This window comes from Deltaproteobacteria bacterium (genome assembly GCA_016180845.1).
In the GTDB taxonomy this organism is placed as follows: domain Bacteria; phylum UBA10199; class UBA10199; order JACPAL01; family JACPAL01; genus JACPAK01.
This window is the reverse complement of sequence record JACPAK010000006.1, coordinates 1-55,864: the sequence shown is the minus strand read 5'-3', so window position 1 is coordinate 55,864 and position 55,864 is coordinate 1. Positions and strand designations below refer to the sequence as shown.

Genomic DNA, 55,864 nt, shown 5'->3' with positions numbered 1-55,864 from the left:
GATGCCGTCTTGAATGTTTTCGCTGAAAGGCCCTTGGTTCCGGTTATTAAAATGGCGATCTGCCAACTCTCCCGCTCTGGGAAACCAGCCGAGCTCATGGATGCCCATGGCATCTCCGCCGCGCATATTGTGCGAAAAGTCAAAGAACTCGTTTAAAAATCATTTGTCAACTTGTCGTGAAGCGATATGATGCCCCTACTTTTATGAAGTGGCGTCTCTTGGCCCTTCTTTTTTTCTTGCCTTTAATTGTCGAGGCGGCCTCTCCAGCGCGGAAGGCCGAGGTCGATTTTTCCCAAGGTCTGCTTGCCTTTAAGGGGAGGGATTATGAGGAGGCAGAGAGGCATTTTTCGACCGCCCTCGAAAAAGACCGAGGAAATGTCTCGGCGACCTATTTTTTGGGTGTGACACGCTATCACTTGGCGAAATACGATGAAGCGGTCGCGCTTTTGAACGATGCGATTCAAAAAAATCCACGGGAGCCGGAGTCTTTTTTCTATCGTGGGCTTTCCCATTATCGACTGGAAAAGAAAGATGAGGCTATCGAGGACTTTAAAAAGGTAACCGAATTGGCCTCCGCGGGTCCGATGTATGATCTGTCGGTGAGTTATTTGAGACGGCTTCAGGAGACCGGTTTTATTTCGGAAGTCAGTCAGGAGAGGCGCTGGTTTCTTTTTGGGAATTTCGGTTCCCTCTCAGACAGCAATGTTTCTCTAAATCCGGAAGGGGTGACGCTCGCGACACTCCCTTCGGATCAAAGTGATCTTCAATTTTCTGCCGAGGGAGGAGGGGGGTATCGTTTTCTCTCCGGGGAGAAATATCGATTAAGCGCGAAGACCTCTTACACACATTCCTTTCATCTCGAGCTCAGCGAATTCGATTATGGTGTCGCCGATGTTGAATTGGAGCCTTCTTTTCGTGAGGGAAGGTTTGGAGCTGAGATTCCGGTTGCCTATCAGTTCTCTTTTCTGGGCGGTGAAAAATATCTGAGTCGTCCCTTGTTAAAACCTTCTGTCCAGTATCTCTTCGAAAATCGATTCCTCTCCAGGCTCACACTGCGGGGGAGGCTTGATTCGTTTTTCCAGGCGGTGACCAATGTGGCACAGAATCGCGATGCGAAAAATCTTGAGGTTGAGGTGGCTGAGTATCTTTTGGGGGATGACCAAAAACATTTTTTGAAACTCTCCTATATTTTTGAGGAGAATTGGGCCGACGGGGCCGATTGGGATTACAGGGCCCATGGGGTCGGTTTTTCAATGAAGAGCCCTCTTTTTCTGGAGATGACCTTTTATTTTTATGGGGAGGTCTTCTTTGACAAGAAGTTTCATAATATTGACTCTATCCTTGGAACAAGACGCGATGACTTTTCGCAAGTCTACGGGATCAAGTTGACTCGAAAGATTGTTCGATCGGTTGACTTCGTTGGCTCCTATGATTTTTATCGAAACAGTTCGAACCAGTCATTTTTTGCTTACAGTCGACAGATGGTGGGGGGTTCTTTTGCATTTAGTTTCTAGACTCGTGTTTGTTTTTATCCTGGGGTTTGTTTCATTACCTCTGGTAGCGGCCGATTCGGTTGGTGAAGTAGTCTTTGTTCGGGGTGAGGTCTCCTTGTTTTCTATTTCAGAATCAGGGCAGAGGATCGCCGCCTTCGGAGACAAGATCTATCAGATGGATACCTTGCAGACCGGCGCGGGAGAGCTCAGGGTCCTCTTTACGGATAAAACCCTGCTAAGTCTTGGTCCTAATTCGAAGGTCCTCGTAACCGAACATCTGTTTCGGCCTCAGCAGGGGGGACGTCGTTCCCTTTTTGATATCTTGAAGGGGTCAGTTCGCGTGCTGGTCGATGAGGCAACCTCCTTTCGGGTCAACGATGTCCGTTTCCAGACCCCCACAGCGGTGGCGACGGTCAGAGGGACCGATCTTGGGATTCGTCTCTTAAACCGTTCCAGCCAGTTTTTTTGTTTCGATGGTCTTCTGGAGACCTATTTTCGCGAAGAGCCTGAAGCCAAGGTGATGCTCCATTCAGGCCAGTATACAGAAATCAAGAACGCCCCTCCCACTCCTGCGGCGCCGATTCCGTCTGGGTTGGGGAGAGAGTTTCAGTCGGTTTCAGAGGCCTCTGATTTACGGGAGGTCCTGGATCAGCCGGGAGGGGTCGGGGGCCCCGAGGTCCTCGAACCGGAAAAAGAAGTTGCGAGGGTTGTTGATCAGCCCCCACCGGCGCCTGTTGTGCCGTCACTGATTCCAGGAGGGGAGACCTCAACGCCGGAGTCGGTAAAACCGGCTGCGACGGAGGGGAAGATGAAGGTGCCGCTCAAGTTCCCAGGGAGATGATATGAATCCTCTGCAAAAGCTCATCAGTACCATGCTTTTTCTGATTTTTTTTGGAATGCAGGCTGGATGCGGACAGGTGACGGAGGAGACATCGGTCTCTGCACCGATCACGATAACATTACCGATAAAATCAGAGACCTCCCTCCCTGAGAATCTGGAAAAGGTTGTTCTCGAGATCAATGGAGAAGGTTTCCCGACCATTACCCAAAGCGTTTCGAAGCCTTTTACGGAAGGGATCGAGTTCAATGTTGATGTTCCGATTGGAGAGGATCGCGAATTCAAGCTTACCGTTTCCAGAACAGGAAGTCTTCGCACCGGCTATAAGGGAAAGACAGTTGCCGATGTTACGGCAGAGGGGGCGACGATTCCGATCAATCTCCAGTTTGTGAACTTCATCTCCGATTTTACGGCGGAGCGGAGTGGCCCGGATATTTCCTTGGTCAGTTTTGGGGTTGATACGCAGGGGACATCGGAACTGACCGATGACATTGTTTCGATGAAGATCGATTTTGCCCAGTCTGTTGAATCCTCCCATCTGGCCGTTTTTATTGAGTTTGACAAAGACAATGACTCTTCTACGGGGCGTTCCGAGACGATTATCCATCTCCTGCGAGGTTCTATCGCGACGAGTTTCAAGAGTGGCTCTGATCGCTATATCCTCGCCGAGAAGACCTCTTCGGGCTACACGGCATCTCTTTACGACTCGAACGATGCTAAGGTGGATGTCCCGGAGAGCGCGAAACTGACCGCCTCTCTTGAGAATCCGACACGGCTGGTTGTCACCTTGACCACTGCCGCCTTTTCTGTGCTGGTTGATTCAAACGGCGAGGGGGGGTTCAACCTTTTGGTTGGTGAAAAATCGAGTCTCGATCCTCTCCAGGCGCCGAGCTTCTCCTCATTCACCGCCAGTGACATTGCCCTCGAGGAAGAGGCGATCGGGGCGGCGGAGTATGACGCCTATTTTAGTACCTCATCGTTGTGAAACGTTATCTTTTAGCATTAGCCTCCCTTCTCATTTTTTCTCTTTTAAATCTTTTGGATCTTCCCCCCGTTTCATCGTCTGAGATGAAATCACTTGATTGGCTCTTCCAGTGGAGAGGGGCCAAAAAAACGACGGGGGAAATTATCGTTGTTGCTATTGATGAAAAGAGCCTGAGTCAGGAGGGGCGCTGGCCTTGGCCGCGTTCCAAAATCGCCTCGCTGATCCAGAAAATCAATCAGGGTGATCCCCGGTTGATCGAAATGGATATTATGTTTGCCGAGGCCTCAGAGGACGATCGGCTTTTGGCCGAGGCGCTTGCGAGCCGAAGTCATCTGATCCTCGGTTACTATTTTTACCAGAGTGAAAAGGAATTAAAGGCGGCGGAGATTTCCTCTCATAAAATGGATGAGGCCTTCCGTGAAATCCTTCCGACCGCCTTCCCGGAGATTTCGGGTCTTCAGGATGACTTGAGGAAAATGGTGGGGGTGGTCGCGAACACAGGCACCATCGCTCAGGTGACAAACCGGCAGGGTTTTTTCAATATTTTCCCAGATCCGGATGGGACACTGCGCCGGTTTCCCCTGATGGTGACCTATCGAGACAAGTTTTTTCCTTCGTTAGGGCTCGAGACCTTTTCCTATTATTCAAAAGGGTATGATCCCGTGCCGGTCAAGGATGGCTCAGGGGCTCTGGTTGGCATGAGCGTCGGTTCCCGATTGATTCCGACAAATCGCCATGGGGAGATTCTGATCAATTATCGGGGAGGCGAGGAGCTCTTTCCCGTTTATTCGGCTACTGACCTGCTGCAAGGAGGTGTGTCGAAGGAAACATTGAGTGGCAAAACGGTTCTTGTCGGTGCGACGGCGATCGGGATCTATGATCTGAGGGTCACACCTGTTTCCTCGGCGTTGCCCGGTGTCTTTGTCCAGGCGAATTTCCTGGATAATCTCTATCAGGGAGATTTCCTGATTCAAAACGATGGGACGCGCCTCGGTGCCTTGGGAGTCATGGCCCTCGTGACTTTTCTCCTCGTTTTTTGGATGCCTCGTCTTAAGATTCTGACAGGGGTTCTTCTGTTCGGTGTCATTTTGGTTGTCTATGCTTTTTTTGTCCAATGGCTCTTTCAGCAAGGGACAATTTTTTCACTCTCGACTCCGATTTTACAATGGTCGGTTGTGGCTCTATCGATGACGATTCATCGGGGGATTGTCGAGGAGAGACAGAAGCGGGAGATTCGGAAAATATTCCATTCTTACTTGCATCCCGATATCGTGGAGGAGTTGATTCGTGAACCTCAGAAGCTGAAGCTCGGAGGGCAGAGAGTTGAGTGCACCATCTTCTTTTCTGACGTGAGGAATTTTACCTCCCACTCCGAAAAGATGGATCCTGAAAAACTGGTTCAACTCATGAATGAATTTTTCGATCCGATTTCCAAAATAATTATTGAAGAAGGGGGATATATCGACAAATTTTTGGGAGACGGGATCATGGCGATCTTCGGGGCCCCTGCGGTCACGCCGGATCATCCTTTGAGGGCCTGTCGCGCTGCCCTGAGGGTGCAAAAGGCAACTCAAGAGATCGAATCTCTTTTTCATCAAAAGTATGGGATCGCTGAATTCAGGATCGGGATCGGGCTTCATACAGGGCCTGTTGTGCTCGGGAATGTCGGGACAAGGGAACGACTCAACTATACGGTTATGGGAGATGCGGTGAATCTCGCGGCGCGGCTCCAAGGGGCCAACAAGGATCTCGGGACAACGCTTCTGATGAGTGAATCAACGTATAAGGCTGCTTCCGAGGCGGTTGAGTCTCGTTTCAAAGGGGAGATTCGGGTGAAAGGCAAAGAGGAAGCGATTCGGGTTCATGAGATATTGGGTATCTCCCCTTCAAATTTTCTTTAACTTCTCTCCCAACAACCGAATGTGCACCGGTGTTGTCCCACAACACCCACCGATATAGGTAACGCCAAGATTGGCTATCCGAAGTCCCCATTTCGCAAACTCCTCCGGGAAAATCGGTCGCGTTGGCAGGCCGCTGGCTGGTTTCGCAAACCAGGGACCTGGATCATGCATTCGAAAAATATTGAGGAAGTTGAAGACCTCCTCCGGATGAAGGCCACAGTTGGCGCCAATACAATCAGCCCCCGCCTCACGCAGTGTCATGCTCATGAGATCCATCATCCTTTGGTTCTTTTTGGGGAGACCCCTTGGGAATGTCATTGAAACGATCAGATACCGATCCGAAACCTCACGGACCGCCAAGATTGCCGCCTCGGCCTCTGTGAGAGAGGTCATCGTTTCGATCAGATAACCATCAGGCTTCTCCTTTTCGAGTGCCTTCACCTGCTCGCTAAAAGCCTTGATCATTGCAGTCTGCTTTAACTTTCGCGCCTCTCTTCCGAGAGGACCTATTGAGGCGAAGACCTTCACCTTTCGCGCTGCCTGACGGGCGATTTTTACCGCCTTTCGATTCAATCGCTCCACTTTTTTTGAGGAGTTCAGACGAAGTCTGTTGGCTCCGAAACTGTTTGTGATGATGACCTTGGCTCCCGCCTCGGCGTAGCTGCGGTGGATTTCACGGATTAAACCGGGACGTTTTTCGTTCAATTCTTCGAGACAGGAATTTCCAGGGATTCCATGCATCAGGAGCATAGTTCCCATTGCCCCATCCATTAAAATCATTTTATTTTCTCTTGGATTTTTTCTTTGCGGGAGTCTTGCGAGAAATTTTCTTGAGATGATGGCCAATCTGCTCGATCTGGTTCTCCAGTTTTTCAACGCGCCTGTGATAGGAGGTGATGTCCTGACAGGAGGGGATGCGCATCATTTTGAGGACATCTTCAACCCGCCGTCGAAGAGTTTTCGCAATTTCATCTTTTGTCTCAATAATCTTGGCAACGGTATCGGTAAATTTTTTGTTATTAATGAGTTCACTCAAGGCCGCGGAACTGAGGACCTGCCCCACGATGTCTTTTTTGAGTCTCTCTCCCCGCTGAAGGGCATCCTCGATCACTTCTCGTAACATGACGCCGAGAACTACGCCCCACGCCTCATCGAGTCAATATCTTTCTCTCCTTGACCGGCCGGTGTTCGTGTCCTAATTTTCAAACGTCCATGCAAAAACTGGAAAAACTTCAGGAAATTTTGAATGGAATGGGGTCGGTCCTTGTCGCCTATTCAGGTGGAGTCGATTCAGCCTTTGTGGCGAAAGTTGCTTTTGATCTCCTTGGAGATCGTGCCGTGGCGGTGACGGCCCTTTCTCCCTCTTTTCCCAGTTATGAAGTGGCTGATCTCCATCATGTTGCCAAAGGGATCGGGATCAAACATTTAACGGTCGAGACCAAGGAGCTTGAAAATCCGGACTATCGCGCCAATCGGGGGGATCGATGCTATTTCTGTAAGTCGGAGCTTTATCAATATCTGATCCCGAAGGCGAAGGAGCTGGGGATCCAGGTGATTGTGAATGGGACGAATGTCGATGATCTCTCGGATATCCGACCGGGTCTCAAGGCGGCTCAAGATTACCAGATTCGATCACCACTCGTTGAGGCGGGTCTTACGAAAGTGGAGATTCGGGCGTTGTCACGTGAGCTTGGTTTGTCGACTGCTGAGAAACCGGCGCTCGCTTGCCTCTCCTCCCGTTTTCCGGTTGGGACTGAGGTGACACCGGAGCGGCTCAGGAGAATTGATAACATTGAATCAGGCTTGTCTGAGCTCGGCTTTAAGGTTTTTCGGGCGAGGTTTCATGAACCGATTGTGAGGATTGAATTGGGACAGGATGAGCTCGCTAGATTGTTGGTTTCTGAGGTGCGTGAGAAGGTAGATCAACTTTGTCGCGAAAGTGGTTTTGCTCATGCAACAATAGATCTTGCCCCCCTCTTAAGATAAGAGGGGATGGGGGTGATATGATTTTAGGAATTCCAAAGGAAGTTAAAGAGTACGAATACCGCGTCTCAATGACCCCGATCGGGGTTCGGGACATCATTCGTGCAGGGCATACCGTTTTGGTCGAGAGGCATGCTGGTCTTGGGGCGGGATGGGGTGATGCTGAATATCGTGATGCGGGGGCAAAGATCATGGCTCGCGACGAGCTCTTCCGGACCAGTGAGATGGTTGTGAAGGTGAAGGAACCTCAGTCCTCAGAATTCAATCTCTTTCGTGAGGGGCAGATCCTTTTTACGTATCTGCATCTCGCCGGTTATCCTTCTTTGATCAAGATACTCCTGCGACGTAAAATCATCGGAATCGGCTATGAAACGGTTCAGACAGAAGATGGTCGGTTGCCGCTTCTGGCGCCGATGAGCGAGATCGCCGGAAAGCTCGCTTCTCTGATGGGGGCGAACTATCTCCGAAAAGATTTTGGTGGCAAGGGAAAGCTTCTCTCAGGGGTCTTGGGAAAAGACCGGGGGCATGTGACGGTCATTGGGGCCGGAAATGTCGGGACTCATGCTGCCATAACCGCCCATGGTCTGGGGGCGAACGTGACCGTTTTCGATCTGGATAAGGTTAAATTAGAAATGATCCGTCAAAAAATTTCGGATCGATTGGAGACGGTTGTTTCCTCTTTGCCGGCGATTATGGAGGTGATGCCCCGGACCGATCTCGTTATTGGGGCTGTCTTGATTGCGGGGCGTCGTGCCCCGAGGGTTGTAACGAAGGAGATGATCCAGAGGATGGTGGCAGGATCTGTGATTGTGGATGTCGCGATTGACCAAGGTGGGTGTGTGGAGGGGATTCATGTCACAACCCATGATAAGCCGATCTACCTCCGTCATGGGATTATCCATAACGCGGTCGCCAATATGCCTTCTTTGGTTCCACGAAGCGCCTCGGAGGCGCTCTCCCGCGCCACATTTCCCTATGTGAAGAAGATTGCCGACCTCGGTTTTGAACGGGCGACCCGGGAAGATCCTGCCTTGAAAAAAGGTGTGAATCTGGTTCGTGGGGAAGTCGTCTTGCCAGGACTTCAGTGATCTGGAAATTTTTACGAAAAGCCTTTTTTACGCTGGATGCCGAAAAGGCACATGATCTTGTCTTAAAAGCGCTCGCTTCCTGGTCTTGCTTTTGCCGAATTGATCTTCCTAAAACAGATATTGCAAGGAATCCGACGTTACGCCGGCAACTCTTTGGAGTTGAGTTCCCAAATCCGTTAGGGCTTGCGGCTGGCTTTGACAAAAATGGAGTTGCGCTACCAGCCTGGCAGGCACTGGGGTTTGGTTTTGTTGAGGTTGGAACGGTGACCGCAAAACCTCAAACAGGAAATCCAAAACCGCGTCTTTTCCGACTCCCAGAGGATCAGGCGCTCCTGAATCGTCTCGGTTTCAATAATGAAGGGGCGCGTTGTGTCGCGGAGAGGATTGAAAAGGTTCGGAAGAAGGGGAGGGTGAAGGTCCCGGTCGGGGTAAATATCGGCAAGTCGAAAGTTGTTCCCTTGGAACAGGCGTCCCAAGATTATCTCGAATCTTTTTCTGCTGTGGCCGATGTTGCCGATTATCTGGTGATCAACGTCTCGAGCCCGAATACGCCCGGTCTTAGAGACCTCCAGGAGGAGGGCCGGCTTTCGAATCTTCTCGATACCTTGAGCTCCGCCAATCAGAAACGAAAAATCCCACGTCCCCTTTTGCTCAAGCTTTCACCAGACCTCTCCGATGAGGGTGCGATTCAATGCGGAAAGGTTTCCCTTGAGAGGGGATTGGTGGGATTGATTGTGACCAATACGACAATTTCGCGTGAAGGCTTGAAAGGAAAGGTCAACGGGGATGGGGGGATCTCCGGCCAACCCCTCTTTAAACGGAGCACGGAGATGCTTGAGGTTCTAAAGAAACATTTTGGTGACAAATTGGTTTTGATCGGTGTCGGTGGGGTTATGGATGGGAATGGGGCAAAAAAGAAACGGGAGGCGGGCGCCGATCTTCTCCAGACGTATACCGGCTTTGTGTATGGAGGGCCTTCTTTTCCCAGGTGGATTCTAAAACAATTGATAGTTTAAGAATTAAACGCTGTTATTGCACCCAGAACGACAATTCCTGCAATCGAAAGTAAGCCGGCTGCCTTTGCCATTGTGCAGAAACCTCCAAAAAGACGAACCATATGGGCGGGTCTCTCTGCAAGCCCCACAGGTCCGGAAAAGAATTCAGCAAATTCTCCACCCATTCGAAGTACGGCGGCATTTTTGGCCACTTTTCCTACCGATTCAATGACAGCCCTTGGAACAGATTCCGCGATAACAATTCGAGGAGAAGAATCAGGTTTTACCTTTCGTAAAAGGGTTCCCCAGGTTCTGTTGGCTGTCGTGGCGCTATCAATATCGAAACCAATCTGAGCAATCGACGCTTCAAGCTGAGCTGCTGCTTCTCCTTCCAGTCCTCTCCAATCACGAAGTTTGGACATCAGGTGGGTTCTCAGGAGGGTTACATTTCTCAGCCAGGTGGCAATTTCACCCTGCATCCTTAGTGCTGGTTCTGGGGTCCTACTTCGCATTACCCTCCAGACCCTTTGTTCAAATATTGATATAGGATGAGGTCGTAAATCAGGACGATAATGTCCTGGCGAACCATCAGGGACAAAATCAATAGGCCTCCTTCGAAAGGGTCCCTGCGGGGATGCCCCGAGTATCGTAATGGTTTCACCAAGCCTTGCCTGCATAAGAGGAAGGTTGCCCACAGCGGGGAGTCCTGTGAATGTTGCGGTACGTCTTCTCGGTCCTGTTGCTGCCATAAATCCTCCTAAGTTAATAAGTTAAGTAGGGCTATTCATCGCATCTTTAAGGTTATTCGTTGCGTGGAAAAGACAGGGCAAGTAAATTATTGTTTGAATTTGTACCTTGAGTATTAGATAAGTGATCTCCTTGTCGGGCGCGTAGCTCAGTGGTAGAGCACCTCGTTTACACCGAGGGGGTCGTGGGTTCGATACCTACCGCGCCCATTCAAAGTGTGGGTCGCGTGGGGACGTAGATCAATTGGTTAGATCGCCGCCCTGTCACGGCGGAGGTTGCGGGTTCGAGCCCCGTCGTCCCCGCGGGATCCATTCAAATCCTCTATTTACTTTTAATGCGTGACGGGAGGTTCAACGCGAGCGCGCTCCCTAGGATATGCAGTCTCTTCAGTGGGAGGAGGGAGAAGGGGGCTTTCGACTTTTTTAAACAATTTATTGGGATCTTTAAGGACAAGGGCGTTCTTCAGAACCTCGTCCATATGTTCGACCATGATAATCTGAAGTTCATTGAGAATTTTTTTCGGGATCTCCTCTAGATCTTTTTCATTCTCTTTTGGAATGATGACAGTTTTAATTCCGGCACGATGGGCAGCGAGGGTTTTTTCTTTGAGTCCCCCGATCGGCAAGACGTTACCTCGAAGTGTGATCTCTCCCGTCATCGAGACATCTTTTTTGACAGGAATCTTGAGGAGGGCGGAGGTGATCGCTGTGGTCAAGGTAATACCGGCTGAAGGACCGTCCTTCGGAACCGCTCCCTCAGGAACATGGATATGGATATCGACTCGTTGGTAGAAGTTCCTGGGGATACCCATGCTCTCGGCGCGCGACCGCACATAGCTCATCGCTGCCTGGGCAGATTCCTTCATGACATCACCAAGTTTCCCGGTCACAATCAGCTGACCTTTTCCCGGCATGACAGTCACTTCCGTGGTGAGCAGCTCTCCACCAACCTCGGTCCAGGCCAAGCCATTTGCCATGCCGATCTGGTCTTTTTCTTCCATGATCCCGAAGCGGAACTTCGGAACACCCAGATATTCCTTGATGAGATGCTGAGTCACCCTGATTTTTTTGTCTCGTCCCTTCATGGCGATCTCTTTGGCGATCTTGCGGCAGACCGTGGCAATTTCTCTCTCCAGATTTCGGACGCCGGCCTCCTTTGTATAGCGGCGAATGATCAGTTTGAGAATGGTATCCGACATCTCCATGTTTTCTGGAGTTAAGCCGTGTGCCTCGAGCTCTTTCTTCAAGAGGTATTTTCGGGCGATATGAAGCTTCTCGATCTCTGTGTAACCAGCGAGACGAATAATCTCCATTCGGTCTTGAAGGGGAAGAGGGATCGAATGCAGGGTATTTGCCGTGGTAATAAACATGACATTCGAGAGGTCATAATCAAGATCGAGATAATGATCCTGGAAGGCGCTGTTTTGTTCGGGATCGAGGACCTCGAGGAGTGCCGCAGAGGGGTCACCTCGAAAATCCATACTCATCTTGTCGACCTCATCGAGCAAAAAGACCGGGTTGCTGGAGTTGGCCTTTTTGAGACTTTGAATAACCTTGCCTGGCAGGGCCCCGATATAGGTCCTTCGATGTCCCCGGATCTCCGCTTCATCACGCACACCGCCCAACGAACAGCGGACGAATTTACGTCCCATGGCGCGGGCGATTGATTTTCCGAGAGAAGTCTTTCCAACACCCGGAGGACCGACGAAACAGAGGATCGGGCCTTTCATCTTGTCGACGAGGCTCCGAACCGCAAGATATTCTATGATTCTTTCCTTCGGTTTTTTGAGACCGTAGTGATCCTCCTCGAGGATTCGTTCCGCTTCCTTCAGATCCAGCTTGTCTTCTGTCATGTCGTACCATGGGAGCGACATGATCCAATCAATATAGTTTCTGACAACAGTCGCCTCGGCCGACATCGGGCTCATCAGTTTGAGCTTCTTAAATTCCTTTTTGACCTTCTTCGTCGCCTCAGCGCTCATCTTCTTGCTCTTAATTTTTTCTTCCAGCTCCTGGAGCTCGCTCTTGAACTCGTCGCGCTCTCCGAGCTCTCTTTGAATTGCCTGCATCTGCTCGTTGAGGTAATATTCCTTCTGGGTCTTCTCCATCTGCTTTTTGACACGGGTGCGAATCTTTCTTTCCACCTGGAGGATTTCAATTTCCGATTGGATCTGACTGTAGAGGCGTTCGAGACGCTCCGCCGGATTATCAATCTCAAGGATTTTTTGTTTGTCTGGAAGCTTCAGCGAGAGATGGGCGACGATCGTATCGGCCAATCGCGAAGGGTCATCAATCGTGGCCACCGAGGCCAACATCTCCGGCGGGATCTTCTTATTCAGCTTCACATAGGTTTCAAATGAGGTCTTGATCCCTCGCATGAGCGCCTCAACCTCCACGGAGACTTCCCGATTTTCGATAATCTCTTCTACCTCAACGACGAAAAAGGCTGTGTTTGGAAGAAATTGCTTGATTCGGGCGCGGCGCTTTCCTTCGATCAGGACCTTGACGGTCCCATCAGGGAGTCGGAGAAGCTGGATGATAGTCCCCAAGGTGCCGATTTTATAAATATCCTCGTCCTTGGGATCGTTTGTCTTGGCGTTTACCTGGGCGGCGAGCAGGATATCCTTCTCCTTGCTCATCGCCTCCTCAAGGGCGGCAATAGACTTCTCGCGTCCCACAAAGAGTGGCACCACCATGTGTGGGAAAACGATAATATCTCTTAAAGGAAGAAGTGGGACGATCAGCCCTGTTTGACTGTCGGATCCTTCCGGTTGGTCGGGTTTGTCTCGAAACATAGTTTATAATCTAATGATGCCTGTCCCTAAAAGCAAGGGCAATGCTTATATTCAGGCGGACTCTGCCTTCTTTTCGTAGACGATAACCGGTTCACGATTTCTGAGGATAACCTCTTCGTTGATAACGACTTCCTTGATATTATTACGGGAAGGGATTTCGTACATAATATCGAGCATGATGCTTTCCAGGATGGCACGGAGTCCTCTCGCGCCGGATTTTCGCTTCAGGGCCTCTTTGGATATCATCTCCAGGGCCCCTTGGGTGAATTTAAGCTTGACCCGTTCGAACTCAAAAAGTCTCTGATATTGTTTTACCAAGGCATTCTTTGGCTTTGTCAGGATATCGATCAAGGCAGACTCGGAGAGCTCAGAGAGTGTTGCGATGACCGGAAGCCGACCCACAAACTCAGGAATCAGACCAAATCTCAAGAGGTCTTGTGTTTGCACGTTTTGCAAAAGCTCGGACAGGTTTTTTTCCTGAGCGGATTTGATCTGGGCCCCAAATCCCATGCTTTGCGAGCCGCTTCGTCGTGAGATGATATCTTCCAGGCCGACGAAGGCTCCACCGCAGATAAAAAGGATATTTGTGGTATCGATCTGGATAAATTCCTGTTGGGGATGTTTGCGTCCCCCCTTTGGAGGGACATTCGCCACTGTTCCTTCAATAATCTTTAAAAGAGCCTGTTGGACCCCTTCTCCCGAGACATCACGGGTAATCGAGGGGCTGTCTGACTTTCGGGAAATTTTGTCGATCTCATCAATATAGACAATTCCCCGCTCACAGCGGGCTTTGTCGTAATCAGCTGACTGCAGAAGATTAAGGATGATGTTTTCAACATCCTCTCCAACGTATCCTGCCTCAGTTAAGGTGGTGGCATCCGCAATCGTGAAAGGGACATTCAGGATCTTGGCGAGTGTTTGTGCCAAAAGTGTTTTTCCGGAACCTGTTGGTCCAATCAAAAGGATGTTTGATTTTTGGAGCTCGACATCAGAGGTAGTCGAACGGTTTTCTATCCTTTTATAATGGTTATGAACAGCGACAGACAGGATCTTCTTCGCACGTTCCTGTCCGATCACATATTCGTCGAGTATTTTTTTGATATCAGCCGGTTTTGGAACAGTCGCCCTTGAAACGAGCTGGGTCGCACGCGCATTTTCTTCCGCTATGATGTCGTTACAGAGGTCGATGCATTCATCGCAGATGTAGACCGTCGGTCCTGCGATAAGTTTCCGCACCTCTTTTTGGGATTTCCCACAAAAGGAACAGCAGAGATTCATCGGATCATCAATGAAATTGCGCGTCATGTTTTTTTATCCACCGCCTCCGGTTTCTTCTGTCGATCCTCGCGATATGTCACCACGTCATCAATGATACCATACTCTTTAGCCTCTTGTCCCGTCATGTAATAATCTCTTTCGGTATCCTGCTGGATTTTCTTTAGGGTTTGTTTTGTGTGTTTGGAAAGAATCGAATTTAACTCCTCGCGAAGTCTCAGGATTTCACGTGCCTGGATATCGATGTCAGTCGCCTGCCCCTGGATTCCCCCCATCGGCTGATGGATCAGGATACGTGAGTGGGGGAGGGCGCATCTCCTTCCCGCCGTGCCTCCCGCCAAAAGAACCGCCGCCATGGAGGCGGCCTGTCCCATGCACATGGTCGAGATATTGCATTTGACATATTGCATTGTGTCATAGATCGCCATCCCGGCGGTCACAGAACCCCCTGGAGAGTTAATATAGAGAAATATCTCTTTTTCAGGGTCTTCTGACTCCAGAAAGAGGAGTTGGGCGATGACGACGTTCGCTATTTCATCGGCGATCGGTGTCCCGATAAAAATAATACGGTCTTTGAGCAGGCGTGAATAAATATCGTAGGCACGTTCTCCACGGTGACTTTGCTCAATAACCATGGGAATGAGTTGGGCAGTTGGTGCTTCGACGAGTGGGCTTAGGGCTTGAAATCCTTTAGAATTCCACATCATTTGCTCATTTTGATTTTAGCCTTCGACAGCACAAAATCAAGGGTTTTTTCCTCACGAAGGCTTGCCTCGATACCGGGGTAGAGGTTTTTCTCCTGATACTGCTTCTTCAAGGTTTCAAAAGGTTGTCCCGATCGAGTCGCAAGTTCCTCGATCCTTTTTTCGACCTCTTCGAGCGTGACGGCAATCCCCTCTTTTTTTGAGATCCCGTCGAAGAGGAGTCCGCCGATCACGCGGAGTTTCGCCTCTTCTTCATTTTTTTTAAAAAACTCTTCTTGGGCGGCATGAATTTGCTCCTGCGTAAATTGGTTTTCCGCACGAATCGATGCGAGCCACTGGCGAAACATCAGATCCAACTCCATTTCGATCATCCCCTGAGGGACGGTGATCTGGTTTTTCTCCTGGAGCTTTTCGACAACCTGGCGGGCCAAATGGTTTTTTTCTCGGATCTCTTTTTCTTCTCCCATCTGTGCCTTGACTTTGTCTTTCAGCTCTTGAAGGTTGTTGAAACTGCCCAGATCTTTTGCAAAATCATCGTTAAGATCAGGGAGTTTCTTTGATTTTAATTCCTTCAATGTCACCTCGTATCGGACTGTCTTTCCCGCCGTATTTTTATCGGTCCAGTCACCGGGGTAGGTCACGTCGATCGGTCTTTTTTCCCCGGCCATAATTCCAATCAGTCCCTTCTCGAAATCGGCAATGAGTGCCTTCTGTCCGATCTCTGCAATATACCCCTCCGTCTTGGTGCCTTGGAGTGGCTTGCCATCATGAAACGCCTCGTAGTCGAAAATGACCACGTCCTTTTCTTGAGCCCCCCGCTTTTCCTCTACCGGGATTAATTGAGCGGCCCTTTCCTGGAGGTGTTTGAGCGTTTCTTCGAGCTCCTTCTCTGAGACCTCAATACTGTTTTTCGTGAGAGGAAGTCCTGTGTACCCCTTTGGTTCGATCGTCGGACGGATTTCAATCGTCGCTTCGTAGGTGAAATCTTCCCCTTCGCGAAAGTGGCGGACCGCGATCTGGGGGTAGGAGACCGGTGAAATGGAAACTGATTCCAATGCCTTTGGATAACTTGAATTAACGAGATTCTGAATCGCCTGTTCCTCGGCGTCTTGACGGTAGTGAAGCTGGAGGACCTCTTTCGGGACCTTGCCCGGACGAAATCCCTTTAGCGAGGCCTTGGTGCCGACCGTATAGTAGGCCTGTTCCAGGGCGACCCGTACCTCTTCGGCAGGTACGGTAATGTCGAGCTTGCGGGTGATCTCGGTAACGTCGTGGACTTGTACCTTCATAGTCCTCAGAAGCTATCGAAAGGTTAAAAAGGAGTCAAAGCATTTGACACTCTCAGCGGGAATTCAGTAGGTTGCCGGCCGTAATGAGTCGAATTGATGGATTTTTATTACGGTTTCATTGGGCGCTTAGCTCAGTTGGCAGAGCAGCTGGCTCTTAACCAGCGGGTCACAGGTTCGAGCCCTGTAGCGCCCACATTCTTTTTCATCCGATTCGCAGCACAATCTTTCCACGGACATGGCCCGTTTCAATCGCTTCATGGGCCCTTTTCACTTCAGAAATGGGGAAGATCTGAAAAAGGCTCACCTTGAGCCTGTCTTCTTCGATGAGTTTTCGCAAACGGTCGAGATGGCTCGGCTCTGGCCGAACAAAGACGTAGCCAGGCTTCAAACCCTTCTTCTTAAAAAACTCTTCATCCAGGGCAAGAAGTGAGGTCAATCTCCCCCCCTTTTTAAGGACATCAGCACTTTTTTTCTGGGTTTCATCACCGACAGTATCAAAAACGGCATCGATCCCTTCGGGATGTTTGTTTAGAACCGCTTTGACAAAATCTTCCTTCGTGTAGTCGATGACCTCATCTGTCCCAAGTTTTCGGACATAGTCATGGTTCTTCTCACTGGCCGTGGTGATGGTATAAGCCCCTATTGTTTTTGCTAATTGAATTGCGAAACTTCCGACACCGCCAGCGCCGGCATGAATCAGGATCTTTTCTCCGTTTTGAAGTTGGAGACTTTCAAAGAGTGATTGATAGGCGGTGAGTCCCGCCAGCGGGATCGCTGCGGACTCTTCAAAACTGAGATTCTTTGGCTTGAGAACGAGGTGTCGAGGTTCTAGCGCGATAAACTCCGCGTAGCTGCCGTCGTGGATCTTTTCTTTTCTGGTGTAGGCGAAGACCGCATCCCCTTTTTCGAAGTTTTTTACCTCGGAACCAACCTCGTCAATCACACCTGACGCTTCCCAGCCAAGGGTGATCGGGAGTTCATACGGCATCCGTCCCTTCAGAAGCCCTTTCCGGATCTTCCAGTCGACCGGGTTGACACCCGCCGCGACGATTTTTACCAAAACCTCTCCCGGTTGGATCTTCGGTTTTGGGATATCGGCCAATTCCAAAACGTCTCTCTCGCCGAATTGTCGAATGATGATTGCCTTCATGGTGCCGAGGGGGGGACTCGAACCCCCACGGTTGCCCACTGGATTCTAAGTCCAGCGCGTCTGCCAATTCCGCCACCTCGGCAGGGATTCGATATCTGTTTATATCTGTTAACTGACAGGAAGATCTAGTTAAAAAAAGAAGGGTTAGTCTGTCTTTTTCCCTTCCAGAATCGTTGCCCCTTGAAAAAGAGATTGGAGTGTCCTCGTTGAACCTGTGTCGTCAGTCAAAACAACGATATCTCGAATCCCATCCCCGGTGACATCGGCCAGAAAGACACCTTTTAAGATCGCGAGAGAGGTTCCTTCTCGTGTTGAAACGGAAAAGGGTTCTCGTTCCCAGAGTTCCCAATTTCTGTGGCAGTCATCGCCACGACAACGGGTTGTCGCATGAAAGCTAAAGGTAGCTCGAAAGGGGGCAGGACTTTCTATATTCACACGAAAATAAAAGTCTTCAGCCCTTCCATCCCGATCGAGATCCTCAACAATATGAAAGGTCGCATGGTCCTCGACAGCCCCATCGCCAAAAAGATCAATTCCTGACTCCAGCATCCCTGTTGATAGTATCTTTCCAGGCAGTGGTGCTCCCCCATCGGCACCAATGACCTTTTTGTATTCTTGAAGGGTGATGGGACGTGCAGGGGCGAAGGTTAGCATTCTTAGTTGTTACATCGGGTTGTTAGGGAATCGGTTGCGACTTTTTCCTCTTTTCGGAATTTATAATTCATGAGGATCCAGCTCAACAAGGTAAATACGATGAGGCTCGCCCCGATGGCGGTCTGTTTTGTGAATCTTTCATTCAGAAGCAGATATCCGGTGAGACTTCCGATGACCGGTTGGAGGAAGAGGGAGAGTGCGAGACGGGAGGCAGGGATTTTCTTCAGCAAAAGGTACCAACCGGCATATCCAATGAAGGAGCAGAAAATTGCTAGAAAGAGAAGGGCGGTCCAGCTTGACTTGGCCTCAGTGAAGGAGGGGATCTCTCTTAACGTCGGAGAATAGATCAGCAGATTGACCAGAAAACCGGCCAGATGCATCCAGGCGGCGACCTTGAGCGGATCCTCTCTCTGCGACAGGTAACGTCCCGTGGTGGAGTAGATAGCCTCACACCCGAGGGCTGCAAGAAACAGCAGATTTCCGAAGAGACGGGCCAGTGTCATCGGGCCTGAAAGACCTTCCCACGTGATGCCGGAGAGGATGAGGACTCCTGTGGCGGAGACCAGAAAGACAAACAAGAGATCCCAACCGATCCTCTCTTTCAAGATCAGAGAAGCCATGAGTGCTGTGATCAACGGCTCCATCGAAACGAGGACGGAGACATCAATAACCTGGGTCAGCATGAGACTTTTGAGCTGACAAAAAGGGGAGAGGGAGAAAGTGATGACACCAACCATGAGGACTAGCAACCAGGTTTTTTTTGAAAATGAATGAAACCCTCGGTAAGCCCCGAAGAGGAAGAAGCAGAGGGAGGCGATGCCGTAACGAAGGATCATGACGAGTCCCACCGGCATGTCGCCCAACGCAAATTTCATTGCAACAAAGGAACTGGACCAGATGATTTGGAGAAGGAGGAGCAGGATTAAAAGGGGCATAAATTTTTCTGGAAGTGATTTTTAGCGATGAGAGGGTGAGCGACTATTGACAATCTGAGCGTTAACAGCCTCACCCGCTTCATTGTATTCGAGAAAAAGCGACAGTTTTCCTTTAATATATTCTTCCTTGCGACGAAGGTGTCCTTCATGATCGTAGAGATATCTTGTGGAATGAGATTTATGCAAGGGGTCCGAGGGATCACGGATCGATTCCCCCTCCTCGACGAGTTGTCCTTTTGAATCGAAAATTCTGAATTCGTAACTCTCCCCAAGACTACCATCATCTTCGGTATAGTAATTTCGAACGATCAATTGACCTCGGCTATCTGTGTGCTCGACTCTTCTTAAATTGGAAAACAATTCTGACGTATTCACAGAAGCGCCGTAGGCCTCATGTTGTCGACCGGGATGATCGACGTGCTCACTCGTGATACGCTCACCTGGTTTGGCAACGATCATAAAACCGGAATCAAACTCTTTTCCTGTCATGATCGCGACGATATCAACTCCCTCTTCTTCATAGGGACCTGTCGTGAGCGGGAGATTTTGATAATTATTGTTCCAGCCATTTCGCGCAACCAGTGAGAGGACAGAGAACCTCACCTGCGCCTCCGCGTCGTAAGAGCATTGAGGGACCTGGATAGCGGCGATCAGTGAGAGGGCTCGATCTCTCAATAAATTTTTATCAGTGGGATTTGAAAAGAAATCTAAGAAAACAAGTGTTGAAGCATAGAGCGAAGGATTATTTTGGAGCGCGACGAGGATCTGTGCGACGACCGCATCGGTCGGGATTTGATGGAGTGCCTGGGCGATTACTTTCGGATCCTTTCCTCTCAAGAGGGTTTTTACTTTTTGGAAGGCACTCTCTTCACCGGAGAGGGCTGCCTCTTCAAGTTTTTGCGAAAGGTCTCGGATATATTTTTTTTGATCCGCTTCTGTTATCCCGGATTTTTGAGTGAGACCTCGAAGCTGGGCAGCTTCTCCTTGGAGATCGTGAGTCTCCGACCTCCCTATCGCTTGTGGTTCCTCACCTCCTCCTAATTGAATATCTGGAGTGACTCGTGCGCTGGTTGCCGCAATGGGACCTGGAGCTGCCATAACCCCTTAATTATCGGCCCATGAGACGGTGTGAGTTGCGCCTGGAGGAGTGATAATTATTGTTTTAAATTCATATAGTTACATTAGAATTCTTGCGTCCTCCTCACCTTATCTGTAAGAAAGCGAACTGTTTTGGAGAAGGCGGCGGTGACATCGTTCTTGTCCGATGGTTTTTTAAGGGGAAGCAGGATCTCCCCATGAACTTCCAATAGCGAGTGAGGAGACGAGCATCGGATTCACTCCGTGCGAGTCCCCGAAGCGAGCGGTGAGGTAGAGAAAATCAGATGAGGGTTTAGGGAGAGAGCTGTATCTCTCCCTAATACAATGGTGGGCTTAGTTCAGCTGGTTAGAACGCCAGGTTGTGGCCCTGGAGGTCATCGGTTCGAATCCGATAGCCCACCCATTACGACAATTGGTAGAACCAAGAGTGGATTACATTCCCTTAAGTTATTTCACCGCTTCCCAAGTTTTTCCCTCTGTGGTTTTTCGGGGAGATAGTTTCCCTTTGAAACCACCCGGCGGCCGCTTTCGATCTCCAGTTTCCTTCGTGCATCACCGGCGATCTTTCCGCCCCTTTGAGCGGCGCCGTCTCCACCTCAAGGGGGGTGACAATTTGTCCCCACCCTTTGGCTAACTCATCGTCTCTACCACGCATTTTCTTGATATAGTCCGAAGCATTTGGGGTATCGGTAAGGGCCTCGACGACATCGGCCACAACGAACCACCATTCGTTTTTATGAAGCGTGCGGCGGATGTTCTTTCCCTTGAAGACGACGAGCTTATTTTCGGATGCGGCCATGCTCAAACCCATAATCACAATTGGTGCACTTCTTCAAGCACGGATCATGCCGCCATCGAAAACTGCTGGCAAGCGGTCCGAAAATCGTCTATTCATTCACGCATTAATAGTATGAAAATGCTCAAGAGCGCACTCCTCATTTTAGTTTTATCTGTGGGTCCAGTCTCCCTTTGGTGTCAGGAGACGAAGGCAGTGACTCTCAGCCTTCCTTCCGACTTTATTTCAAAACTTTGCCCAACGCCGATTTGGAAGGAAAAACAGGTCGTTTGGAACGGTGTCAAAGATGAACGAGAGGAGCCAGCGATCGGCCAACAGCTCCAGAAAAAGGGGAAAGAGACGATTCGTTTGCTCGCCGAACCTTCATTGGATCAAATTTTCGAAGAGTCATTAAAAAATCTTTTGACGACATGTGGATTGCGTTTCGTTTCGAGACCTCCATCGGGTCGATCGGTCTCTTTGACTATGAAGATCAAGGAGTTTCATGCCGACTTTGAGAAGAAGCTCATTAAAGGAAAGGGGAAGGGATCCAGCAAGCTGGAAATCTTTATCGAAAGCTTTGACCCGGCGACTATGTCCCGCCAAGATCGAACAATTCAGATCGGTTATGATCTTGAGATGGAAGGGATGCGCCAGAAGAAACTGAAACAGATCGAAGAGTCGTTGAATACACTTTTTCAGAAGACACTGGAGCAGATTCCGAATGCTCGGGAGCTTAAAGAGGCCCTCTGAAGTTGCTTAGAAAATTCTATTCCAGAATTCTTTTTTCGATGTTGAAAGGGAGGCTACTATGACCATGGATCGCGCAAAACAAATCACGTTCTTTCTGCTGCGGGTCGTCGCGGGTCTGCTGTTTCTTCAAGCCGGAGGAATGAAGATGTTCGACTGGTTTGGTGGCGTCCCCGCGGAGTTCGGCGGGCACCCAAAGTTCCTGTCCCAGATATGGATCGGAGGCATGCTTGAGTTCTATGGCGGCGTCGCGATCTTGCTGGGGCTATTCACCCGGCCCATCGCCTTTATTCTTTCGGGCGAAATGGCGGTCGCCTATTTTCAATTCCACCAGCCCCAGGGCTTTTGGCCGATCCAGAATCACGGCGAGCCGGCCGTGCTGCTTTGCTTTATCTTCCTCTTTTTCGCGGCGTACGGTGCCGGGGAGTGGAGCCTTGACGCGCTGATTCGACGACGGAGAGCAGCACGCCAAAGACCCTAAAGAGGTCATCGAACTTCTGGACGCTGAGCTACCTTTGATCCCATTTACAAATTCAATAAATAACGTTAGCGGAAGAACTGAAAGGCTCTTTGCGCCCGTAGCTCAGTGGATTAGAGCATCTGGCTTCGAACCAGAGGGTCGGGAGTTCGAATCTCTCCGGGCGCGTAGTGAGAGAAGCCAGATGCTCTAACAGGCGCAAAGCGCCGTTGAGGGGGAGGCTCCTCCCCGCCGTTACCAAGGCGGGGTGGAGGGGGCGACGCTAGCCCCTATGATGAGTCATCTGGCTTCGAACCAGAGGGTCGGGAGTTCGAATCTCTCCGGGCGCGCACGGGGTTAGAAAATTTATGATCTGGAATCGATTACGTCACTGGATCATCGGTCCGGCGAAGGATCTTCATGATCCCCATATCACACACAAGTTATCGCTGATCGCGTTTCTCGCCTGGGTTGGCCTCGGTGCCGATGGTCTTTCCTCCTCTGCCTATGGTCCTGAGGAGGCGTATCGGCAACTTGGGAACCATACCTACCTCGCCCTTCCCCTCTTTCTGGCGATGGCGACGACGGTTTTTATTATTTCGTATGCCTATAGCCGGATCATCGAGCATTTTCCTGTTGGGGGGGGTGGTTACGTCGTGGCGACCCAGCTCTTGGGAAAATCGGCGGGGGTCGTCTCAGGGTCTGCCCTGCTTGTCGATTACATACTCACGATTACCGTTTCAATTGCCGGTGGAGGGGATGCCCTCTTCAGTCTGCTGCCACTCTCTCTCCACCAATATAAATTACCGACCGAATATTTTGCGATCCTCCTGCTGATTCTGCTGAATTTGAGGGGGGTCAAGGAATCGGTCACCTTCCTCGTCCCGCTTTTTCTGATCTTTGTTTTCAGTCACCTCTTCCTCATCGGTGGTGGGGTTGTCTCTCATCTCCTGGATCTCCCCCAAGTGGTTGGGGAGGTTCAGTCAGGTTTTTCAACAGGCATGGCTCAAGTCGGGGGGTGGGGACTGTTTCTGATTTTCTTGCGGGCCTACTCGCTTGGGGGTGGAACCTATACCGGGATCGAGGCGGTCTCGAACGGGATCGGGATTTTTCGCGAACCAAAGGTGGAGACCGGTAAAAGAACAATGCTTTATATGGCGATCTCTCTCGCCGTGACGGCGGCAGGGCTCCTGCTCTGCTTCATGCTGGTCGACATTGTGCCGGTTGCGGGGCAGACATTGAACGCCGCTTTGGCCTACAACCTCGCTGGCAACATCACGCTTTACGGCGCCCCGGTCGGTTCGTGGTTTGTGATGATAACGATGTTCTCCGAGGCGCTCTTGCTGCTTGTAGCGGCACAGACCGGTTTTATTGATGGGCCGCGCGTGATGTCCAATATGGCGATTGACTCCTGGCTCCCCAGGCGTTTTGCGACCCTCTCCGATCGGCTTTCGATGCAGAATGGGGTCTTGTTGATGGGGGTCGCGTCGATTCTGTTGCTGGGCTACACCCAAGGCTCCATCCAGACCCTTGTCGTCATGTATAGCGTGAATGTCTTTCTGACTTTTTCTCTCTCCCAGATGGGGATGGTCCGGTTCTGGCTTCGCTCCCGACATACCCAGCCGGCCTGGAAGAGGGATATCATCATTCATGGCATCGGTTTGATTCTCTGTCTTTCGATCCTGATTGTCATGATCGTTGAAAAGTTCGGGCAAGGGGCCTGGATTACCGCACTGATCACCTGCCTCTGTATCGCGATCTGTTTTGCGATCCGGAGGCATTACCGAGGGGTTGTTTCTCTCATCCGTGAGGTCGACAAGATTTTTGAGGATATCCCCCCGGAGGAGCTTCTGCCGAAGAAGGTGATCCCCTTCGATCCGAAGCAGCCGACAGCGGTCATCCTTGTGAATGGTTACACCGGCCTCGGTGTCCATATTTTTCTGACAGTCTTGCGCCAGTTTCGGGAGATCTTCAAGAATGTCGTTTTCATGTCGGTGGGGGTGATTGATTCATCGATGTTCAAGGCAGGCGGGCATTATGTCGAGGAGCTGGAAAATGAGACCAAGCAGGCCCTCGAACATTATGTCCATCTTGCGAATGATCTTGGGATCCCTGCGGAGACGGCGTATCGCATCGGGACGGATGTCGTCGACGATGCCTCGGAGCTTTGCATTGAATTGTCAAAAAAATATGAACGCCCGATCTTTTTTGCCGGAGAAATCGTCTTTCACCAACCGAAGTGGTACCATCGTCTTCTTCATAACTACACGCCGTATGCGATTCAAAGAAGGATCCGGTTGGCAGGTTTGACCTTAATGATCCTTCCGATGTTGGATGAGAAACTCAAAAAGGCGGCGTAGAAATTTTATTTTAATCCATACTTCTTGATCATGCGGGAGAGTTGGGGGCGGGCAACCTGGAGTTTTTTTGCGGCACGACTGACATTTCCCTGAAATTCCTCGAGCGCTTTCTGAATCATCTCTTTTTCAAATATTTTAATCGATCCCCTGAATGAGTTCTCAGTGGGGGTAATCACCGCCGCCTCGCGCTTTTGGAAGAGTTCCTGTTTATGGTTGAGATCAGAGGCCTCGATACGATTCCCGGATGCTAAAAGGCAGGCGCTTCCAAGCGCATTTTCCAGTTCACGGATATTCCCTGGCCAGGGATGAGAAGCGAGAAGGTTAAAGGCGGAGTGGCTCATGACTTTTTTCTTGGCTTTTCGTTCCTTCGCAATTTTTTCCAAGATATGATCGACCAAAAATGGGAGGTCCTCTATCCTTTCACGAAGAGGGGGAAGACTGAGGCAGATTCCCTGAATCCGATAGAACAGGTCTTCGCGAAATTTTTGTTCAGCAACCATTGCCTTAAGATCGCGGTTTGAGGCGCAGATCAAGCGGACATTGAATTTGACAGAATTTTCAGAACCGATCCTTCGGACAACACCATCCTCCAGAACCCTGAGGAGCTTGACCTGCATGGTTGGTTTCATATCTCCGATCTCATCCAAAAAGAGGGTTCCTCCATCCGCCATTTCAAAGTACCCTCCATAATCACGAACAGCACCGGTAAAAGCGCCTCGCATATAACCAAAAAGCTCCGCTTCCAGGAGTGTCTCCGGAATCGCACTACAGTTGACCGGTATAAAAGGGGCCTGGGAACGAGGTCCGTTAAAGTGAATCGCGCGGGCAATCAGCTCTTTTCCTGTCCCGCTTTCTCCCAAAATCAGGACAGCAACATCACTGTCGGTGACACGATCCAGGATCTTCAAGACTTCCAACATTCGCGGAGAACGGCCGATGATCTCGTCATATCGATATTTCAACTCAAGGGCCGCCTGTTTTGAGGCGAGGGACTGCCGAGCTTCACGCAATTCGATTTCCTTTTTTGAAAGGGATTCCTGGAGCTGTTGATTCAGTCTCTCAATCTCCTCTTTTGACTGCTGAATTTTTTCGTGTGCCTTCATCAGTTCCGAAGAACCTTTTTTTAACTCTTCAAAGCTGGTGGCATTGGAGATCGCAATGGCGGCCTGATCCACGAAGGCTTGTAACAACTCCTTCGTAGATTCTGAGAAGGCGCCGCGTTGGATTCGATTGTCGAGATAGATCGCTCCAATAACCATTTCCCGGACTCGAAGCGGGAAGCAGATCACGGAGCGGAGTTTCAACTTATGGATCGATCGTGAGAGGGAAAAGCGCTCATCGGTCATCGCATCAAAAGTCATGATCGGTTCGCCTGTTTTGAGGACTCTTTCTACCAGGGAGATTGAGAAGCCCTCGTCTTCCGTCTCGATCTGGTTGATATTTCGTGTGACTTTGATCTGATATTTTTCCCCTTCTTTCAGGATCAGATGGCCTCGTTCCGCTGCGGTAAATTCGATCATGGAGTCGATAATCGTTTCTAAAATCTCCTGGACGTTATGAATAAGGCTCAAACGACGGTTGATGGCCAAGACGCGCCTTAAGAGGGGGATGCTGACAATTTCAGAGACCTCGCTTTTTTTGATTTCCTTCTCTTCATGAAGAAGCTCTTTGATATTTTTTTCGATTTCCTCCTCTTCGAGGCGATTTTTGAGTTCATGAAAAAACTTCTTCCCCTGGCGATAAGCGGCCAAGGCCTTGTCACGCTGACCTTTCTTCTTCTGGAGATCCCCTTCGAGGAGGCAAGAAAGGGCGAAAAGAAACCGATCTCCTTTTTCATCAGCGATCTGCCGAACCTCCTTGATTTTTTCTTCCCCCTTTTCCAGAGAGCCGGTGGCAATAAAAATATTGGCAAGGTGGCCTTTGACCTTCGCGGCACTGGACCGATGACCGATCGCATCCAAAAGTGCCTCTGCCTCGCGGCAGACCTTGATTGCTTCATCGTAACTGTGATGGAGCTGATAGGCGTGTCCCAGATTTGTGAGAAAAAGCCCCTCGTGAGCGGCATCTCCCAGTTCCCGACAGATGGTTACCGCCTCACGGTAGAGGGGAAAGGCCTGATCCCATTTTTTCTCACGAATCCGTAAATTTCCTAGATTATTCAACAAGGCGGCGCGTGCCGCTCGATCTCTTGTTTCTTCGTAGTTTGCGAATTCTTTTTGAAACGCCTCTTCGGAATCGGCGTCATAACCGAGGTAGTGGAGCGCCGTCCCGAGGGTATTATAAAGGAGCCCCTTTTCTTTTGAGCTCAACTCTTCCAGACGAATGGTCTCTGCCTTTCGACGGACTTTTTCAAACTCCCCTTTTTGGAGTCCTATTTGGAGTTTCAGAAGTTCCACAGAGGCCCCTGTAAGTCCTTCCAAGAGGGCTAACGCCTCATCCCAATTTCCCTGTCGATAATAAATTTGGGCCAAGAGTTTACGGGAGGTGGGGTCATCTCCTCCTTTGTAATAGCGGAGCGCTTGTTCGTAGAGCCGATCGACATGTTTTTTCTTCAGCTCCTGAAGTCGTTCCGGTGGAAGGGCCGGCTTTTCGGGACCGAGAGGAAAATTAAACCCAAACTGCAGATTTAACGCCCGGATCAGGTCATTCGCCTCTTCAAAACGGTCGCTCGGGTCTTTCGAGAGGAGTTTGAGAATAAGAAAACCAAATTCCTTCGGAATCTTTGACCCTTCACGAATCGGATTAATCGGTGTTTCGAAGAGCTGTTTTTCGACGATCGCTGGAATGGTTGGGGCAACAAAAGGAGGAACCCGCTGAATCATTTCATAGAGGGTCACGCCGAGGGAATAAAGATCGGAGCGTCCATCGACCGATCCCCCCATAAAGAGTTCAGGGGCCATGTAGGGAAGGGTGCCCGAAACAGTTTCCGTCCTTTCTTTTTCTGAGTGTTGCGCCATGTGACCTGAAAGACCAAAATCGACCAGTTTGATTTCGTTTCCCTTCATCAAAATATTGGTTGGTTTAAGATCTCCATGGAAGATCCCTTGATTGTGAAGAAATTGAAGGACGAGGCAGAGATGAGCGGTGATTTCGGCGAGTCTTTGAAAGTCGAGTTTTCCGGAGAGACTGGAGATCGGTTCTCCTTCAAAATATTCCTCCGCCAAGAAATACCCCTTGGAATTCGGATCAAAACCGAAGTCGTAAATCTCCGCGAGAGAGGGATTTTTTAGGTGCGAAAGGACTGAGAATTCATTTTGAAATTCTTCAAAAGAGCCTGACTCCGGTGAGGAGAAAAGCTTGAGGGCGACGTGTCTCCCTTTTTGTCGGTCCGAGGCAAGATAGACCACTCCCCTTGTCCCTTTTCCTAACTGTCTAATAATTTGGAAACGTTCTCCAAGGACAGTATCCATAAACTGGAGGCCTCCTATCCTCGATCGCGGGGGGAGTGTAACAAATTGAGAGAGCTATCGACAACCTCCTTTTCGAAGTGGCTGAAATCAGTATCAAAAAAGAACTTCTTGGCGCCAAAGGCAGGGCGTAACTGATCAAACCAGGTTGCCTTGGGATCGAATCGCGCAAAAAAAGGTTTCCCAACCCAGTCAGGATTTCTTCCTTGAATAAATTTCAGCGAAAAGACTTTTTCGCCAGCTAATTCACAAATCGCATCGATGACCACCTTCCCTGGAGTGGCACTCATGACAGGACCTCGCACGGTTCTTCCGAGTCCAGAGATCTGGTGGTACGCCCCTTGAAAAACCTCGTAGGCCTTCAGCAACGGAATCTCAAAATAATTGCGGGGACCGGTATCTCTTTCCACAAACATATAATATGGAATAGCGCCCAAGCTTTCTTGATCTCTCCAGAGCTGTGCCCATGTCCCGGCGGTATCATTAACATGTCGAACAATGGGCGACTGACATCGAATGACGGCACCCGTGCCATGAATCCTTCGAATCGCCTCTTTCGCCTCTCGTGTCTCCAGTTCCCGTGGGTGACTGTAATGCGCCATCAGTGCGAGATGCTTTCCTGAGGCGACGACTTCCTCGAAGAGACGAAGAAGGTCATCGGCATCCGAGTCGGTGAGGAATCGGTAGGGCCAGTAGGCGGTTGCCTTTGTCCCGATTCGGATCGCCGTAAGATTTTCAAGCTCCGGGATGAGCAGCGGTTCGATATACCGACGCAATACGGATGTCTTCATGATGAGGGGATCGCCCCCTGTGAAAAGGACATTTCTCACCTCTTCGTGGTGAAGAAGATAGTCGACGAGAAGATCTATTTGATTGTTGGAAAACTTTAGATCTTCGTTTCCGACAAACTGGGCCCATCGGAAGCAATAAGTACAATAGGCATGGCAGGTCTGCCCATGTTCCGGAAAGAAGAGAACCGTTTCACGATATTTGTGTTGTACCCCCTGCAGTGGTTTCCCACGGAGGGTAGGAACATTGAGTTCCCTTTGACCGGCAGGATGGGGATTCAGACGCTTTTGGATCTCAAGGGCCGCCTGGGCAACCATCTCGGGGGGAGAGTCATTTTGAATCAGCGGTATCATTTTTTTGAAATCTTTCCTTGTGAGCATTCCCTTTTGGGGAAAGGTGAGTTGATAGATCGGATCTTCAGGGATTTCATCCCACCGAATTAACTCCTCCACGACATAATTATTGGTTCGAAAGGGAAGGACCGCCGAAACCGCTTTCATTGCAAGAATTTCGGAGGGAGGAAGACCACGGAGCTCCGGAAGGATATCGAGATCCTTCCGCTGGTAGGCCTGATAGACACGTGGCTTTATAGACACAGTGCGTCTTGTCATTTCCACCTCGTTTCGCGCCGTTGGTCATTCCTTTCCTCCGAAAAGACTGCTTGCTTATTTCTCCATATTTCTCGCCTGCAACAGACATGAATCGACGTCTTTTTCACACAAGTCGGCACAGTGGTATCTGTCCTCATCATCCTCTACCGGGTAGCACTTGCTTCGACAGTCCAGATAGCTTTGTTTGCAGAGTTTCGTGTTGTCATCCCCAGGTGAAATGACACGAGCCGGCTTTATCTGTTTCTCGCACCCAATGGATGCCAAGAGAAATAGAACCACAATACCAACTCCAATCTGACCAAGACAGGTTTTCAGAGACTTCATAGAGAGACCCTCCTTTCTCGAGTTAAAATTTTATTCTTCGATATAGGTCGTTCCGACGAAATGCTCCTTGCCTCGTCCCAAGGCAGGCATGAGTTCCAAGGTGTAGAGACCGTTTTCTTCCAAGGGCATTGTTGGAGTGACTTCGATGAAGTAGACTCCATCTTCCGGGATCTCGAAGCTTTCCGTGATCACCTGAGCTCCCCCAGAAACATAGGAGATAATTGATTTCTTCTTGTCTTTGTCGAGGGTCCAGACCTGGACCTTGATCGGAGATGTTATCTCTTCTTTACTCCGGATCGCGACGGTGTACCATTCGTCCTCTCCACCGGCAAAAGAGAAGAGATCCTTATTATCCCCTCCACCAATTAAATTGTGTGAGTAACGCTGAGCCGGCATGACGGACAAGGCACTCAACGCAGAGGTCCCTGAGTCCTGATTTGTTCCCAGGTCTCCGAGGGCGAAGGGGACTGTTGTGACCTTGAAGGCCATATGCTTTTTATGGATCGATCCCTTTTCGCTACCAACCCGGACATAATAGTCCCGTCCTTTGGCTCCTCGATTTCGGAAGGAGACCTTTTGGGTCATTTGAGGGATGCCCGCGATTTCGAGAGACTGCAGGACCTCTTTTTCTTCATCTAGGAGTTGGAGGCCTGCAAACGGTTCGGAGGTCGTGACCCGTTGATTTTTATTCCAGGCAATCCCTTTATCGAAGGTTCTCGCCTCCAGGGTCACAGCAACATCAGGGCCTACATGGATTCGAAAATACTCTGCCTGACCCATTTTCAGGTGGTGGCAGAGTTTATAGTCTCTATTGAATTCAATCGTGGTCGCCTTCTCAAGATTCGTTCCCCCGCAGAGGATCTTAAAGGTCTCCTTTTCCTGTGATGGTTCCTGAGCTGCTGAGACTCCAGAGAGGAGACAAAACCCAACAAGGGAATAAATAAAAAAGAAAAAATTTCTTTTCATAAAGCCCCCCTTTCTTAAAGGAATAAAAATACCCCACGCTTTCTGCCCTAGAACTAGCAAAGGCTATGCCAAAGGGATTCGATTTCTTATCTGTCGGGAATTATTCAACTTGATTGAGTGGCTGTGCCAAGGACCTGTCATAAATCATCACCAAACTGTCTCGGATAATGACAGACTAGCTCTTTAGAATCGGTTCTTTTCGAAGCTTAGAATAGGCGAGATACACCTTCAGGACTTTTCCTGGATAACTTCCCTTCGTGATATGTTGGTTCCCAAAGTTTTTTGCAACAGCGGTTGGGCCACGATTATAGGCGGAAAGCGCCTTCCAGACATTTCCCCCAAAGCGTTTCAGCAGAGAGGCGAAATAATGAACACCGATCCGGATGTTGAGTTCATGCTGAGAGAGGGCGTTCGCGGTGATATTGGGTTTTAAGGAAAGCTCTTTGGCGACCTCACGGGCGGCGATCGTCTTGATCTGCATCAGTCCGACCGCCCCACGGTGGGAGGCGGCATTGGGGCGGAAGGAGCTTTCGACCTTCATAATCGCCAGGATAAGCAGGGGGTCTATCTGATATTCTTCGGCGACTTGATGGACCGTTCGAGCCACCTCCAGTTTGAGCTGATCCGAGAGACGACCCCCATCAACCGAGAGGACAACGTCGACCGGCGCCATGACCTCCCTGAAACCAGTTTGGTTCAGGAAAGGGATTAAACTCAATATAATCAATATTAATAAAAAGCTCCGTCTCATGCCAGAGGTAAGGAAGCAAGATCGGGACCGCGGCGGGTTATTTTTATAAGTTATTGATTATAATAAATTTTTATTTTTGGACCACCCGATGGCTGTTGGAAGATCGTTCAAAAAAGGAACAAATTGGGGGATTTTTCACCCCCCAGTGCGACTTATTTAAGCAGCATCAGAGACTTCCTTGTTTTTATGGAAGTAGGAGCGGGATATGTCCGCGATTTTCTGGGCTAAATGGCTGTAATAGAACGCCTGACGGTCTGCCTTTGTAAAGGCGGCAAACCGCTCTGCCTCCGCAGCGGCTATTTGGATTTTTTCAAGAATCTTGGCCTGTTGTGTGAGGTCATGATGATCTTTACAGAGCTTTTGGGCCTCGCGAAAACCGATATTCAGCGCTGCCAAGGCTCGATCCGAAAAGTCGCGTGAAGCGATTTTGTCCTGAACCTCTTTAAATTTTAAATAGATCCGCTCTCTTACAAGCAGGTTATAAATCGAGGTCAGATTGCCCAAGATTTCATCATTATAATTGCTATTATCACATTCTAATAACTCGTCTTTTTCAATATTTTCCATAATATTTATCAAAAATATAATACTTGTGGATAATTTATGCCCCTTTGAAAAGCAATGCAAGCGAGAAACGATATTCGGAATCATTTTTCTTCTATGAGAAGCAGTTTTCCTTGCCCGTTATTCGCTCTCATTGACATTCTCCCGATGCCCTATATTTTGGCCCCATGATTCGGAAGCGCGCGGAAGAATTTCATTCCTTGATCCTTGGTTTTCTTTTTGTCCTCTTCGATGCCCTGATCCAGGGGACCATGCTTCGGCTCCTGAGGCTCTTTGGGCTGGATCGGGATAATCTACGCCCCAGGCATCTGGAGATCTATCTCGTTTCAACGACATCCCTGATTATTCTGATGATCTTTTTAAGCAAGATCTTGAGTTTCGTCGGTTGGTTTTTGCTTTTTTTGGGGGTGGTCAGGATCCTGCAGATTATCGCCCTGAATGCGATGTCGCTCCTCTTTGGACTTCGACTTTTATCCGCTCAGGTTCCGGATCGTGAACGGACCCGTTGGCATTTTGTCGCGATCCTCTTTTCACTCGTCGATGTCTTGCTGATTTATGCCTTTTCTTATTACTTTTTGAACACGCGCTATGAAGTCCTGAATCTGAGATCCGACAGCTTTTTCGACCACTTTTACTACTCCATGCTGACGTTGATGACAGTCGGTTATGGCGATATTGTTCCGGTGACCGCCTTGGGTAAATTTTTGGCGATGAGTGAGGTTTTTGTCGGTGTCTTCCTCTTTGTCTTTCTCGTCAATGCCGCCATGGGACGATTTCAGCGGCATGCGGAATAGTGGGCTTCCATCAGGTTGACACATGTCAGAGATCCATCTTATTATTTCTCTCAATGCAAAACCGCGCTATTTTACATGTTCGTAAACTCCAGAAAGAAGTGGACAAAATTTGTAAAAAATACCCAAACCTTGAACGCTCTGATGTTTACCACACCTTAATATTGTTGGAGAAACCTCCTTTAGAACGACTAAAAATGGCCCTGACTCGTGCGCAAAATAAAGCGGCACTTCCAGTCCTTGAGCTAGCCCTAAAAACGATTCGTTCCAAGAAATCTTGATCAATGCGCCATGGGGCGCTTTCAACGGCATGCGGAGCGATCTGCTCTTACGGAACAAACTCAACAGTTCCGTGTCGTGATTTCCAGCCCAGCAACGCTTCGATGAATTCATTAGCGGTTTGGTAACGGTCCCTCGGATAATAGGCGACCGATTTTCGGATGATCTGATTCAGTTCGGAAAATGCAACTCTCTGCATCTCATTTTCAATTCGTATACCAAAACGACAGGAAAGTGGCGGAGGGGGGGTTGTTTTTGCCAAATGGACAAGAACAGCATGCCGCGGATCAAAGACACCATTGGGGTAGAGCATCGTACCGGTCAATGATTCGTAAAAGCTGGCCCCGAGAGAAAATATATCGGAGGGGTAACTGTAATGTTGAAGTTGGGCATCCTCTCTTCTTAACACCGGAAAGGCCTCAGGAGGCATGTAGCGGATAGTCCCATCATCGGCTCGTGGTGCGATGCGAGCGGTTCGGGGATTGACGATGGCGGACAAACCAAAATCCAGAATCTTGCCAGGACCTGTTTCCGGAGCCCAAAGGCTGGAAGGCTTGAGGTCCCTGTGAATAACGCCGACACGATGAAGGTCACGAACACCTCGTGCATAATCGAGAAACAGATCGACGGATGCATGAACAGGGAGTCTTCCTCTCTCACCCAGATGGACCTGCAGCGTATTTCCCTGAAGTCGTTCCATGATCATCCCGCGTCGACCAAAGGAGTATTGAACGCATCCCTCGATCCTCACGAGATAGGGTGAGTTGAGTGGCATAATTCGAGGGGCGATGATCTCGATCTCATGTTCGATAGTCTGTCTTATAGCCAGGTTTGTAAGAGGATTTCTGACTCGTGGACAAGCCACTTTGACAGCGCCCTGAGAGGTACCGCCATCGTTTTTTATTGAATAAACATCAGAAAAACATCCGCTACCTAGTGGTTTTTCAGTATCGAGAGGTGGGGTTCGTTGATAAGGGACCCGTACCTCTCTGACGCCAGGAGGAGGCCTTTGACCGATCGGTATCGAAAATAAAAAGGTGAGCCCGAGCTGGATCGAGACCTGTCCGGTGGTCACCTGTTCGGGATTCTCTTCATGTTTTTTTCTGAGTTGATCCCAGTTGATCAGATCAATCATCGATCCGATTACATTAAAGTAAAAGGCTTTCTTGGAGCGGAAACTGGCACAAAGGAGACCGCCCAGTCCTGTGATGGCACCACCGAAGAAGAGTCCATCAGTGACCCGATCCCGACTTTGCTCTATTTTTTGTGTGAAGAATCGATCGCCCGATCGAAATCCGTTCCACAAGAGTGTTGCTGTTGCAGCGGCTGTCCCTAATTTAAAAATAAACCGGAGGGGGTAGAAGGCGGTCAAAGAGGTGAAGTGACCTGCGAGGCCGACGACTGTTGCTGCCATGCCGATCCCCTCGGAAAGAGAATCGATGAGCTGAGCCTTATGGAGAATCGGCCTGTTTTCTACAGATACCATCTGTTATTCTCCTTCCTTCTCTGAATGGGAGGGGGAAGTTCCATAGAAAATAGCCAAAATCAATGACGGGATGACAATATCGAGTCGAGAGGCGTGCGCCGGCATCCGGGCCGGTTCTAGCAGCAGGAGGTGATCGATCAGTTCATAGAGATGCGGATAAAACTGACGATCTTCGGGATGGCGTACGTAACGCTCGACCCCCATCGAGAGAAATTCCCTCGTCGATTTTACGGCATAATCGCCCAAGAGATGGCCATCGAGTTTCATGGTGAGGACAATCAGACTTTCGATCTCCTGGTTTCCGAGTTCGATCCCATGCCCCATCGCCTCGTGGAAGATCACGGTGATCGGATCGTGATACCCCTCCTGAAGCAGGACGGTTCTCTCTGCATAGTCAAATACCCCTGAACAATTACCGTCTTTTATAACAAGCGTTTCACCCTTCGGGACGATAACCACTTTCCTCACACCACCGAGGACCCTGGACCATTCCTGAACTGCTTTTTCCCCGTTCGATTCAGCAGAGGAGAGATGTCCGACCGATCTCAGGCCGTGCCAGAGTGTGCTGGCTATGGCGAGATGGATCAGAGGACTCTTGTGAGAGGGGTGAGATACGGAAAGCGAAGAGGTGCTCCCAAACTGTCGGAGTGCCATGAGCCCACCGCCGACTGTTCCAATCCCGGTAGCCAGGGTGTCTATAAACAATAAGACTGGATTTTCAGAGACTTGCACATTCTGATTTATCGGCAAAAGAGGGAGTTGGTTGCTACCGCTATTGACATTATCTCCTCCAAGATTATCGTACGGCCCATCATGACCTACAGAACCCTAAATCCTGCGACTGAGGAACTGATCCAGAGCTATCCGGAGCTCGATTGGATCGAGGTCAAGGCGGCTGCTGAGGAGGCCCATCAGGCCTTTCTCAGCTGGAGAGAGACCTCTTTTGAGAAACGCCGCCAGCTTTTCCTGAAGATGGCGGAAAAGTTAACCGCCCAGAAGGCGGAGTTTGCCTCTCTCATGACGCAGGAGATGGGGAAGACGATCGTCGAGTCGGAGAAGGAGATCGAGAAGTGCGCCTTGGGTTGTACCTACTATGCCGAGCATTCGGAGAATTTTCTGAAACCGCAGAGGATCGAGTCGGATGCGAGCCAGAGCTATGTCCGGTTTGATCCGCTCGGTGTGATCCTGATCATCATGCCGTGGAATTTTCCGTTCTGGCAGGTCTTTCGTTGTTCGATTCCGGCGCTGATGGCAGGGAATACCATGATCCTGAAACATGCGCCGAATGTCCCAGGATGTGCGACCACGATCTCACGCCTCTTCCATGAAGTGGGATTTCCAAAAGGGGTTTTCCAATCAGTTTTTTGCAGCAATGAAAATGTCGCCCAGTTGATCGAATCTCCCCAGATTCGTGGGGTTTCTCTGACTGGAAGTGACAGGGCCGGCAGCGCCGTAGCGGCAACCGCCGGTCGTGCGATCAAGAAGGTTGTGTTGGAACTCGGTGGTTCGGATCCCTTTGTGGTCCTTCCCGATGCTGATCTTGAAAAATGTATCCCCTGGGCCTTGCGTTCGCGCATGCTCAATTGCGGTCAGAGCTGTATCGCGGCGAAGAGGTTTATTCTGACCAAATCGATCGCGAAAGGGTTTGAGGAAAGATTTTTAAAAGCGGTAGAGGGACAACGTGTTGGCGATCCGATGTCGCGTGAAACGAATATCGGTCCGATGGCCCGTGAGGATCTTTTGCAGAACTTGAGTCGTCAGGTCGACGAATCCAAAAGGCGTGGCGCTGTTTGTTTGTATGGGGGGGAGCGACTTTCCCGAAAGGGGTATTTTTATCTCCCGACGGTCTTGAGAGAGGTCCAGCCCGGAATGGCGGCGTTTGAAGAAGAAACCTTTGGTCCTGTTGCCTCACTTATTGTCGCGAAGGATGAAGAGGAGGCGATTGAACTGGCCAACCGCACCCCCTATGGTCTCGGTGCGAGTCTCTGGACGAGGGATCTCGAAAAGGCAGAACGACTCGCGGCGAAGATCGATGCGGGGTCTGTTTTTATCAATGGGATGACGAAATCAGATCCAAGACTCCCCTTCGGCGGGACCAAACGCTCCGGTCTTGGTCGCGAATTATCATCTTTCGGGATCCAGGAGTTTACCAATCTAAAGACCGTTTGGATTGCCTGAATGATTTTTCGATAAACTTCTTTCAACTTTTGTATCGCTTGATTGACAACCTCTCCGACAGGGGAGAGTCTCTTTTCCTGAAGTCTCTCTTCAACGAGCTCCACTAATTCCCTCTGTTTCTGAAGGCCCTGATCGAGTCGCTGCTCCTCCCCTGTCACGAGCGCGAGCAGAGTTTCAGCAGCGGTTATTTTTTCCTGCATCTCAGGGGGGAATTCGAGACTCATCCCGATCTTTAATCCATTGGAGGGGTTCTGTGGTGTTAATTCTGCCTCCGACTTGACCTTTGTCTGCAGTGTTTCGTAATTCCTTTTTCTTGTGGAAAGCAGCTCCTTTTCTTTTGTGAGGATCTCCAGGAGATTTTTTTCCCTCTGGGCAACTTCGTAGAGCTTTTTTCTTTTTTGAGAGGGGGAGGAAAGTTCTTCCGTCAGCTTCGCCATCTGGGCCTCACGTCTTAAAGCCTTAGGCCGATTTTCGAGCTGGAAGAGTTGCTCCTTGAAGAGGGCGGTTTTCAAGGATTTGAGATCCGGATCGATCGCCTCGCGAAGGAGGAATTGAAGCGCCTCTTCTTTTTGTCTCTTTTCCTCCAGGATTTGAGGGGTCTCCTGCTCCAGTTTTTGCAACGCCTCTCGAGCCCTCGTTTTCGCCAATTCGGAGAGAAAGGCGAGGAGATAACCTTCCTGGATCGTCCGATCGACTTGGCTTAAGACTTTTTCCCATCCCCAGACCTGTTTTCTCATTCGATCGATCGGCTCTTCCCCGATCCTTTTTTCGCGAAGGCGTGCTTCGGCAACTTTTAATTTCATTTCGAGAAGAGCTGATTCCGTGATCGGTTTGGCTGAGGCGAGGCGTTCCTTGCGTGCCCCTTCTTTCAGATCCTGGAGAAGTTTCTCCTGAGCCCCCTTTTGGAATCGGGAGAGGAGAGGAGAATAGCGACTCTGAAACGATCCGATCTCCGTTTTGATTGTCTGGAGACGTCCCTCTTGTTCCTGATCAGGGTAGAGATCGATGACTTCCAATTCACTCAAAATCGGTTCGAGATCCCGAGAGGCCTGTTCTATCTGTTCTTCGAGATGGATAACAGGGGGGACACCCTCGCCGGCAAGAAGGGAGGTGGCACAAAGAATAATAATGCCTACGACCGTTATTCGCTTCATTGTGGGCCCGGCAGGATTCGGACCTGCGACCCCCTGCTTAGCATCCCACACTTGGTTTCCCAAGCACCGCTTTTGCGGATTGTAGGCTGGACCATATCTTCACCATTACAGGTGTGACGCGTGTGGTCTCTGAGGGGTCCAAAAGGACTTCCCTGCGGATCACCCAATCCTCCCAGGTTTTTACCCATCGATTGGGTACTAGAAGGCTATCAGGGCTTCCCCGCATATAGCGCCATCCACTTGGTTGGTTTGTTTCCCAGACCAAGGCTCCTCTATTGAAGGCAGGTGCTCTATCCCCTGAGCTACGGGCCCATTTGTATTGCCTAATTCATATGTATAAAAGATCGAGTGGTCAAACCTCTTGCATAGATTCTTTGCTATGCCTTCTTAAATAATGTCTGCGTAAGTCTCAGCCCAATGAATAAATTTTTTCTGATTATTAGATGGCTCCCTTTTATCTCATGAATTTCGCAATTAAATAAGGTCCGATCAAGAAGATTATCGCGAGGAGGGTCGAAATCCAGAGGATCCATTTTGTGATCCCTTGGGTCTTCGGGTTGCAAAGATTTGGATTTTCGCAGGTTGTCGGCTTTCGTCCGTAAACAAGGTAAAATGCGGTTCCCAGGAGGGCGAATGTCGCGACGGTAAAATATTTCTGATACGGGACAAAGGCCGAGGCGAAACCGATGGTTCCGGTGAGTCCGAGGAGCATAAGGGGCAGGGCGCAACACGAACCGAGAAAGGCGGTCACGCCGGCGCCGATAGCGGTGAGTCGAGAGAGTTGCATAAAATCGTTGCCCTATCTTAAACTAATTCTTTATAAGATAAAATATGAAATCCTCTGATGAATTTTTTATGAAACATGCGCTCCGTGAGGCGGAAAAGGCCTTTAATAAGGATGAAGTGCCAATTGGTGCCGTTGCCGTTTATGAGGGGAAAATTATCGGGCGAGCCCACAATATTCGTGAGACGACACAGGACCCACTAGGCCATGCCGAGATCCTGCTTCTCAAAAAGGTCTCCAAGAAACTCAAGAGCTGGAGGCTGAATGGGGTCACGATTTACGTAACACTCGAGCCATGTCTCATGTGCATGGGGGCGCTGCTTCAGGTGAGAATCGATCGACTGGTTTTTGGAGCAACGGCTCCGAATTCAGGGGTGGGGGATCATCAGATCGAAGTATCGACAGATGTTTTGGCGGCGGATTCAAAGAAATTGTTGAAACATTTTTTCCAAATCCTTAGAAAACCAAAATGAGTTTCGATGCCTTCATTGATTTCTGCATCAGTTTGTTTAAGACCCTCCTTGAGATCTTCCTCCATCTCGACGTTCATTTAAATGAATGGTTAGGGATTTTTGGCCCCTGGATCTATCTTCTGATCTTCCTGATAATTTTTTGCGAAACCGGTCTGGTGGTGACCCCTTTTTTGCCGGGTGATTCTCTTCTATTTGCCCTCGGTGCGATGGCGGCGACAGAGCAGTCTGTATTGAAAATCAGTTGGCTTGTTCCTCTCCTTTTTTTAGCGGCTGTCATCGGGGATGCGGCAAATTACTCGATCGGTCGTCGTGTTGGGCCCAGGATTTTTAATCGCAAAGAAAGTTGGTGGCTCAATAAAAAGCATCTCTTGGCGACGGAGGCGTTCTACGAGAAGCATGGAGGGAAGACGATCGTGATTGCCCGCTTCATGCCGATCATCCGGACCTTTGCCCCTTTTGTTGCCGGGATTGGTATTATGCGGTATAGGCGTTTTGCAATTTTTAATGTTACCGGTGCCCTCTTGTGGGTCCTTGTTTTTCTGCTGGGAGGTTATTATTTCGGCAATATTCCAGGTGTGAAGAAAAACTTCGAGTTTGTGATTGTTGGCATTATTTTTGTTTCTTTTCTTCCCCTTGGGTACCGGATTTTGAAGGCGCGATTTGCTTAGGAGGTACTTTGACAACGCCGCTTTTGAGTAAAGATGGCAGCACCCATGTGACTGATGAGGTCTACAACACGCTGATTTCCTCTCTTGGTGCAGTACTCTCTGCTGCCGGTGTTTGTTTTTTGATCTCTCTCGCCTGGAAGACAGGTCAAACCGAAAAGATCGTTGCCTTTTCTATTTATGGATTTTGTCTTGTGACGATGTTTCTTTCAAGCGCCCTCCACCATGGGATCGATGGCTCTCCGAAAACAAATCATCTCCTTCGCCAACTTGACTACTTTGCCATTTTCTTCGCGATCGCTGGGACGGCGACACCGCTTTGTCTGATCCTTTTGAAGAATACCTTTGGATGGGTCATGATTGGTCTTGTTTGGGCACTCGCAGTGATTGGAATACTCTTCAAGGCGATCCGTCCCAATGCGCCGCGTTGGTTCATGGTCTCTTTTTATATCGGCATGGGATGGCTGGGTCTTTTGATTGTCAAACCGATTTATTTGGCGCTCCACTGGGAGGGGATTTTTTCTTTCATCCTGGGAGGGCTCTTTTTTACCGTGGGAGGGTTGATCTACGTTTTGGAAAAACCAAACCCTTTCCCCGGCAAGTTCGGCTTCCATGAGATTTGGCACTGCTTCTTCTTGGCCGGCTCCGCGAGTCATTTTTATGTGATCAGCTTGCTTGTGTAAGAGAAGAAGGGTAGGGGAGAGAGAGCAGGATTTCTCCCTAAAGATAATAATAGCGAACGAGGCTTTGGAGGATCGGATTTACTCCGTCCGACAAAACGGAGTGAGCGGTGACATACTGGATAACTCGATGAGGGGTTTTGGGGAGAGAGCAGGATCTCTCCCCAAAATATAATGGAGAGGTGGCCGAGTGGTTGAAGGCGCTACCCTGGAAAGGTAGTATACCCGCAAGGGTATCGCGGGTTCGAATCCCGCCCTCTCCGCAAAAAAGTCGGCTCGAACCCTTGTGGCTCTCGACGGCATTGGCGGTGATCTTCTTGATTGGTCCACATTTGATTGGTTGATTCGCTAGCACCGGCAAAGCCGGATGCTCGCTAAAGTTGGGGGAAGAATCCTCTCTCCCCCCAACGCCCCTCATCGGGAGGAAAGTATGAATGATACCTGTTGCAATGGAATTTGCGAGGTTACTGACAAGGAGACGGGCCATGCCCCGGCATCTCCTGTAAAAGAGAGGTATGATTCATCACCGATCTGTTATTGCTTTCATATCTTTCGACAGGATATTGAGCAGGAGATCAGAAAAACCGGGAAGACAACCATCCCTGATTTCCTAAGGGCGCAAATCAAGTCCGGCAACTGCCGTTGTGAGGCTGTCAACCCAAAGAAGACCTGTTGTCTGGGAGATATTTCAAAGGCAGTCAAAGAGATTAAAGGCTAACCCTGAGGTGCTTTTTCAGGTCCGGGAGTTTCCCTTCAAGGACTGCTCTCGCATGGATTCGGCAATCGAGGAAATGGGAGAGAAATTCGGGTTGATCCTTGAGCATTTCGCGGACCTCTGACTCCGGGACATCGAGAAGGGCGATGGTGCTGATCAATGAATTTCTCCCGAACAATCTTCACGAGGAGATCAGGCGACGGCAACTGTTACTCCTGCAACAAAAACTACCTCGAGACGGGGGTGTTTACGAACTGGTTCGAAGAGTTCTTTGAAACGATAGTGATCAAGAGGCATCGCCTTTACGGACCACGGCCCGTCGATCCGGAGTGTCAAACCTGCCTGTATCAACCGATCTGCCACAGCGGCTGTCCGCTCACACGGGAGGAGGGAAAATCGGTCGATTGCCGGATCAAGAAAGAGATTTATGCGCACCTCACGGAAGGTGGGATCGATCCCGGACTTTTCTTTAAGATTCGGAAAAGATCAACATCGAAGACGATAAAGATTGCAAGATTCCTGGATCTATTATTGAAAAACAGACAGATGACGATTGGAGAGGCCCAAAGAAAGCTTCAGCTCACCGACAACGAGAGGGATGATTCACTCGAATTTATCAAAAAACTGCACAAAGAGGGCGACCTCAAGGAGGGTTTATGTTGACCAAACTTAAAGCAATCTACGAGAAGTGGCTGGTCTGCACTGGTGTGCTCGCGAGTTTCTTTCTCCTACTCACAAGGATCAACTGGGGGTGGCAATTCGTCGTCACCGGCAAGGGGAAGTTGGCCAATCCCGGTCCGGTCATCGAATTCTTTCAGGGACTCGGGATCCCGTTTCCGATCTTCAACGTTTATCTGGTCGGTCTGACGGAATTTTTGGGTGGGCTCTTCTTGATCCTTGGACTCGGATCCCGACTCATCACGATCCCTTTGGCGATCACGATGTTCGTCGCCTATCTGACCGCCGATCGCGCCGCGTTCTTCTCGTTTTTTACCGATACCGATGCCTTTGTGAAGGCGACCCCGTTTCCATTTCTGATTACGGTCCTGACCGTTCTGTTCTTTGGAGCAGGGTTCTTCTCGATCGATCGGTTGTTTGGGAGATTCGTTAAGAGAAGGATCTCTGACCATTGCGAAAATTCGTGTCATTGAGATGAGAATTCTTTTATCGTTGTTCATTTGAATCAGCCAGATTGCGAGACTTTTTCGTTTGACCGGCATCACGATGAAGAATCTTAAACCGAGCTGCCTCCTTTTATTATGTCTCATCGTTTTGCTTTCCTTTGTCCCCTTAACTTACAAGAGGCTGAGGAAGGCTTGCCTTTAAAAATTATCTGAACTAACCTGCCGCCTCGATGAAACCGAATTTAAAAAGCATCTGTGTCTTTTGTGGATCGAATGTGGGTCGCAATCCACGCTTCCGGGAAGCGGCTCGCGCGATAGGAAAAGGCGTTGCGGAGAAAGGGATCACCGGTGTTTATGGCGGTGGCGGCGTGGGACTCATGAAGGTTTTTGCTGATTCTGTTCTGGGAAGAGGGGGAAAAATTATCGGTGTGATCCCGGAGATGCTTTTTCAAAAAGAGGTAGGACATGCAGGGCTGACGGAGCTCCACCGCGTCTCTTCGATGCATGAGAGAAAGAAGATGATGTATGATCTCTCGGACGGGTTCATTGCGCTTCCGGGTGGGTTTGGAACCTTCGAAGAAATTTTGGAGATTATCACATGGGGGCAGTTGGGGCTTCATTCAAAACCGTGTGGGGTTCTGAATATTGACGGATATTATGATGCGTTCCTGACACAGATTGAAAAGGGGACCCAAGAAGCCCTTATCCGTCCCGAACATCGGGCTTTGATTCTTATTGAGAGAGACCCCTTGGCTCTCTTGGAAAAAATGGAATCGTTTCAACCGGCTCATGTTGAGAAGTGGATCAATGAGGATGAGGTATGAGGAGGGGTGGCCGAGTGGTTGAAGGCGCCAGTCTTGAAAACTGGAGTACCCGCAAGGGTACCGTGAGTTCGAATCTCACCCCCTCCGCACCGAAAAAAACACCTTATTTCTTTTTGGAATTCTTTTTCTTTTGCAGCTTAGTGGGTGCCGCCTGCCGACGAAGGATTTGGAGCGTATGAGGATTAGCGAAAGGACCTTCCCTCATATTGTCGTAGTCGAGTCGTTCGACCGCTTCAGTTTCGGTTTCTAGAGCGCCAACAGAAGAGGCACTCTCATGATGATTCATAACAGCAGTCTCTTGGTCCTGATCAAGACTAGGACGAGGCGGTTTCATCATGACTGTCGGTCTTCCCTCATCTAAGGATATTCCTAAGTCGAGATCTTTATCGTTGCTACGCAGTTTCCCTTCATTATCAATTTTATATGAAGTTGAGGTGATCGAGCAGACGATATTTCCCTCTTCATCTTCGTAAAAGATGACTGTGACCTCCTGTTTTTCGGGATCGAAATCTAACTGATAATTCAGACATGCCGTGTCATCGCCCTCAAGGCTTCCAGTGAGAGTCCGGTTATTATCGATGTAATCCGACAATTCCTCATCGGATGATGGATCCGGGGTCGCTGCCTCGTCGCTTCCCTCATCGCTCCATTCTCCATTACTATTCGGATTGCCTGTGCGCGTCGCCTCTCCTTCCGTGTTGGGATTGCCGGTTCGTGTGGCCGAGTTGTCGATACGGCAACTAACCAGCGTGAAAAGCACCACGAGTGTGGATAATATTTTAGCCAACTTTGAGTTGTTGCGGAGCAACATCGGTTTCTCCCTCTTGAAGATCGGTTAGAGAAAAGAGTTGGCAATTAAACTGATACACATGGGGCGCGCTGGGGTCGGTATTTTCGAGGTATTGCATCATCTTATTCTGAAATTCCTGGATCTCCTGTTTGAATTGCCGGAATTGTGTTGGCGTGAGGGCTGCTGTAATGCTGGAGATCTCGCGTTTCGAACCAGCGTCCTTCCCCAGAGACTCCTTGGCGCGCTCCAACATCTCCTCGTGAAACTTGACTACCGAAATCGCTGACACCTCGGCAGGTGTGGTGAGATTCACGACAGTCGGTTTTAGCCTTCCCTGAGCGTCTCTCTCGATCATTTTGAGATCGAGCAGCAGTTGGAGGGTCTTTTTCGCCTCGGTCGGCGTTATCTTTCTTCTCAAGCGGTGGCTGATCCAGACGGGATCCTCACGGAAATTTTCAAGACCGACCATCTCCCGAATGATCGGGGCGTACCAATGATTGAAATATTCGTATTGATCGGTGGCGAGGCGGGTTCCGTTTTCCTTCTGGAGGATCGGCAAGAGTTGTTCATAGTAATACCGTTTTGTCTCCTGGTTCGTTGCCTGATTGAATCGGACGAGGTTCTCGAAATACAAACGTTCTCGAGAGTTGAATTCGAGCGCCTTACAAAAACCACTAAGCGATTTCCCTTCGACATTTTTCTTCCCTTTGATCACATCGAGCAGATAGCTGGGGGAGGAGAGCTCGGCCTTGCGCGAAAAGAGCCGATAAGAGAACCCCGGCTTCTCATTTTTCTTGGACTGGTAGTAATCAGCCAGATAGCGGCGATAATCGGTGTATTCAAAAAGGTTCGGTGAAGGTGATTTTTCTTTGTTTTTCTTGACCATGCTCTGTACTCTCTGGGGGTATTATCGGTGTCTGGTGCGGGATGTTGCGCATTTTTTCGTACGCTTGTGGGGTACACAGATTAGCCAGAAATCCTCATCCAAAGAATAACAGCGAGGAAGAAGAGAGAAGAGTAGATAAGCTCTCTTTTACCGACCTTACGAATATCCAGTCCGGTTTCTTTTCGTCGCGCCACCTTCTCTTTGATTGCGATGATCCGTTGGGTATAGAAGAGTACAAAGAGTATCCAGAGGATAAATATTTTCCAATCAAACTGTTTTGAGGCGGCATAGGCAGCGGCTGGGGCGAGCAGGGAGATCCCGAGCATCGCTGTGATTTCCACAAAAAGCGTCCGCTCTTTTCTTTGGATAATAGCGGTTAGATGAAGGGCCAGGGCGAGGGTGGCAAGAAAAGTGAACGGGAGCAGCCACCACCAGCCCAGTGGATGCAAAAGCGGAAGTCCGACAAGCAGTGTGAAAATCGAATAAATCAGAAACCACTTTTTTTCTCGTTTCAACGGAATACCTAACTGACGGGTCACGCGTCTCTTTTTAAAATAGATCCCGACAGGATAACGGGTGAGAAAGCCCCCTAACGCCGCGGGTAAAAGGAGGAGGGGATCCCGGGAAAGTTCGGGGGCCCCGAGCCAGCCCAAGAGAAATGCAGTGACCAGCATCCCCCAGGCACCATGTTCGTTCGGTAAAAGGATATCTCGAGGGAAGAATCCCATATCCTTCTATTGTTTATTTTTTATCAGTTGTTCGACTACAGTTGGATCAGCGAGCGTTGTTGTATCGCCGATTTCGTCAGGTTTTTCTTCGGCGATCTTTCGCAAGATCCGGCGCATGATCTTGCCCGAACGCGTTTTTGGGAGGGCAGGGGCAAACTGGATCTTTTCCGGTGTCGCGATCGCGCCAATCTCTTTGCGGACATGCTGATACAGCTCTTTATTGAGGGGTTCTGACGGTTCAAAACCTTCGCGGAGCGAGACGAAGGCGTAGATCCCTTGGCCCTTGATCTCATGGGGGATTCCGACGACCGCTGCTTCCGCGACGGAGGGGTGCGCGACGAGGGCGCTCTCGACCTCGGCGGTACCGATCCGGTGCCCTGAGACTTTGATTACATCATCGATCCGCCCCATGAGCCAAAAATAACCATCTTCATCACGCCGCGCGCTGTCGCCAGTGAAATAACGTCCGGGGAATTGGGTAAAATAGGTCTCAATAAAACGATCATGCTGCCCGTACACCGTTCGCATAATCCCGGGCCATGGCTTTTTGATGATGAGCAGTCCCCCCTCGTTCGTTTTACATTCACTGCCGTCTTCCTTCAGGATCGCCGGTTCGATGCCGAAGAAGGGGAGTGAGGCGGAGCCCGGTTTTGTTGGCATCGCTCCGGGAAGAGGGGTGATCAGGATCCCCCCGGTCTCGGTCTGCCACCAGGTGTCAACGATCGGGCAACGTCCGCCACCGATTTTTTTGTGGTACCAGATCCAGGCCTCCGGATTGATCGGTTCACCGACAGAGCCGAGGATTTTTAGTGAACTTAAGTTATGTTTTGCCGGCCATTGATCCCCTTCGCGCATGAGCGATCGGATCGCGGTCGGTGCGGTATAAAGAACATTGACGTGGTGTTTTTCGACAATTTTCCAAAACCGTCCTGGATCGGGATAGGTCGGGATCCCCTCGAAGAGAACCGAACTGGCACCGGCACAAAGCGGGCCATAGAGGGTATAGGTATGTCCCGTGATCCAGCCAATATCAGCGGTGCACCAGTAAAGATCTTCAGGATGATAATCGAAGATGTCACGAAAACTTTCTGCGGCGTAGACCATATATCCTGCCGTGGTGTGAACCGCCCCTTTGGGCTTTCCTGTCGAACCGGAGGTGTAGAGAATAAAGAGCGGGTCTTCTGCATCCATTTTTTCGGCGGAGCAGGAGTTTGAGGCAGAGGCGATTTCCTTATCCCACCAGAGATCGCGACCTGTTTGCATCGGGACTGGCTCCCCTGTTCGGCGGACAACAAAACATTTTTCCAGTGAAAGCTTCTTCGACTCGCAGAGTTTGAGCGCCTCATCGGCGATTCCCTTGAGCGGGATTTTTTTATTCCCACGAAATCCACCATCCGAGGTGATCAGGTAACGGCATTGTGCGTCGAGGATCCGGTCGGAGAGCGATTCGGCCGAAAATCCTCCGAAGACGACCGAATGGATCGCCCCGATCCGGGCGCAGGCGAGCATGGCGATTGGCAACTCCGGGATCATCGGGAGATAGATCGCGATCCGGTCACCTCTTTTCACCCCATGGGATTTGAGGACATTCGCGAATCGACAAACTGCTTCAAAAAGCTCACGATAACTGATTCTCTTCTCCTCTCCCGGCTCATTGCCGATCCAGAGATAGGCGAGTCGATCGCCATTTTTTCCCAGATGACGATCAAGGGCATTGACAGAGAGATTCGTCTTGGACCCGCCAAACCATTCGACCCGGTACGAATCTTTCCAATCGAAGCGGAGGACTCGATCCCATTTTTTGAACCAGAAATAATTCTCGGCCCTTTCGGCCCAGAATTTTTCGGGGTCTTTCAGCGAGGCTTCATAAAGTTTCGTATAGGCCGAGAGGTTCTTCACCCAAGCTCGGTCTGAGACCTCTTTCGGAGGGGGGAAGAGACGTTTTTCCTGTGACAGCGACTCGAGTCCTTCAGTCATATTGGCCACTATGAAACAAGACCGGAACCTTTTTCCAGTGAAATGTTGGTTTCGAATCCCATCATTAATTTTTTTACGGAGAGGGAGGGATTCGAACCCTCGATACCCTTGCGGGTATACTAGTTTTCGAGACTAGCGCCTTCAACCACTCGGCCACCTCTCCAAATTCAATCCTTTCGATACTCGAGCTGAATCACGATCTTTTTACTCTCTCCAGCAGTTAGAGGGAATTTCGATTTCTTAAAACTCGGTGCTTTCAATGTGACCTTTTGATCGTTTGAGAAACCGACTCCTTCTTTGGGAAATCCGAGACCGGTTCGATCCACCTTTCGATTCCCGTTTGTGTCATGGAGGACCGAGACCGCGTAGTCGCCCGGTGGAAGGCCCTCAAAGTTAAATATTAAACTGCCCTCTCCTTTTTCATAGGGGATCCACTCCGTCTCATAGGCATGTTCGAGATGGGTCGGATATCCCATGGTACTCGAAAACAGGGCGACACCAACCTCTCCTTTTTTGTTTTTGATCCCCTCCACCTGAACCTCGAGGATCGCCGACTCATCGGCATAGGCGACAGAAACAAAAGATAGAGTGAGCCCCATGAATAACAAGAACAATTTTAGGCGTCTCATCGATCCCTCCTTTCGTTATTTGACCTCTAACACAACTTCTATAAATATTTTAAGGGAGTTGATCAATCCTGATCTTTTGCTTTTTTGACTTGATGATCAGATCAAACCGAGGCAATGAACCCCCATGTCTTCTCGTGTCCTGGCCCTCAAATACCGCCCTCAAACCTTTGAGGATGTCGTCGGTCAGGAAGTCACTGTCAAAATCCTCAAGAATATCCTGACGGAGGGGCGGATCCATCATGCCTACCTTTTTACGGGACCTCGTGGGATCGGGAAGACGTCATTGGCCAGGATCCTGGCGAAGGCGTTGAATTGTCAGAAGACAGACCAGCCGACGACTGAGCCATGTGGTTCGTGCCCTTCCTGCGTGGATATCACGGAAGGACGCTCGATGGCGGTCATGGAGATTGACGGTGCCTCAAATACCTCTGTGGAGGATGTTCGCGAGATCCGGGAAAAGATTCGTTATCTTGCCCCGGGTGGACGCTACAAGATTTACATCATCGACGAAGTCCATATGCTCTCGACCGCTGCCTTCAATGCCCTCTTGAAGACATTGGAAGAACCCCCTCCGCATGCCCTCTTTATCTTTGCAACGACGGAGCCGCAGAAGGTCCCGATCACGATCATCTCACGCTGTCTTCGATTCGATTTGAGACCGATGACACTGAATCTGATCGTTGGTCATCTGAAGAGGATTTCAGAAAAGGAGTCGATCGAGGTCGAGGAGGCAGCCCTCTTCGAAATCGCGCGAGAGGCCTCGGGGGGTCTTCGCGATGCGATCACGCTGCTCGATCAGGTCGCCTCGTATTTTAAAAATCAGGTGAAGGTTCAGGGGATTGAGGAGATTTTAGGTGCTTCCCCCCGTCGGTTTGTGATCTCTATTCTCCGATCGATTTTGAATCGAGAGGCGGCCGAACTCCTGCAAGGACTCAAGGCAGCCTCAGAGGCTGGTATCGATCCCAAGAGATTGGCGAGAGAACTTTTGGAATATCTTCGTCATCTCTTGATTGTTCGGATTCATGAGGATCCGGCCCTCTTTGATCTCCCCTCTGATGAGATCAAAAAGTTAAAAGAGCTCTCCCAATCCGTTTCTGAGAATCTCTTGGATCAATTGTTTCGAATGCTTCAAAAAGGTCTCTCCGATCTTTTACGATCGGCAACGCCGCAAATCGTTCTGGATGTCCTCCTCTTGAGGCTCTGTCATCATGAGGATTTGCAGTCGATTGAGAAGTTGATTCAGATGATAGAGGGAAAAGGTGCTGCTGATTTTGATAGTGATGCGGCGGGTGGCTCGGGTCGGGCGCCCGCCCGCGCGCAACGGGTGAGCACGGGTGGGCGGAACCCGAGCCAGGACCCGCCGATCTCGAATGAAAAGGCTTCCTCAAGTGATCCCAAAGACTGGCAAGGATTTCTTGGAGAACTCCAGTCGAAAAAACCGCAGATCGCCTCTATCCTGGCGCAGGCGTTATCGTCTGATTTTTCCAAAGATCAGGTGATGATCAAATTTCCAGAAAAATCTCTCTCGATGGAGATGTTGAATGAGGCAGCGCGCAAGGCGCAGCTTCTGGAACAGCTCGAACAGTATTTTGGTCGCCCCTTGAAGTTGGTCATTGAAGCAGCCGCTCCTTCCGAGGTGATTACCACCGGGGGAGTGATCGAAGAGGCGATCTCTATTTTTCAACCCAGTTCTTTGACGACAATCCGTTCCTCATGAATCCCTTTGAACGATTGGTAAAAGCTCTGACAAAACTCCCCGGGATCGGTGAGAAATCGGCCTCTCGTCTCGCGCTCTTTCTCACAAAAGAGGATCGTGGGATTTCCCAGGAAATTGCGAATGCCCTGATCGTGATGAAGGAGAAGATCCATTTTTGCAAGCTCTGCCAAAATTTGACCGAGGAGGATCTTTGTTCCCTCTGCCGGGATCCGAGACGAAACAGCTCTCTCTTGTGTGTCGTGGAGGGGCCGCAAGACTTGATCGCCCTCGAGAAGACCTCGGAGTATCGAGGACTCTATTACCTGCTCCATGGGGTCATTTCTCCGTTGGATGGGATTGGCCCTGATGAAATGAAGTTTGAACGTCTCATCAAGAGGATCCGAGAGGGGAAGTTTTCGGAGGTGATTCTCGCGACCAATCCAAACCCGGAAGGGGAGGCGACGGCGCTTTATCTCAAAAAACTTCTCTCTTCGTTAGGGGTGAAGCTGACCCGGATCGCCTCCGGGGTTCCGGTCGGGGGGACATTGGAATACTCGGATCCCCAGACGCTGGCGAGGTCGTTATTGACGAGGAGGGAGTTTTAGGTAGACTGCCTCCATGTCCTTCATCAACCCCCAGACCAAAGAGGTCAACTGCAAGATTGTTTATTGCGGCCCTCCTTTTTCAGGCAAGACCACGAGCCTCCATCAGATCTATGAGCGGGTTGCACCGGCACAGAAAAGTAAACTTGTTTCTTTAGCGGAGAAGGAGCATCGCACCCTCTTCTTCGATTTTCTCCCCCTTTCTTTAGGAGAGGCGAAGGGAAAGAAGCTTCGTCTTCACCTTTATACGGTCCCCGGTCAGTCTCAATTTGATGCGAGTCGGAAGATGATCCTGAAGGGGGTGGATGGTGTTGTCTTCGTCGCTGATTCTCAAGTGGAAAGGCTTGAAGCGACGCTGGAGAGTTGGCGGGATCTTCGGATGAATCTTGCAGAGCTTGGTGTTGATCTGAATAAGTTCCCGATCGTTATTCAGTTGAACAAGCGAGATTTAAAAAATATCGCTCCTCTTTCAGAATTGAAGAAAATCCTTCCGACAGCCGATGGTCTTCATGTCGAGTCTATTGCCACTCGCGGTGAAGGGGTCATGGAGACGCTGCAGGCAGTGGCGAAACAGGTCTTGAAAAATCTGAAATAGCTCCGAAACCATTTCCTCTCTTCTTTCGATAATCAGCCTGTCATGTCTGTTGGTTCTATAAATTCTGGCAATCGGTCGGGAAATTCTCAAGATTATGGGGTGACAACTGTTTCCCGATCCGCAACCATTCCTTGGGGGACGTTGGCGCTTTCCGGTCTTCTTCTCGCCGCTGTGGTCGGTGGCAAAGGGAGGCTTGTGCAATCTGCCAGGAGGGGGGCGAGGGAGTGGTTTGAGAGAGACAGGGACTGGCGACAGGTTTGGCCGGCGATGTTTGATGAGCAGCAGTGGAGGATAGCGGCTCAGGAAGTGGATCTTGTCCTCTCTCATCTGCGACTTCCGCCAGGGGCTGCTCTGCTTGACCTTCCCTGTGGGGTAGGTCGCCATACGCTTGAATTAGCGCGCCGAGAATTTCGCGTAACCGCAGTCGATTTAAATCCCTCAATGCTCCATCAAGCGAGATGGTTGGCCAGAAGGTTTGGTGTTTCGCCTGAGTTTGTTCGGGAGGATATGAGGCGATTTGTGAGACCTGGGACCTTTGACGGGGTGGTCAATCTTGGATCGTCGTTCGGATATTTTTCCGATCCTGCCGATGATCTTAAGGTTGTCGAAAATGCACTGCGATCTCTGAGGCGGGGCGGTTCATTGGCTATTGAAACAGCGGGGAGGGATCTCAAGGAGCCGATTTATCAGGGAAGATTTGGGAAGTGGATTGGGGTGAGACTTTATCGTGGAGAACAACGGTTAACTCCCGATGGTTCAAGGGTGCATCTGATCTACGAATGGCGAGAGGGAGAGAGAACGCGGCGCTGTGATATGAATTTTCGACTCTACTCAGCGGATCAGTTGAGAGCTCTGCTGCGGAGGGGTGGCTTTCGTGATGTCGAGATGCATGACCTCTCCGACCATCCGCTGATTCCAAGGGCAGGATTGTTAGCTGTTGGGAGGAGATAGGGCTACTTCGGAATCTTCTCCCAATCCTTCAAAAACTTTTCAATCCCGATATCGGTCAATGGATGCTTGGCGAGTTGCATGATGACGCTGTATGGGATCGTGGCGACATCGGCACCGATCAGTGCCGCATCGCGGACATGGATTGGGTTTCGAATCGATGCGACGAGGATCTTTGTTTTGAAGGCGTAATTCGTATAAATCTGTTTGATATGCTGGATTAGCTCCATTCCTTCTTCCGATATATCGTCGAGCCGTCCGATAAAGGGGCTGACGTAGCTTGCCCCCGCTTTTGCGATGAGAAGCGCCTGATTCGCAGAAAAAGTGACGGTCACATTGGTCGGGATACTGTCCTTGGCGCAGGTTCGGACCGCCTTGAGTCCCACAGGGGTCATCGGGATCTTTACGACGATATTTTTGTGGATCTTCGCGAAGTGATACGCCTCTTTCATCATCCCGTCGTAATCGAGTGAGATTGTCTCGGCACTGATCGGTCCATTGACGATTGCGGCGATCTCTTTGATCGTCTCATCGTAGTTGCGGCCAGTTTTTGCCGCGAGGGTTGGGTTCGTGGTGACCCCGTCGATAACCCCCATCTCCCAGCACTCACGGATTTCTTTCACATCGGCGGTATCAATGAAGATTTGCATAAAGCTCCTCCATTCTTTTCTTTAGGGTGGGATGCATCAATTTTGGATTTAAATCAACCAAAGGTTTTACGACAAACCACCTTTTTTCAATATCGGGATGCGGAACCTTCAGGCGTTTCGTTTGAATCACTTCATTTCCATAAAGGAGCAGGTCAAGATCGATCGTTCGTGGCTGCCAGTTTCCCTTTTCCTTTCGTCCGAGTTCCCTTTCCACCGCCTCGAGTTTATCTAGAAGATCTTCTGGGGAGAGATTGGTTTCGATCTCGAAGACGCCATTTAAAAAATCGGGCATTGTTTCCCCTGGGCGACAAATCGCCTTTGATTCATAGAGTGGAGAAACTCGCTTCACCGCGATACCGCCGGTGATCAGAAGTTGGCGGGCCCGTTCGATGTTCTGATGCCGATCGCCGATATTAGAACCGACGCCGATGTAGATGATTGTCATAAAATCCCCCCCGGCCCCCCTTTTTCAAAGTGGGGGATTTTCATATCTTCAACCGACCTAGTCTCTCCACCGCCTCTTGCAACCGCGTGTCAGAACAGGTCAGTGAAATCCGTACATACCCCTCACCCCCCTCTCCAAAACCATTTCCGGGTGTGATGACGACGCCGACCTCTTCCAGGACTTTTTTGGAAAATCTTGCAGAGTCATATCCCTTCGGGACAGCGACCCAGAGGGTAATCGCTGCCGCCGAGGAGGCGATATCCCAACCTAATCTCTTCAAACCCTCACAGGTCAGCTTCCGACGCTGTCGGTAAACGCCTCGGATTTCTTCGATGCAACCGGTATTCTCTTCCAGCGCAGCGATTCCAGCCCATTGCACCGCCTGGAAGGCGCCGGAGTCGACGTTGGTTTTGATCTTGCCGAGACCCGCGATCAGGTCCCGATTTCCGCAGGCGAAACCGATTCGCCAACCGGTCATGTTGAAGGTCTTCGAGAGGGAGTGGAATTCAATCCCGACCTCTCGCGCCCCATCGACCTGCAGAAAGGAGGGAGACGGTTCTTTATCGTACTGCTCCGAGTAGGCGGCATCATGGCAGACGATAATATTATTTTTTCTCGCAAACTGGACCACCTCTTCAAAAAAATTGAGGTTCGCGATGGCGGCGGTCGGATTGTTCGGATAATTGATATGGATGATCCTCGCTTTTTTCACGACCTCCTGCGGGATCGATTTGAGATCGGGGAGAAAGTTATTTTCCCTCTTCAAAGGGAGGAAGTACGGTTTGCCTCCGGCGAAGAGGGTCCCGCTCGTGTACGGAGGATAACCGGGGGAGGGGATTAGGACGACATCTCCCGGGTTTACAAAGGCCAAGGGAAAATTGGAAATCCCTTCTTTGGAACCGATGAGTGTCAAGACCTCAGCGAGGGGTTCCAAAGTCACGCCAAAACGCCGCTTCATCCAGCCGGCTGCCGATTCGCGGAAGCGATTCATTCCGGTATAGGCGGGATAGCGGTGATTTTCCGGGTCCTCGGCTGCCTTCTGGAGCGCCTTGATAATATGAGGAGGAGTCGGGAGATCGGGATCGGCGACGCCCAGATCGATCACATCGACCCCCTTTTTCACCTGCTCCGCCTTCAGGCGGTCGAGTTCGGCGAAAAGGTATGGAGGAAGATTTTTAACGCGGTCAGCAAGGGTGAAAGGCATAGCGGATGCGGTTTAACGTGCCTCAGTGATTAGTTCAAGGCGGAAAAGATACCGGTGATTTCCGTGACCCTGTCGTAGCAACTCAAGAGCGCCTGATCTATCAGGTTGAGCGGCCCCAAATCAGGAGAGTCTGGCGCCGCCGCCTCGATTTTCTTCCCGATCGTTGTCCTCAAGACAGAGAGCGGGTGGAGGATCTCGTTTCGAACGTAATTTTCGGAGACATTTTTTTCGCTGTATCGTTGCCAGGCAGGTGCTGCCCGTCTGGCAATAGCACTCTCGAAGGCGGTATTGAAATGACCGATGATCTGGATTGCTGATGTTGAGAGTGCGGCGATCTGGATCTGATCGAGCTCCGTGATCTTCCCCTCAGAGAGTTGATAACGAGCCTTTTGTAAAAATTTGACCATAAATTCTGTAGTCACGAGAAGATTAAAGAGCTCTTCGGGTACCGCAGCCTGTTTTGCACGACGCGCCTCTCTATAGGTAGTCAATTCCCCTTCCGTGGAGGAGGTCAGCCTCTCCAGGGCGAGCCTTTCAAACGGGACATCTCTCAGGAGATGCAGGTAGAGGCAGGAGATCAGATACGGTCCCGCGTCGACGAGCGAAGGGATCACATCGTTCTCATGCCGTGCCTTCGAGATCTCGTCATAGCTTGTCCATCCGCCCGCTTTGATCTTATCCATCTGTTGAGTGATCGCTGTGGAAAGGAGTCCTTCCATCCCCTCTGATTTTGCCTCATAGACCCGGATGACCGCCTGGCGGAGTACCTCATACGCCTGCTCAAATGCAGGTTGGCTTCTCTCATCATGATAGCTTTGAGGGTGGGTGTATTTCCCTGTCTCGCAATCAAGCTTTCGGAGCAGGAGATAGGCGAGGTTTTCCGAAATCATCCCCTCGAGGGTTCTTGCTTGTCGATCAAAATCTGCCGCATCGGTCGAAATTTCCCGAACGCGTTCGCGCATCGCATCACGACTGGCAATAATCATCGCGATGCGTCGCATGCCGATCAGGTTATTCAGCGTAAGAAGTTCGGATGTCCAACTGCTCTCTCCGGCCTCGGGGCCTAAGCGTTCGGTCGCCTCTTTTCTGATCATGGCAAGCTCGGATTCGGCCCGGGTCATCTCCTCAAAGTGCGCCTTGGGATCGAGGCCTAATTCCCTCCAGAGGGGGACCCTTTCATGAATCGACTCCCAACAGGCCGCCTCGAGCGCTGGCTCCTTCGCGAGGAGACGCGCGAGTTGCTTGTAATGAACCAGTTTATCGCCCCCCATCCAGATAACGAGCAGAACGGTCCGGGTACTGACCCTGCCCAGACAGTCATAGAACCACGCACGAAAGGGGGGCTCTTCTCGCATCCGTTGGATAAAATCTTGCTTGGTGGGAGAGGGCTCTCCCGCCGGCGATTCATAAATCGCCTTAAAAATCTTCCAGGCGTTGGTGACATCAATTGCATCAGGCCATTTGACCGAAGGTCTTCTCGTGGGCGTCGTCGGTTCCGTCGTTCCCAAGATAAGGGGTAGGCAAAGGGTTGAATCATGAGGGATGACGCTCGCCGCCAGACCGGCAGCGACACACCCTGCGGTGATCCTGAGACCGCTTTGGTAGGTGGTGTCGGTCAACCACCGGGTCTCATTTTCAATCCGTGCCTCATGGATTTTGGTAAAGACAATTCCCAGACTTTTTTGGATCTCCGTGTCCCACTGTTGCATCTCCTTATGAAGGATCGAGATCTGATGAGGCAGCATCTTTCCTCCCATATGAAGCAGCGCGAGGTCTTTCGATTCGTTTCCAATGTTCGTGACGAGATCGTGAAGAGATGAGGAGATCGGCTTTCCGAAGACAATCGGGTTCACCACCGTCTGCATCGCGATCGAGGCG

General features: G+C 50.1%; 56 protein-coding genes and 10 tRNA genes (1 of these 66 cut by a window edge). 33 read left to right on the top strand and 33 right to left on the bottom strand.

Annotated features, from left to right (window positions below):
• The 5 genes from HYT76_08665 to HYT76_08645 all read left to right on the top strand — a co-directional run.
• Window positions 1-156 carry the 3' end of a transketolase gene (locus tag HYT76_08665; GenBank protein MBI2083618.1) on the top strand. 1,680 nt of this gene lie to the left of the window's left edge, so 156 of the gene's 1,836 nt are visible here — the last part of the coding sequence; the start codon falls outside the window, past its left edge; the stop codon is at window positions 154-156.
• Between the two features lie 47 nt (window positions 157-203).
• The gene (locus HYT76_08660) at window positions 204-1,514 is read left to right on the top strand and encodes a tetratricopeptide repeat protein (GenBank protein ID MBI2083617.1); all 1,311 of its coding nucleotides are present in this window, start codon (window positions 204-206) and stop codon (window positions 1,512-1,514) included.
• Window positions 1,498-2,334 (top strand): FecR domain-containing protein, encoded by an 837-nt coding sequence (locus tag HYT76_08655; protein ID MBI2083616.1) that lies wholly within the window; start codon window positions 1,498-1,500, stop codon window positions 2,332-2,334. The genes HYT76_08660 and HYT76_08655 overlap by 17 nt, the downstream gene beginning before the upstream one ends.
• A 1-nt stretch (window position 2,335) precedes the next feature.
• Window positions 2,336-3,316, top strand: a complete 981-nt coding sequence (locus HYT76_08650; GenBank protein ID MBI2083615.1) for a hypothetical protein — start codon at window positions 2,336-2,338, stop codon at window positions 3,314-3,316.
• An 83-nt stretch (window positions 3,317-3,399) separates the two neighbouring features.
• On the top strand, window positions 3,400-5,217 hold the full coding sequence (locus HYT76_08645; GenBank protein ID MBI2083614.1) for an adenylate/guanylate cyclase domain-containing protein: 1,818 nt from the start codon (window positions 3,400-3,402) through the stop codon (window positions 5,215-5,217).
• Here HYT76_08645 and HYT76_08640 read toward each other — a convergent pair.
• Window positions 5,203-5,976: a homocysteine S-methyltransferase family protein gene (locus HYT76_08640; GenBank protein ID MBI2083613.1), complete on the bottom strand. Its 774-nt coding sequence runs from the start codon at window positions 5,974-5,976 to the stop codon at window positions 5,203-5,205. The genes HYT76_08645 and HYT76_08640 overlap by 15 nt on opposite strands.
• Window positions 5,977-5,998: 22 nt before the next feature.
• Window positions 5,999-6,340: a phasin family protein gene (locus tag HYT76_08635; GenBank protein ID MBI2083612.1), complete on the bottom strand. Its 342-nt coding sequence runs from the start codon at window positions 6,338-6,340 to the stop codon at window positions 5,999-6,001.
• 89 nt (window positions 6,341-6,429) lie between these two features.
• On the opposite strand from HYT76_08635, the gene larE reads away from it, so the two are divergent.
• The 3 genes from larE to HYT76_08620 are packed head-to-tail and all read left to right on the top strand — an operon-like array spanning window position 6,430 to window position 9,304.
• Window positions 6,430-7,203, top strand: coding sequence for an ATP-dependent sacrificial sulfur transferase LarE (gene larE, locus HYT76_08630; GenBank protein ID MBI2083611.1), 774 nt, complete (start codon window positions 6,430-6,432; stop codon window positions 7,201-7,203).
• 17 nt (window positions 7,204-7,220) lie between these two features.
• Complete coding sequence (gene ald, locus HYT76_08625) at window positions 7,221-8,288, top strand: alanine dehydrogenase (GenBank protein MBI2083610.1); 1,068 nt, start codon at window positions 7,221-7,223, stop codon at window positions 8,286-8,288.
• Window positions 8,285-9,304, top strand: coding sequence for a quinone-dependent dihydroorotate dehydrogenase (locus HYT76_08620; GenBank protein ID MBI2083609.1), 1,020 nt, complete (start codon window positions 8,285-8,287; stop codon window positions 9,302-9,304). The genes ald and HYT76_08620 overlap by 4 nt, the downstream gene beginning before the upstream one ends.
• Here the strand turns inward: HYT76_08620 and HYT76_08615 are convergent.
• On the bottom strand, window positions 9,301-10,032 hold the full coding sequence (locus tag HYT76_08615) for a hypothetical protein (protein ID MBI2083608.1): 732 nt from the start codon (window positions 10,030-10,032) through the stop codon (window positions 9,301-9,303). The two genes, HYT76_08620 and HYT76_08615, sit on opposite strands and share 4 nt — an antisense overlap.
• A gap of 135 nt (window positions 10,033-10,167) precedes the next feature.
• Between HYT76_08615 and HYT76_08610 the strand changes: the two genes are divergently transcribed.
• Both HYT76_08610 and HYT76_08605 read left to right on the top strand, forming a co-directional pair.
• A tRNA-Val gene (locus HYT76_08610) sits at window positions 10,168-10,239 on the top strand.
• Between the two features lie 19 nt (window positions 10,240-10,258).
• Window positions 10,259-10,332, top strand: a tRNA-Asp gene (locus tag HYT76_08605).
• 29 nt (window positions 10,333-10,361) lie between these two features.
• Here HYT76_08605 and lon read toward each other — a convergent pair.
• The 4 genes from lon to tig are packed head-to-tail and all read right to left on the bottom strand — an operon-like array spanning window position 10,362 to window position 16,092.
• Complete coding sequence (gene lon, locus HYT76_08600) at window positions 10,362-12,824, bottom strand: endopeptidase La (GenBank protein ID MBI2083607.1); 2,463 nt, start codon at window positions 12,822-12,824, stop codon at window positions 10,362-10,364.
• A 51-nt stretch (window positions 12,825-12,875) separates the two neighbouring features.
• Complete coding sequence (clpX, locus tag HYT76_08595; GenBank protein MBI2083606.1) at window positions 12,876-14,102, bottom strand: ATP-dependent Clp protease ATP-binding subunit ClpX; 1,227 nt, start codon at window positions 14,100-14,102, stop codon at window positions 12,876-12,878.
• Window positions 14,103-14,125: 23 nt separating this feature from the next.
• Window positions 14,126-14,803, bottom strand: a complete 678-nt coding sequence (clpP, locus tag HYT76_08590; protein ID MBI2083605.1) for an ATP-dependent Clp endopeptidase proteolytic subunit ClpP — start codon at window positions 14,801-14,803, stop codon at window positions 14,126-14,128.
• The gene (gene tig / locus HYT76_08585) at window positions 14,803-16,092 is read right to left on the bottom strand and encodes a trigger factor (GenBank protein ID MBI2083604.1); all 1,290 of its coding nucleotides are present in this window, start codon (window positions 16,090-16,092) and stop codon (window positions 14,803-14,805) included. Before tig ends, clpP begins: the two co-directional genes overlap by 1 nt.
• 120 nt (window positions 16,093-16,212) lie before the next feature.
• On the opposite strand from tig, the gene HYT76_08580 reads away from it, so the two are divergent.
• Window positions 16,213-16,285: transfer RNA gene (locus HYT76_08580), tRNA-Lys, on the top strand.
• A gap of 9 nt (window positions 16,286-16,294) precedes the next feature.
• Here the strand turns inward: HYT76_08580 and HYT76_08575 are convergent.
• From HYT76_08575 to HYT76_08555, 5 genes are all read right to left on the bottom strand, one after another.
• Complete coding sequence (locus HYT76_08575; GenBank protein ID MBI2083603.1) at window positions 16,295-17,242, bottom strand: NADP-dependent oxidoreductase; 948 nt, start codon at window positions 17,240-17,242, stop codon at window positions 16,295-16,297.
• Window positions 17,242-17,324: transfer RNA gene (locus tag HYT76_08570), tRNA-Leu, on the bottom strand. Before HYT76_08570 ends, HYT76_08575 begins: the two co-directional genes overlap by 1 nt.
• Before the next feature lie 62 nt (window positions 17,325-17,386).
• Window positions 17,387-17,896, bottom strand: coding sequence for a hypothetical protein (locus tag HYT76_08565; protein ID MBI2083602.1), 510 nt, complete (start codon window positions 17,894-17,896; stop codon window positions 17,387-17,389).
• Window positions 17,897-17,898: 2 nt separating this feature from the next.
• Window positions 17,899-18,831: an EamA family transporter gene (locus HYT76_08560; protein MBI2083601.1), complete on the bottom strand. Its 933-nt coding sequence runs from the start codon at window positions 18,829-18,831 to the stop codon at window positions 17,899-17,901.
• Window positions 18,832-18,852: 21 nt separating this feature from the next.
• A complete protein-coding gene (locus tag HYT76_08555; GenBank protein MBI2083600.1) occupies window positions 18,853-19,929 on the bottom strand; it encodes a hypothetical protein in 1,077 nt (358 codons plus the stop codon).
• 327 nt (window positions 19,930-20,256) lie between these two features.
• On the opposite strand from HYT76_08555, the gene HYT76_08550 reads away from it, so the two are divergent.
• Window positions 20,257-20,330, top strand: a tRNA-His gene (locus HYT76_08550).
• 41 nt (window positions 20,331-20,371) lie between these two features.
• On the opposite strand, the gene HYT76_08545 is transcribed toward HYT76_08550, so the two are convergent.
• Window positions 20,372-20,728: a hypothetical protein gene (locus HYT76_08545; protein MBI2083599.1), complete on the bottom strand. Its 357-nt coding sequence runs from the start codon at window positions 20,726-20,728 to the stop codon at window positions 20,372-20,374.
• Between the two features lie 153 nt (window positions 20,729-20,881).
• Here HYT76_08545 and HYT76_08540 point away from each other — a divergent pair, with 153 nt between their 5' ends.
• The 5 genes from HYT76_08540 to HYT76_08520 all read left to right on the top strand — a co-directional run bounded on the left by HYT76_08540 (window position 20,882) and on the right by HYT76_08520 (window position 24,271).
• A complete protein-coding gene (locus tag HYT76_08540; protein ID MBI2083598.1) occupies window positions 20,882-21,457 on the top strand; it encodes a hypothetical protein in 576 nt (191 codons plus the stop codon).
• 58 nt (window positions 21,458-21,515) lie between these two features.
• Window positions 21,516-21,935, top strand: a complete 420-nt coding sequence (locus HYT76_08535; protein MBI2083597.1) for a DoxX family protein — start codon at window positions 21,516-21,518, stop codon at window positions 21,933-21,935.
• 91 nt (window positions 21,936-22,026) lie between these two features.
• Window positions 22,027-22,100, top strand: a tRNA-Arg gene (locus tag HYT76_08530).
• 74 nt (window positions 22,101-22,174) lie between these two features.
• Window positions 22,175-22,261: transfer RNA gene (locus HYT76_08525), tRNA-Arg, on the top strand.
• A gap of 18 nt (window positions 22,262-22,279) precedes the next feature.
• A complete protein-coding gene (locus HYT76_08520) occupies window positions 22,280-24,271 on the top strand; it encodes an APC family permease (protein ID MBI2083596.1) in 1,992 nt (663 codons plus the stop codon).
• A 5-nt stretch (window positions 24,272-24,276) separates the two neighbouring features.
• Here the strand turns inward: HYT76_08520 and HYT76_08515 are convergent, their stop codons facing one another.
• The 6 genes from HYT76_08515 to HYT76_08490 form a co-directional block, all read right to left on the bottom strand.
• Window positions 24,277-27,681, bottom strand: a complete 3,405-nt coding sequence (locus HYT76_08515) for a sigma 54-interacting transcriptional regulator (protein MBI2083595.1) — start codon at window positions 27,679-27,681, stop codon at window positions 24,277-24,279.
• A gap of 14 nt (window positions 27,682-27,695) precedes the next feature.
• Window positions 27,696-29,078 (bottom strand): lysine 2,3-aminomutase, encoded by a 1,383-nt coding sequence (locus HYT76_08510; protein ID MBI2083594.1) that lies wholly within the window; start codon window positions 29,076-29,078, stop codon window positions 27,696-27,698.
• 54 nt (window positions 29,079-29,132) lie between these two features.
• Complete coding sequence (locus HYT76_08505; protein ID MBI2083593.1) at window positions 29,133-29,402, bottom strand: hypothetical protein; 270 nt, start codon at window positions 29,400-29,402, stop codon at window positions 29,133-29,135.
• A 30-nt stretch (window positions 29,403-29,432) separates the two neighbouring features.
• Entirely contained in the window at window positions 29,433-30,368 is a 936-nt protein-coding gene (locus HYT76_08500) for a hypothetical protein (protein ID MBI2083592.1), read from the bottom strand.
• A gap of 175 nt (window positions 30,369-30,543) precedes the next feature.
• A complete protein-coding gene (locus tag HYT76_08495; GenBank protein ID MBI2083591.1) occupies window positions 30,544-31,041 on the bottom strand; it encodes a lytic transglycosylase domain-containing protein in 498 nt (165 codons plus the stop codon).
• 234 nt (window positions 31,042-31,275) lie between these two features.
• Window positions 31,276-31,686 (bottom strand): hypothetical protein, encoded by a 411-nt coding sequence (locus HYT76_08490; GenBank protein MBI2083590.1) that lies wholly within the window; start codon window positions 31,684-31,686, stop codon window positions 31,276-31,278.
• 164 nt (window positions 31,687-31,850) lie between these two features.
• Between HYT76_08490 and HYT76_08485 the strand changes: the two genes are divergently transcribed.
• Both HYT76_08485 and HYT76_08480 read left to right on the top strand, forming a co-directional pair.
• Complete coding sequence (locus HYT76_08485) at window positions 31,851-32,477, top strand: two pore domain potassium channel family protein (protein ID MBI2083589.1); 627 nt, start codon at window positions 31,851-31,853, stop codon at window positions 32,475-32,477.
• A gap of 53 nt (window positions 32,478-32,530) precedes the next feature.
• A complete protein-coding gene (locus HYT76_08480) occupies window positions 32,531-32,755 on the top strand; it encodes a hypothetical protein (GenBank protein MBI2083588.1) in 225 nt (74 codons plus the stop codon).
• 47 nt (window positions 32,756-32,802) lie between these two features.
• Here HYT76_08480 and HYT76_08475 read toward each other — a convergent pair whose 3' ends face one another.
• Both HYT76_08475 and HYT76_08470 read right to left on the bottom strand, forming a co-directional pair.
• Entirely contained in the window at window positions 32,803-34,239 is a 1,437-nt protein-coding gene (locus tag HYT76_08475; GenBank protein MBI2083587.1) for a serine/threonine protein kinase, read from the bottom strand.
• Window positions 34,240-34,242: 3 nt separating this feature from the next.
• Window positions 34,243-34,944, bottom strand: coding sequence for a hypothetical protein (locus tag HYT76_08470; protein ID MBI2083586.1), 702 nt, complete (start codon window positions 34,942-34,944; stop codon window positions 34,243-34,245).
• A gap of 108 nt (window positions 34,945-35,052) precedes the next feature.
• Here HYT76_08470 and HYT76_08465 point away from each other — a divergent pair, with 108 nt between their 5' ends.
• The gene (locus HYT76_08465) at window positions 35,053-36,417 is read left to right on the top strand and encodes an NAD-dependent succinate-semialdehyde dehydrogenase (GenBank protein ID MBI2083585.1); all 1,365 of its coding nucleotides are present in this window, start codon (window positions 35,053-35,055) and stop codon (window positions 36,415-36,417) included.
• A gap of 1,608 nt (window positions 36,418-38,025) precedes the next feature.
• On the opposite strand, the gene HYT76_08460 is transcribed toward HYT76_08465, so the two are convergent.
• The gene (locus HYT76_08460; protein MBI2083584.1) at window positions 38,026-38,358 is read right to left on the bottom strand and encodes a mercury transporter MerT; all 333 of its coding nucleotides are present in this window, start codon (window positions 38,356-38,358) and stop codon (window positions 38,026-38,028) included.
• 44 nt (window positions 38,359-38,402) lie between these two features.
• On the opposite strand from HYT76_08460, the gene HYT76_08455 reads away from it, so the two are divergent.
• The 5 genes from HYT76_08455 to HYT76_08435 all read left to right on the top strand — a co-directional run bounded on the left by HYT76_08455 (window position 38,403) and on the right by HYT76_08435 (window position 40,891).
• Window positions 38,403-38,828, top strand: a complete 426-nt coding sequence (locus HYT76_08455) for a nucleoside deaminase (protein ID MBI2083583.1) — start codon at window positions 38,403-38,405, stop codon at window positions 38,826-38,828.
• Window positions 38,825-39,496 (top strand): DedA family protein, encoded by a 672-nt coding sequence (locus HYT76_08450; GenBank protein MBI2083582.1) that lies wholly within the window; start codon window positions 38,825-38,827, stop codon window positions 39,494-39,496. The genes HYT76_08455 and HYT76_08450 overlap by 4 nt, the downstream gene beginning before the upstream one ends.
• Window positions 39,497-39,504: 8 nt before the next feature.
• Complete coding sequence (locus tag HYT76_08445) at window positions 39,505-40,176, top strand: hemolysin III family protein (GenBank protein ID MBI2083581.1); 672 nt, start codon at window positions 39,505-39,507, stop codon at window positions 40,174-40,176.
• A 173-nt stretch (window positions 40,177-40,349) separates the two neighbouring features.
• A tRNA-Ser gene (locus tag HYT76_08440) sits at window positions 40,350-40,436 on the top strand.
• A gap of 167 nt (window positions 40,437-40,603) precedes the next feature.
• Entirely contained in the window at window positions 40,604-40,891 is a 288-nt protein-coding gene (locus HYT76_08435) for a hypothetical protein (protein ID MBI2083580.1), read from the top strand.
• Here HYT76_08435 and HYT76_08430 read toward each other — a convergent pair.
• On the bottom strand, window positions 40,881-41,048 hold the full coding sequence (locus tag HYT76_08430; protein ID MBI2083579.1) for a hypothetical protein: 168 nt from the start codon (window positions 41,046-41,048) through the stop codon (window positions 40,881-40,883). The two genes, HYT76_08435 and HYT76_08430, sit on opposite strands and share 11 nt — an antisense overlap.
• Between HYT76_08430 and HYT76_08425 the strand changes: the two genes are divergently transcribed.
• The 4 genes from HYT76_08425 (at window position 41,048) to HYT76_08410 (ending at window position 42,923) form a co-directional block, all read left to right on the top strand.
• Window positions 41,048-41,551 carry an SPASM domain-containing protein gene (locus HYT76_08425; GenBank protein MBI2083578.1) on the top strand — a complete coding sequence of 168 codons (504 nt, stop codon included), beginning with the start codon at window positions 41,048-41,050 and terminating at the stop codon, window positions 41,549-41,551. The genes HYT76_08430 and HYT76_08425 overlap by 1 nt on opposite strands.
• The gene (locus HYT76_08420) at window positions 41,545-42,039 is read left to right on the top strand and encodes a DoxX family protein (protein MBI2083577.1); all 495 of its coding nucleotides are present in this window, start codon (window positions 41,545-41,547) and stop codon (window positions 42,037-42,039) included. Before HYT76_08425 ends, HYT76_08420 begins: the two co-directional genes overlap by 7 nt.
• A gap of 203 nt (window positions 42,040-42,242) precedes the next feature.
• Window positions 42,243-42,836, top strand: a complete 594-nt coding sequence (locus tag HYT76_08415) for a TIGR00730 family Rossman fold protein (protein MBI2083576.1) — start codon at window positions 42,243-42,245, stop codon at window positions 42,834-42,836.
• A tRNA-Ser gene (locus HYT76_08410) sits at window positions 42,837-42,923 on the top strand.
• Between the two features lie 16 nt (window positions 42,924-42,939).
• Here the strand turns inward: HYT76_08410 and HYT76_08405 are convergent.
• The 6 genes from HYT76_08405 to HYT76_08380 all read right to left on the bottom strand — a co-directional run bounded on the left by HYT76_08405 (window position 42,940) and on the right by HYT76_08380 (window position 47,846).
• The gene (locus HYT76_08405) at window positions 42,940-43,647 is read right to left on the bottom strand and encodes a hypothetical protein (protein ID MBI2083575.1); all 708 of its coding nucleotides are present in this window, start codon (window positions 43,645-43,647) and stop codon (window positions 42,940-42,942) included.
• A complete protein-coding gene (locus HYT76_08400) occupies window positions 43,616-44,512 on the bottom strand; it encodes a TIGR02147 family protein (GenBank protein MBI2083574.1) in 897 nt (298 codons plus the stop codon). Before HYT76_08400 ends, HYT76_08405 begins: the two co-directional genes overlap by 32 nt.
• 80 nt (window positions 44,513-44,592) lie before the next feature.
• A complete protein-coding gene (locus HYT76_08395; protein MBI2083573.1) occupies window positions 44,593-45,240 on the bottom strand; it encodes a YwiC-like family protein in 648 nt (215 codons plus the stop codon).
• A gap of 6 nt (window positions 45,241-45,246) precedes the next feature.
• Window positions 45,247-47,217 (bottom strand): acetate--CoA ligase, encoded by a 1,971-nt coding sequence (acs, locus tag HYT76_08390; protein ID MBI2083572.1) that lies wholly within the window; start codon window positions 47,215-47,217, stop codon window positions 45,247-45,249.
• A gap of 76 nt (window positions 47,218-47,293) precedes the next feature.
• Window positions 47,294-47,380 (bottom strand) — tRNA-Ser (locus tag HYT76_08385).
• A 4-nt stretch (window positions 47,381-47,384) separates the two neighbouring features.
• The gene (locus HYT76_08380) at window positions 47,385-47,846 is read right to left on the bottom strand and encodes a DUF2141 domain-containing protein (GenBank protein MBI2083571.1); all 462 of its coding nucleotides are present in this window, start codon (window positions 47,844-47,846) and stop codon (window positions 47,385-47,387) included.
• 124 nt (window positions 47,847-47,970) lie between these two features.
• Between HYT76_08380 and dnaX the strand changes: the two genes are divergently transcribed.
• The 4 genes from dnaX to HYT76_08360 are packed head-to-tail and all read left to right on the top strand — an operon-like array spanning window position 47,971 to window position 51,690.
• Entirely contained in the window at window positions 47,971-49,563 is a 1,593-nt protein-coding gene (dnaX, locus tag HYT76_08375; GenBank protein MBI2083570.1) for a DNA polymerase III subunit gamma/tau, read from the top strand.
• Window positions 49,560-50,147 carry a recombination protein RecR gene (gene recR / locus HYT76_08370; GenBank protein ID MBI2083569.1) on the top strand — a complete coding sequence of 196 codons (588 nt, stop codon included), beginning with the start codon at window positions 49,560-49,562 and terminating at the stop codon, window positions 50,145-50,147. The genes dnaX and recR overlap by 4 nt, the downstream gene beginning before the upstream one ends.
• 13 nt (window positions 50,148-50,160) lie before the next feature.
• Complete coding sequence (locus HYT76_08365) at window positions 50,161-50,739, top strand: gliding-motility protein MglA (protein MBI2083568.1); 579 nt, start codon at window positions 50,161-50,163, stop codon at window positions 50,737-50,739.
• A 42-nt stretch (window positions 50,740-50,781) separates the two neighbouring features.
• On the top strand, window positions 50,782-51,690 hold the full coding sequence (locus HYT76_08360) for a methyltransferase domain-containing protein (protein MBI2083567.1): 909 nt from the start codon (window positions 50,782-50,784) through the stop codon (window positions 51,688-51,690).
• 2 nt (window positions 51,691-51,692) lie between these two features.
• Here HYT76_08360 and fsa read toward each other — a convergent pair whose 3' ends face one another.
• The 4 genes from fsa to HYT76_08340 form a co-directional block, all read right to left on the bottom strand.
• Window positions 51,693-52,337 (bottom strand): fructose-6-phosphate aldolase, encoded by a 645-nt coding sequence (gene fsa, locus HYT76_08355; protein MBI2083566.1) that lies wholly within the window; start codon window positions 52,335-52,337, stop codon window positions 51,693-51,695.
• Window positions 52,321-52,782 (bottom strand): 2-amino-4-hydroxy-6-hydroxymethyldihydropteridine diphosphokinase, encoded by a 462-nt coding sequence (gene folK, locus HYT76_08350; GenBank protein ID MBI2083565.1) that lies wholly within the window; start codon window positions 52,780-52,782, stop codon window positions 52,321-52,323. The genes fsa and folK overlap by 17 nt, the downstream gene beginning before the upstream one ends.
• A gap of 40 nt (window positions 52,783-52,822) precedes the next feature.
• Entirely contained in the window at window positions 52,823-53,986 is a 1,164-nt protein-coding gene (locus HYT76_08345; GenBank protein ID MBI2083564.1) for an LL-diaminopimelate aminotransferase, read from the bottom strand.
• Between the two features lie 29 nt (window positions 53,987-54,015).
• A partial coding sequence (locus tag HYT76_08340) for a hypothetical protein (GenBank protein MBI2083563.1) occupies window positions 54,016-55,864 on the bottom strand: 1,849 nt, incomplete at its 5' end.

Excerpts from the sequence above, each read along its gene's own strand:
- HYT76_08425 (MBI2083578.1), top strand. The coding sequence starts at position 41,048 with ATGAATTTCTCCCGAACAATCTTCACGAGGAGATCAGGCGACGGCAAC.
- ald (MBI2083610.1), top strand. The coding sequence starts at position 7,221 with ATGATTTTAGGAATTCCAAAGGAAGTTAAAGAGTACGAATACCGCGTC.
- HYT76_08405 (MBI2083575.1), bottom strand. The coding sequence starts at position 43,647 with ATGTTGCTCCGCAACAACTCAAAGTTGGCTAAAATATTATCCACACTC.
- HYT76_08380 (MBI2083571.1), bottom strand. The coding sequence starts at position 47,846 with ATGAGACGCCTAAAATTGTTCTTGTTATTCATGGGGCTCACTCTATCT.
- HYT76_08500 (MBI2083592.1), bottom strand. The coding sequence starts at position 30,368 with ATGAAAAGAAATTTTTTCTTTTTTATTTATTCCCTTGTTGGGTTTTGT.
- HYT76_08475 (MBI2083587.1), bottom strand. The coding sequence starts at position 34,239 with ATGGTATCTGTAGAAAACAGGCCGATTCTCCATAAGGCTCAGCTCATC.
- acs (MBI2083572.1), bottom strand. The coding sequence starts at position 47,217 with ATGACTGAAGGACTCGAGTCGCTGTCACAGGAAAAACGTCTCTTCCCC.
- HYT76_08650 (MBI2083615.1), top strand. The coding sequence starts at position 2,336 with ATGAATCCTCTGCAAAAGCTCATCAGTACCATGCTTTTTCTGATTTTT.
- HYT76_08435 (MBI2083580.1), top strand. The coding sequence starts at position 40,604 with ATGAATGATACCTGTTGCAATGGAATTTGCGAGGTTACTGACAAGGAG.
- fsa (MBI2083566.1), bottom strand. The coding sequence starts at position 52,337 with ATGCAAATCTTCATTGATACCGCCGATGTGAAAGAAATCCGTGAGTGC.
- HYT76_08395 (MBI2083573.1), bottom strand. The coding sequence starts at position 45,240 with ATGGGATTCTTCCCTCGAGATATCCTTTTACCGAACGAACATGGTGCC.
- HYT76_08415 (MBI2083576.1), top strand. The coding sequence starts at position 42,243 with ATGAAACCGAATTTAAAAAGCATCTGTGTCTTTTGTGGATCGAATGTG.
- clpP (MBI2083605.1), bottom strand. The coding sequence starts at position 14,803 with ATGTGGAATTCTAAAGGATTTCAAGCCCTAAGCCCACTCGTCGAAGCA.
- HYT76_08565 (MBI2083602.1), bottom strand. The coding sequence starts at position 17,896 with ATGCTAACCTTCGCCCCTGCACGTCCCATCACCCTTCAAGAATACAAA.
- HYT76_08505 (MBI2083593.1), bottom strand. The coding sequence starts at position 29,402 with ATGAAGTCTCTGAAAACCTGTCTTGGTCAGATTGGAGTTGGTATTGTG.
- HYT76_08485 (MBI2083589.1), top strand. The coding sequence starts at position 31,851 with ATGATTCGGAAGCGCGCGGAAGAATTTCATTCCTTGATCCTTGGTTTT.
- HYT76_08465 (MBI2083585.1), top strand. The coding sequence starts at position 35,053 with ATGACCTACAGAACCCTAAATCCTGCGACTGAGGAACTGATCCAGAGC.
- dnaX (MBI2083570.1), top strand. The coding sequence starts at position 47,971 with ATGTCTTCTCGTGTCCTGGCCCTCAAATACCGCCCTCAAACCTTTGAG.
- HYT76_08510 (MBI2083594.1), bottom strand. The coding sequence starts at position 29,078 with ATGACAAGACGCACTGTGTCTATAAAGCCACGTGTCTATCAGGCCTAC.
- HYT76_08645 (MBI2083614.1), top strand. The coding sequence starts at position 3,400 with ATGAAATCACTTGATTGGCTCTTCCAGTGGAGAGGGGCCAAAAAAACG.
- HYT76_08420 (MBI2083577.1), top strand. The coding sequence starts at position 41,545 with ATGTTGACCAAACTTAAAGCAATCTACGAGAAGTGGCTGGTCTGCACT.
- HYT76_08640 (MBI2083613.1), bottom strand. The coding sequence starts at position 5,976 with ATGGGAACTATGCTCCTGATGCATGGAATCCCTGGAAATTCCTGTCTC.
- HYT76_08560 (MBI2083601.1), bottom strand. The coding sequence starts at position 18,831 with ATGCCCCTTTTAATCCTGCTCCTCCTTCTCCAAATCATCTGGTCCAGT.
- HYT76_08520 (MBI2083596.1), top strand. The coding sequence starts at position 22,280 with ATGATCTGGAATCGATTACGTCACTGGATCATCGGTCCGGCGAAGGAT.
- HYT76_08635 (MBI2083612.1), bottom strand. The coding sequence starts at position 6,340 with ATGTTACGAGAAGTGATCGAGGATGCCCTTCAGCGGGGAGAGAGACTC.
- HYT76_08575 (MBI2083603.1), bottom strand. The coding sequence starts at position 17,242 with ATGAAGGCAATCATCATTCGACAATTCGGCGAGAGAGACGTTTTGGAA.
- HYT76_08535 (MBI2083597.1), top strand. The coding sequence starts at position 21,516 with ATGACCATGGATCGCGCAAAACAAATCACGTTCTTTCTGCTGCGGGTC.
- recR (MBI2083569.1), top strand. The coding sequence starts at position 49,560 with ATGAATCCCTTTGAACGATTGGTAAAAGCTCTGACAAAACTCCCCGGG.
- HYT76_08660 (MBI2083617.1), top strand. The coding sequence starts at position 204 with ATGAAGTGGCGTCTCTTGGCCCTTCTTTTTTTCTTGCCTTTAATTGTC.
- HYT76_08365 (MBI2083568.1), top strand. The coding sequence starts at position 50,161 with ATGTCCTTCATCAACCCCCAGACCAAAGAGGTCAACTGCAAGATTGTT.
- larE (MBI2083611.1), top strand. The coding sequence starts at position 6,430 with ATGCAAAAACTGGAAAAACTTCAGGAAATTTTGAATGGAATGGGGTCG.
- HYT76_08480 (MBI2083588.1), top strand. The coding sequence starts at position 32,531 with ATGCAAAACCGCGCTATTTTACATGTTCGTAAACTCCAGAAAGAAGTG.
- tig (MBI2083604.1), bottom strand. The coding sequence starts at position 16,092 with ATGAAGGTACAAGTCCACGACGTTACCGAGATCACCCGCAAGCTCGAC.
- HYT76_08545 (MBI2083599.1), bottom strand. The coding sequence starts at position 20,728 with ATGGCCGCATCCGAAAATAAGCTCGTCGTCTTCAAGGGAAAGAACATC.
- clpX (MBI2083606.1), bottom strand. The coding sequence starts at position 14,102 with ATGAATCTCTGCTGTTCCTTTTGTGGGAAATCCCAAAAAGAGGTGCGG.
- HYT76_08495 (MBI2083591.1), bottom strand. The coding sequence starts at position 31,041 with ATGGCGCCGGTCGACGTTGTCCTCTCGGTTGATGGGGGTCGTCTCTCG.
- folK (MBI2083565.1), bottom strand. The coding sequence starts at position 52,782 with ATGACAATCATCTACATCGGCGTCGGTTCTAATATCGGCGATCGGCAT.
- HYT76_08400 (MBI2083574.1), bottom strand. The coding sequence starts at position 44,512 with ATGGTCAAGAAAAACAAAGAAAAATCACCTTCACCGAACCTTTTTGAA.
- lon (MBI2083607.1), bottom strand. The coding sequence starts at position 12,824 with ATGTTTCGAGACAAACCCGACCAACCGGAAGGATCCGACAGTCAAACA.
- HYT76_08460 (MBI2083584.1), bottom strand. The coding sequence starts at position 38,358 with ATGCAACTCTCTCGACTCACCGCTATCGGCGCCGGCGTGACCGCCTTT.
- HYT76_08455 (MBI2083583.1), top strand. The coding sequence starts at position 38,403 with ATGAAATCCTCTGATGAATTTTTTATGAAACATGCGCTCCGTGAGGCG.
- HYT76_08345 (MBI2083564.1), bottom strand. The coding sequence starts at position 53,986 with ATGCCTTTCACCCTTGCTGACCGCGTTAAAAATCTTCCTCCATACCTT.
- HYT76_08615 (MBI2083608.1), bottom strand. The coding sequence starts at position 10,032 with ATGGCAGCAACAGGACCGAGAAGACGTACCGCAACATTCACAGGACTC.
- HYT76_08515 (MBI2083595.1), bottom strand. The coding sequence starts at position 27,681 with ATGGATACTGTCCTTGGAGAACGTTTCCAAATTATTAGACAGTTAGGA.
- HYT76_08490 (MBI2083590.1), bottom strand. The coding sequence starts at position 31,686 with ATGGAAAATATTGAAAAAGACGAGTTATTAGAATGTGATAATAGCAAT.
- HYT76_08450 (MBI2083582.1), top strand. The coding sequence starts at position 38,825 with ATGAGTTTCGATGCCTTCATTGATTTCTGCATCAGTTTGTTTAAGACC.
- HYT76_08360 (MBI2083567.1), top strand. The coding sequence starts at position 50,782 with ATGTCTGTTGGTTCTATAAATTCTGGCAATCGGTCGGGAAATTCTCAA.
- HYT76_08555 (MBI2083600.1), bottom strand. The coding sequence starts at position 19,929 with ATGGCAGCTCCAGGTCCCATTGCGGCAACCAGCGCACGAGTCACTCCA.